The 57671-nt window shown below is 69.7% G+C and carries 47 protein-coding genes, 1 tRNA gene and 1 other RNA gene (2 of these 49 running past the window's edge); 24 read left to right on the forward strand and 25 right to left on the reverse strand.

All coding sequences use genetic code 11. The features are described 5' to 3' along the window. Positions 1-1167, forward strand: the 3' portion of a protein-coding gene (locus tag BST11_RS08710; RefSeq protein ID WP_083137520.1) for a glycerol-3-phosphate dehydrogenase/oxidase. Its footprint begins 381 nt before the window's first position; the window shows 1167 of its 1548 coding nt (coding positions 382-1548); its start codon lies off the left edge, out of view; the stop codon is at positions 1165-1167. Positions 1168-1406: 239 nt separating this feature from the next. On the opposite strand, the gene BST11_RS08715 is transcribed toward BST11_RS08710, so the two are convergent. From BST11_RS08715 to aceE, 8 genes are all read right to left on the reverse strand, one after another. Further along, on the reverse strand, positions 1407-2828 hold the full coding sequence (locus BST11_RS08715; RefSeq protein WP_083137521.1) for an acyl-CoA carboxylase subunit beta: 1422 nt from the start codon (positions 2826-2828) through the stop codon (positions 1407-1409). Between the two features lie 31 nt (positions 2829-2859). Beyond that, positions 2860-4122: a 3-oxoacyl-ACP synthase KasB gene (gene kasB, locus BST11_RS08720; protein ID WP_083137522.1), complete on the reverse strand. Its 1263-nt coding sequence runs from the start codon at positions 4120-4122 to the stop codon at positions 2860-2862. Between the two features lie 137 nt (positions 4123-4259). Continuing rightward, a complete protein-coding gene (gene kasA, locus BST11_RS08725; RefSeq protein ID WP_083137523.1) occupies positions 4260-5510 on the reverse strand; it encodes a 3-oxoacyl-ACP synthase KasA in 1251 nt (416 codons plus the stop codon). After that, positions 5507-5854 carry a meromycolate extension acyl carrier protein AcpM gene (acpM, locus tag BST11_RS08730; RefSeq protein WP_083137524.1) on the reverse strand — a complete coding sequence of 116 codons (348 nt, stop codon included), beginning with the start codon at positions 5852-5854 and terminating at the stop codon, positions 5507-5509. The genes kasA and acpM overlap by 4 nt, the downstream gene beginning before the upstream one ends. An 81-nt stretch (positions 5855-5935) precedes the next feature. Continuing rightward, the gene (locus BST11_RS08735) at positions 5936-6844 is read right to left on the reverse strand and encodes an ACP S-malonyltransferase (RefSeq protein WP_083137525.1); all 909 of its coding nucleotides are present in this window, start codon (positions 6842-6844) and stop codon (positions 5936-5938) included. 140 nt (positions 6845-6984) lie between these two features. Then, entirely contained in the window at positions 6985-8310 is a 1326-nt protein-coding gene (locus tag BST11_RS08740; RefSeq protein WP_067316179.1) for a PucR family transcriptional regulator, read from the reverse strand. Positions 8311-8367: 57 nt separating this feature from the next. Continuing rightward, positions 8368-10422 (reverse strand): DUF3558 family protein, encoded by a 2055-nt coding sequence (locus tag BST11_RS08745; RefSeq protein ID WP_083137526.1) that lies wholly within the window; start codon positions 10420-10422, stop codon positions 8368-8370. Positions 10423-10541: 119 nt separating this feature from the next. Next, the gene (aceE, locus tag BST11_RS08750) at positions 10542-13331 is read right to left on the reverse strand and encodes a pyruvate dehydrogenase (acetyl-transferring), homodimeric type (RefSeq protein ID WP_083137527.1); all 2790 of its coding nucleotides are present in this window, start codon (positions 13329-13331) and stop codon (positions 10542-10544) included. A 127-nt stretch (positions 13332-13458) separates the two neighbouring features. Between aceE and BST11_RS08755 the strand changes: the two genes are divergently transcribed. The 7 genes from BST11_RS08755 to BST11_RS08785 all read left to right on the forward strand — a co-directional run bounded on the left by BST11_RS08755 (position 13459) and on the right by BST11_RS08785 (position 19997). Continuing rightward, on the forward strand, positions 13459-14049 hold the full coding sequence (locus BST11_RS08755) for a hypothetical protein (RefSeq protein ID WP_067316245.1): 591 nt from the start codon (positions 13459-13461) through the stop codon (positions 14047-14049). 93 nt (positions 14050-14142) lie between these two features. Further along, positions 14143-14565 carry a DUF3052 domain-containing protein gene (locus BST11_RS08760; protein ID WP_083137528.1) on the forward strand — a complete coding sequence of 141 codons (423 nt, stop codon included), beginning with the start codon at positions 14143-14145 and terminating at the stop codon, positions 14563-14565. Continuing rightward, a complete protein-coding gene (locus tag BST11_RS08765; RefSeq protein WP_083137529.1) occupies positions 14565-15026 on the forward strand; it encodes a peroxiredoxin in 462 nt (153 codons plus the stop codon). Before BST11_RS08760 ends, BST11_RS08765 begins: the two co-directional genes overlap by 1 nt. Before the next feature lie 58 nt (positions 15027-15084). Further along, positions 15085-15156 (forward strand) — tRNA-Val (locus tag BST11_RS08770). Between the two features lie 383 nt (positions 15157-15539). Continuing rightward, positions 15540-16226 (forward strand): TetR/AcrR family transcriptional regulator, encoded by a 687-nt coding sequence (locus tag BST11_RS08775; RefSeq protein ID WP_120313437.1) that lies wholly within the window; start codon positions 15540-15542, stop codon positions 16224-16226. Between the two features lie 295 nt (positions 16227-16521). Next, the gene (locus BST11_RS08780) at positions 16522-17070 is read left to right on the forward strand and encodes an MmpS family transport accessory protein (RefSeq protein WP_083137530.1); all 549 of its coding nucleotides are present in this window, start codon (positions 16522-16524) and stop codon (positions 17068-17070) included. Then, positions 17067-19997 (forward strand): MMPL/RND family transporter, encoded by a 2931-nt coding sequence (locus BST11_RS08785; protein ID WP_083137531.1) that lies wholly within the window; start codon positions 17067-17069, stop codon positions 19995-19997. The genes BST11_RS08780 and BST11_RS08785 overlap by 4 nt, the downstream gene beginning before the upstream one ends. A 15-nt stretch (positions 19998-20012) precedes the next feature. On the opposite strand, the gene BST11_RS08790 is transcribed toward BST11_RS08785, so the two are convergent. Further along, positions 20013-20660: an adenosylcobinamide amidohydrolase gene (locus BST11_RS08790; protein WP_083137532.1), complete on the reverse strand. Its 648-nt coding sequence runs from the start codon at positions 20658-20660 to the stop codon at positions 20013-20015. Positions 20661-20753: 93 nt separating this feature from the next. On the opposite strand from BST11_RS08790, the gene BST11_RS08795 reads away from it, so the two are divergent. Together BST11_RS08795 and BST11_RS08800 are read left to right on the forward strand one after the other, a co-directional pair. Then, complete coding sequence (locus BST11_RS08795; RefSeq protein ID WP_244897578.1) at positions 20754-21407, forward strand: nitroreductase family protein; 654 nt, start codon at positions 20754-20756, stop codon at positions 21405-21407. 6 nt (positions 21408-21413) lie between these two features. Further along, positions 21414-22541: an epoxide hydrolase family protein gene (locus BST11_RS08800; protein ID WP_083137578.1), complete on the forward strand. Its 1128-nt coding sequence runs from the start codon at positions 21414-21416 to the stop codon at positions 22539-22541. Between the two features lie 59 nt (positions 22542-22600). On the opposite strand, the gene BST11_RS27065 is transcribed toward BST11_RS08800, so the two are convergent. Together BST11_RS27065 and BST11_RS08805 are read right to left on the reverse strand one after the other, a co-directional pair. After that, the gene (locus tag BST11_RS27065) at positions 22601-22759 is read right to left on the reverse strand and encodes a hypothetical protein (RefSeq protein WP_372509718.1); all 159 of its coding nucleotides are present in this window, start codon (positions 22757-22759) and stop codon (positions 22601-22603) included. Next, entirely contained in the window at positions 22759-23574 is an 816-nt protein-coding gene (locus tag BST11_RS08805) for an oxygenase MpaB family protein (protein ID WP_083137533.1), read from the reverse strand. The genes BST11_RS27065 and BST11_RS08805 overlap by 1 nt, the downstream gene beginning before the upstream one ends. Before the next feature lie 60 nt (positions 23575-23634). On the opposite strand from BST11_RS08805, the gene BST11_RS08810 reads away from it, so the two are divergent. Next, entirely contained in the window at positions 23635-24558 is a 924-nt protein-coding gene (locus BST11_RS08810; RefSeq protein WP_083137534.1) for a cobalamin biosynthesis protein, read from the forward strand. Here BST11_RS08810 and BST11_RS08815 read toward each other — a convergent pair. The 3 genes from BST11_RS08815 to BST11_RS08825 are packed head-to-tail and all read right to left on the reverse strand — an operon-like array spanning position 24540 to position 26486. Next, positions 24540-25358 (reverse strand): SURF1 family cytochrome oxidase biogenesis protein, encoded by an 819-nt coding sequence (locus BST11_RS08815; protein WP_083137535.1) that lies wholly within the window; start codon positions 25356-25358, stop codon positions 24540-24542. The two genes, BST11_RS08810 and BST11_RS08815, sit on opposite strands and share 19 nt — an antisense overlap. Continuing rightward, on the reverse strand, positions 25358-25849 hold the full coding sequence (locus BST11_RS08820) for a low molecular weight protein-tyrosine-phosphatase (RefSeq protein ID WP_083137536.1): 492 nt from the start codon (positions 25847-25849) through the stop codon (positions 25358-25360). The genes BST11_RS08815 and BST11_RS08820 overlap by 1 nt, the downstream gene beginning before the upstream one ends. After that, complete coding sequence (locus tag BST11_RS08825; protein WP_244897579.1) at positions 25842-26486, reverse strand: HAD-IA family hydrolase; 645 nt, start codon at positions 26484-26486, stop codon at positions 25842-25844. Before BST11_RS08825 ends, BST11_RS08820 begins: the two co-directional genes overlap by 8 nt. 104 nt (positions 26487-26590) lie before the next feature. Here BST11_RS08825 and cobC point away from each other — a divergent pair, with 104 nt between their 5' ends. The 5 genes from cobC to BST11_RS08850 are packed head-to-tail and all read left to right on the forward strand — an operon-like array spanning position 26591 to position 31167. Beyond that, positions 26591-27622, forward strand: a complete 1032-nt coding sequence (gene cobC, locus BST11_RS08830) for an Rv2231c family histidinol phosphate aminotransferase CobC (RefSeq protein ID WP_083137537.1) — start codon at positions 26591-26593, stop codon at positions 27620-27622. Next, the gene (locus tag BST11_RS08835; protein ID WP_083137538.1) at positions 27619-28758 is read left to right on the forward strand and encodes a Nif3-like dinuclear metal center hexameric protein; all 1140 of its coding nucleotides are present in this window, start codon (positions 27619-27621) and stop codon (positions 28756-28758) included. Before cobC ends, BST11_RS08835 begins: the two co-directional genes overlap by 4 nt. Next, a complete protein-coding gene (locus BST11_RS08840) occupies positions 28755-29492 on the forward strand; it encodes a zinc ribbon domain-containing protein (protein WP_083137539.1) in 738 nt (245 codons plus the stop codon). The genes BST11_RS08835 and BST11_RS08840 overlap by 4 nt, the downstream gene beginning before the upstream one ends. Continuing rightward, a complete protein-coding gene (locus BST11_RS08845; RefSeq protein ID WP_083137540.1) occupies positions 29489-30586 on the forward strand; it encodes a bifunctional RNase H/acid phosphatase in 1098 nt (365 codons plus the stop codon). Before BST11_RS08840 ends, BST11_RS08845 begins: the two co-directional genes overlap by 4 nt. Before the next feature lie 17 nt (positions 30587-30603). After that, positions 30604-31167, forward strand: coding sequence for a TetR-like C-terminal domain-containing protein (locus BST11_RS08850; protein ID WP_083137541.1), 564 nt, complete (start codon positions 30604-30606; stop codon positions 31165-31167). Between the two features lie 31 nt (positions 31168-31198). On the opposite strand, the gene BST11_RS08855 is transcribed toward BST11_RS08850, so the two are convergent. The 5 genes from BST11_RS08855 to BST11_RS08875 form a co-directional block, all read right to left on the reverse strand. Beyond that, a complete protein-coding gene (locus BST11_RS08855) occupies positions 31199-33151 on the reverse strand; it encodes an aconitate hydratase (RefSeq protein ID WP_083137542.1) in 1953 nt (650 codons plus the stop codon). Positions 33152-33220: 69 nt separating this feature from the next. Continuing rightward, complete coding sequence (locus BST11_RS08860; protein ID WP_244897580.1) at positions 33221-34429, reverse strand: cytochrome P450; 1209 nt, start codon at positions 34427-34429, stop codon at positions 33221-33223. After that, complete coding sequence (locus tag BST11_RS08865) at positions 34426-36147, reverse strand: N-acyl-D-amino-acid deacylase family protein (protein ID WP_083137543.1); 1722 nt, start codon at positions 36145-36147, stop codon at positions 34426-34428. Before BST11_RS08865 ends, BST11_RS08860 begins: the two co-directional genes overlap by 4 nt. Further along, a complete protein-coding gene (locus tag BST11_RS08870) occupies positions 36141-37328 on the reverse strand; it encodes an amidohydrolase family protein (RefSeq protein ID WP_083137544.1) in 1188 nt (395 codons plus the stop codon). Before BST11_RS08870 ends, BST11_RS08865 begins: the two co-directional genes overlap by 7 nt. Before the next feature lie 202 nt (positions 37329-37530). After that, entirely contained in the window at positions 37531-38769 is a 1239-nt protein-coding gene (locus BST11_RS08875) for a cytochrome P450 (protein WP_083137545.1), read from the reverse strand. Positions 38770-39003: 234 nt separating this feature from the next. On the opposite strand from BST11_RS08875, the gene BST11_RS08880 reads away from it, so the two are divergent. Continuing rightward, positions 39004-41613, forward strand: coding sequence for a flavin-containing monooxygenase (locus BST11_RS08880; RefSeq protein ID WP_083137581.1), 2610 nt, complete (start codon positions 39004-39006; stop codon positions 41611-41613). A gap of 44 nt (positions 41614-41657) precedes the next feature. On the opposite strand, the gene BST11_RS08885 is transcribed toward BST11_RS08880, so the two are convergent. Next, the gene (locus BST11_RS08885; protein ID WP_158086774.1) at positions 41658-43157 is read right to left on the reverse strand and encodes an aldehyde dehydrogenase family protein; all 1500 of its coding nucleotides are present in this window, start codon (positions 43155-43157) and stop codon (positions 41658-41660) included. A gap of 58 nt (positions 43158-43215) precedes the next feature. On the opposite strand from BST11_RS08885, the gene BST11_RS08890 reads away from it, so the two are divergent. After that, positions 43216-44307, forward strand: coding sequence for a Zn-dependent alcohol dehydrogenase (locus BST11_RS08890; protein ID WP_083137547.1), 1092 nt, complete (start codon positions 43216-43218; stop codon positions 44305-44307). 4 nt (positions 44308-44311) lie between these two features. Here the strand turns inward: BST11_RS08890 and BST11_RS08895 are convergent, their stop codons facing one another. Continuing rightward, complete coding sequence (locus BST11_RS08895) at positions 44312-44506, reverse strand: ferredoxin (protein WP_083137548.1); 195 nt, start codon at positions 44504-44506, stop codon at positions 44312-44314. Then, complete coding sequence (locus BST11_RS08900; protein WP_083137549.1) at positions 44503-45675, reverse strand: cytochrome P450; 1173 nt, start codon at positions 45673-45675, stop codon at positions 44503-44505. The genes BST11_RS08895 and BST11_RS08900 overlap by 4 nt, the downstream gene beginning before the upstream one ends. 109 nt (positions 45676-45784) lie before the next feature. Here BST11_RS08900 and rnpB point away from each other — a divergent pair. Beyond that, positions 45785-46185, forward strand: an RNA gene (gene rnpB, locus BST11_RS08905) — RNase P RNA component class A. Between the two features lie 368 nt (positions 46186-46553). Then, complete coding sequence (locus tag BST11_RS08915) at positions 46554-47114, forward strand: hypothetical protein (RefSeq protein ID WP_083137551.1); 561 nt, start codon at positions 46554-46556, stop codon at positions 47112-47114. Between the two features lie 278 nt (positions 47115-47392). Here the strand turns inward: BST11_RS08915 and BST11_RS08920 are convergent, their stop codons facing one another. The 3 genes from BST11_RS08920 to panB all read right to left on the reverse strand — a co-directional run bounded on the left by BST11_RS08920 (position 47393) and on the right by panB (position 51023). Beyond that, complete coding sequence (locus tag BST11_RS08920) at positions 47393-48880, reverse strand: CYTH and CHAD domain-containing protein (RefSeq protein WP_083137552.1); 1488 nt, start codon at positions 48878-48880, stop codon at positions 47393-47395. 16 nt (positions 48881-48896) lie between these two features. Beyond that, positions 48897-50054 (reverse strand): glycoside hydrolase 5 family protein, encoded by a 1158-nt coding sequence (locus BST11_RS08925; RefSeq protein ID WP_083137553.1) that lies wholly within the window; start codon positions 50052-50054, stop codon positions 48897-48899. A 123-nt stretch (positions 50055-50177) separates the two neighbouring features. After that, positions 50178-51023, reverse strand: a complete 846-nt coding sequence (gene panB, locus BST11_RS08930; protein ID WP_083137554.1) for a 3-methyl-2-oxobutanoate hydroxymethyltransferase — start codon at positions 51021-51023, stop codon at positions 50178-50180. Positions 51024-51245: 222 nt separating this feature from the next. On the opposite strand from panB, the gene BST11_RS08935 reads away from it, so the two are divergent. The 4 genes from BST11_RS08935 to BST11_RS08950 all read left to right on the forward strand — a co-directional run. Next, positions 51246-52808, forward strand: coding sequence for an alpha/beta hydrolase (locus BST11_RS08935; protein ID WP_142276250.1), 1563 nt, complete (start codon positions 51246-51248; stop codon positions 52806-52808). Between the two features lie 142 nt (positions 52809-52950). Continuing rightward, a complete protein-coding gene (locus tag BST11_RS08940) occupies positions 52951-54507 on the forward strand; it encodes an alpha/beta hydrolase (protein ID WP_142276251.1) in 1557 nt (518 codons plus the stop codon). A gap of 79 nt (positions 54508-54586) precedes the next feature. Further along, a complete protein-coding gene (gene glnA / locus BST11_RS08945) occupies positions 54587-55927 on the forward strand; it encodes a type I glutamate--ammonia ligase (protein WP_083137557.1) in 1341 nt (446 codons plus the stop codon). Between the two features lie 39 nt (positions 55928-55966). Continuing rightward, positions 55967-57671, forward strand: the 5' portion of a protein-coding gene (locus BST11_RS08950) for a bifunctional [glutamine synthetase] adenylyltransferase/[glutamine synthetase]-adenylyl-L-tyrosine phosphorylase (RefSeq protein ID WP_083137558.1). 1274 nt of this gene lie beyond the right edge of the window; 1705 of the gene's 2979 nt are visible here — the first part of the coding sequence; the start codon lies at positions 55967-55969; its stop codon lies beyond the right edge, outside the window.

A 57671-nucleotide genomic window follows, 5' to 3' on the forward strand; every position in this document is an offset into this window, starting at 1 on the left:
GCCGGGTTCCTGGCGGGTGACGTGCTGCGGGCTTTGGCGGGCACGCCGTCGTCGGTGTTGCCGCGGTCGCGTCGCGTGTCGGCGCGGCGGGTCGTTTCGATGGTCCCGGCGGTTCGGCGCGACGGCCTCGACGGCGGCCTGTTGGCCTACGACGGGCAATTGATCGACGACGCCCGGCTGGTCACCGCGGTCGCGCGCACCGCGGCGCAGCACGGCGCCCGGATCCTCACCTACGTCGCGGCCTCCGAGGCCACCGGCACGTCGGTGCGGCTGACCGATCGGCGCACGGGAGAGTCCTTCGATGTCTCGGCCCGCGCCGTGATCAACGCCTCCGGGGTGTGGGCGGGGGAGATCGACTCGTCGCTGAGGCTGCGGCCCAGCCGCGGCACCCACCTCGTGTTCGACGCCGCCGCCTTCGGCAATCCGACCGCGGCGCTGACCATTCCGATTCCCGGCGAGCTCAACCGTTTCGTGTTCGCCATGCCCGAGCAGCTGGGGCGGGTCTACCTGGGCCTGACCGACGAGGCGGCGCCGGGCCCGATCCCCGACGTGCCGGAGCCGTCGCAGCGGGAGGTCGCGTTCCTGCTGGACACGGTCAACACCGCGCTGGGCACCGCGTTGGGCGCGGGCGACGTGATCGGCGCCTACGCCGGCCTGCGGCCGCTGATCGACACCGGCGGTGCTGGTTTCGAGGGCCGCACCGCCGACGTGTCGCGCGAGCACGCCGTCGTGGAGGCGCCGTCGGGCGTCATCAGCGTGATCGGCGGCAAGCTCACCGAATACCGCTACATGGCCGAGGACGTCGTCGATCACGCCGTGAGCCTGCGCGGCCTGCGCGCCGGGAAGTGCCGCACGCGCAACCTGCCGCTGATCGGGGCGTCGGCCAACCCAGGGCCCGGCGGGGGGTCGGGCGCTGGGTTGCCCGCGTCGCTGGTCGCGCGCTACGGGGCCGAGGCGGCCAACGTCGTGGCCGCCGCGACCGGCGAGCGCCCGACCGAGCCGGTCGCCGACGGCATCGACGTGACGGGCGCCGAGTTCGAGTACGCGGTGACCCACGAGTGCGCGCTGGACGTCTCCGACATCGTGGATCGCCGGACCCGCATCGGCCTGGTGCCGCGCGATCGGGAGCGGGTCGTCGCCGTGGCGCGGGCGTATCTTGAACGGTGACCCGGTCCCGCCGTGCGACCCGCCTCGACCGGTCACTGACCGTCAGAAGTTGCGCGGTGGTCGCGAATCCGCCGGCTTTCTGCAGAACCGCCAGCGCTTCGGGATGCATGGCCGGAGCATGCCGGGATCAATCAGGTATCCGCCAGCCGATGCTGTGAATAACGCGCGAGCAGACGCAGAATCGCGCGCGGAAGCTCCGCGCAATGCGATTCTGCGTCTGCTCGCGGTAGAAAAGCGACCTACAGCGGGATGTTCTTGTGGCGGCCGCGGCGGGCGGGCGCCTGCGCCAGCGCCTCGCTGAGCTTGCTGCGGGTGTGCGCCGGGTCGATCTTCTCGTCGACCACGCCGATCTCGATGGCGCTGTCCACGCCGCCGGCGATCCGCTCGTGCTCGGCGGCCAGTTCGTCGTGCAGCGCTTCGCGTTCGTGCTCGGGCGCGGCGGCCAGCTTCTTCTTGTGCAGGATGCCGACGGCGGCCTTGGCGCCCATCACCGCGACCTCGGCGTCCGGCCAGGCGAACACCTTGGTGGCGTTGAGCGAACGGGAGTTCATCGCGATGTAGGCCCCGCCGTACGTCTTCCGCGTGACCAGGGTGACCCGGGGGACCGTGGCCTCGCCGAACGCGTGCAGCAGCTTGGCGCCGCGGCGCACCACGCCGCCCCACTCCTGGTCGACACCCGGCAGGTAGCCCGGAACGTCGACCACCACGATCAGCGGGATCCCGAACGCGTCGCACAGGCGCACGAAACGCGCCGCCTTCTCGGCGCTTTCGGAGTTCAGGCAGCCGCCCAGGCGCAACGGGTTGTTGGCCAGCACGCCGACGGTGCGGCCCGACAGCCTGCCCAGCCCGACCACCATCGACGGCGCCCAGTTGGCCTGGAACTCGTCGAACGGCGTATCCGAGTCGAGGATCGCCGTGACGATCGGATGCACGTCGTAGGCGCGCCGCGCCGACTCCGGCAGCAGCGCGTGGATGTCGGTGTCACCGGCCTCGGCCTTGGTGCGGTCGAAATGCCCTTGCTGGCAGAACAATCCGACCAGCCGGCGGCCGCGCTCGTAGGCGTCGAGCTCGTCGTCGGCGACGATGTGGCACACCCCTGACTTCTTGTGGTGGGTCTCCGGACCGCCGAGCGACGCCATATCGACGTCCTCGCCGGTGACGCTGCGCACCACGTCGGGCCCGGTGACGAACACCCGGCTCTCCGGCGCCATGATGACGACGTCGGTCAGCGCCGGCCCGTAGGCGGCACCGCCGGCGGCGAAGCCGACGACCACGGAAACCTGTGGGATGTAACCGGATGCGCGGATCATGGCCTCGAAAACCAGGCCGACGGCGTGCAGCGCCCGCACCCCCTCGGCGAGCCGCGCGCCGCCCGAGTGCCAGATGCCAACGATCGGGCTCTGCTCCTCAATGGCGGTGTCGTAGGCGTCGACGATGTGCGTGCAGCCCTCGATGCCCATGGCCCCGCCCATCACGGTCCCGTCCGTGCAGAACGCGACGGTGCGCAGACCGTTGACCGTGCCGGCCGCCGCGAGCACACCGGAGCGGTCACGCTCGTGCAGCAGCTCGACGCTGCCGTCGTCGAAGAAATTGCTCAGACGCAACAGCGGGTCGCGGGGGTCGAGCGACTCGCCAACCGACTCGGGGGCCACGATCGTCATCGCAAATCTCCTGTTCCGAGGCTCGTGGGGGTCAGTACCGCCCGAAGGCGAGTGCGACGTTGTGCCCGCCGAATCCGAACGAGTTGTTGATCGCGTACCGGTAATCACCCGGGCGTGGCTTGCCCGCCACCACGTCCAAATCGATTTCCGGGTCGAGGTTTTCCAGATTCAGTGTGGGCGGAACCACCTGGTCGCGCAACGCGAGCACGGTCAGGATGGACTCCACCGCGCCGACCGCGCCCACCGAGTGGCCCAGCGCCGCCTTGGGCGCGTACACCGCCGGCTGGTGGCCGCCCAGCGCCTTGTTGATCGCCCGCGCCTCGGCCACGTCGCCCACCGACGTGCCGGTGGCGTGGGCGTTGACGTGGTCGATGTCGCCCGGGGTCAGGCCCGCCAGCTGGATCGCGCGGCTCATCGCGTGCCCGGCGCGTTCGCCGTTGGGGTCCGGGGCCACCATGTGGTAGCCGTCGGAGGTGATGGCCGCGCCCATCAGACGGGCCAGGATGGTGGCCCCGCGGGCCTTGGCGTGCTCCTCGGTCTCGATCACCATCAGCGCGCCGGCCTCGCCGAACACGAAACCGCTGCGGTCGCGGTCGAACGGGCGGCACGCGCCCTCGGGGTCGTCGTTCTTGGTGGACATCACGATGCGCATCTGCGCGAACGCCGCGATCGGCACCGCCTCGATCTTGGTCTCGACGCCGCCGCAGATGGCGATGTCGGCCTCGCCGAACACGATGTTGCGCCACGCCTGGGCGATGCCCTCGGAGCCGGATGCGCATGCCGACACCGGTGTGATGACCCCGGCCTTGGCGTGCCGTTCCAGCCCGACGGCCGCCGCGGCGCCGTTGGGCATGTACTTCTGCACGCCGAGCGGGGAGACCGCCTTCAGGCCACGAGCGCGCATGTCGTCGTAGCTGAAGACCATCTCTTCCGACGAGCCCATCCCGGTGCCGATGGACACCATCAACCGATTGGTGTCGACCTCGGGCGAACCCGCGTTCTCCCACACCCGGCGGCTCAAGATGGTGGACATCTTTTGCAGGTAGCCCATGCGGCGCAGCTCGATGCGGGTCAGCTGACTGTCGAATTCCTCCAACAGGTGCCCGCCGATGCGCACCGGCAGGTCGAACTCCTCGACGAACGGGTCATCGAGCTTACGGATCCCACTTCGGCTGTCGAGCAACAACTTCCAGGTGCTCTCGACATCAGTGGCCAGTGCGGTCGTCATGGCAACTCCGGTGACGACCACATTCGGGAGAGCTTTCCCGGTAACCAGCTCAGGCGATGTCGTCATTGCTTTAACGAAAGTTCCTTCCATGTTCGGTGGTGATCGCCAGCCCGGCCAGGCCGTGCGAAGGCGGTCACCACCTTCCTTGTCGTCCGTCTCCTCCTCGGGCCGTTTGCGGCCCGCATCGTCGCCGGACGTCAGCTTCAGTAACGCCCGAATGCCAGCGCCACGTTGTGGCCACCGAATCCGAACGAGTTGTTGATCGCGTAACGGAACTCGCCGTAGCGAGGTTCGCCCGCGACAACATCGAGGTCGATCTCGGGATCGGGGGTCTCGTAGTTCAAGGTGGGCGGTATGACGCCGTCCCGAAGGGTCAACACCGTCAAAACAGATTCCAGGGCGCCGACCGCGCCGATCGAGTGGCCCAGCGCCGACTTCGGCGCGTAGACCGCCGCCTGCTCGCAGCCGGCGACCCGAATTGCATTGGCCTCCGCGCTGTCACCGATCGGCGTTGCCGTCCCGTGCGCGTTGACATGGTCGATGTCCTTGGGGGACAAGCCCGCCAGCTCCAACGACCGCGTCATCGCCCGGCCGGCGCGCACGCCGTCCGCCGCGGGCGCCACCATGTGGAACGCGTCCGAGGTGATGCCGGCGCCCAGCAGGCGGGCCAGCGGCTTGGCGCCGCGGGCCTTGGCGTGCTCCTCGGTCTCGATCAGCATGAGCGCCCCGGCCTCGCCGAACACGAAGCCGTCGCGGTCCTTGTCGAACGGGCGCGAGGCGCGCTCCGGCTCGTCGTTGCGGGTCGACATGGCGCGCATCATCGAGAACGCCGCGATGGGCAGCGCCTCGATGGGGCCCTCCACGCCGCCGCACACGGCGACGTCGGCGTCGCCCATGACGATCTGGCGCCACGCGTGGGCGATGGCCTCCGAACCCGACGAGCACGCCGACACCGGCGTCATCACGCCCGCGCGGGCCCCCAGCTGCAGGCCGACGGTGGCCGCGGCGCCGTTGGGCATGATCATCTGAACGGCCAGCGGCGACACCTTGCGGGGGCCGCCCTCGTTCATCAGGTCATAGCTCTCGACGATCCGCTCGGCGCCACCGAGGCCCGTGCCGACCACGACCGTGAAGCGGTCGGGGTCGACCTCCGGGTTGCCGGCGTTCTCCCACAACTGGCCGGACAGCAGCTTGCCCATCCGCTGGACGTAGGACATGCGCCGCAGGTCCAGCCGGCCCATGTGGGCGTCGACGGGCTCCTTGAGGTGTCCACCGATCTTGACGGGCAGGTCCCACTTGGTGACGAATTCGTCTTCGAGGACGTGGATGCCGCTCTCGCCGGCCAACAAACCCTTCCACGTGCTCTCGATGTCCGGCGCGATCGAGGTCGTCGCCGTGACGGCGGTTACCACAACGCTGGGGTAACCGCCATTAGCAGTGGAAGGCTTGGTCACTTGCTGTCCGCTTCCAGCCTCGCCTTGACGTTGGCAACCGCGTCGGGGTTCTCCGACTCGATCTTGGCGCGCAGCGCCTCGGCGGCCTCGGGGTTCTCTTCCTCGAGCTTCTGGATGTAGGCGACGACGTCACCGACGGTGCGCAGGCCGGCGAGGTCCTCGTCGGGGATCTTCACGCCGTACTTGTCCTCGGTCTGCACGGCGATCTCGACCATCGACAGCGAGTCGATGTCCAGGTCGTCGACGAACGACTTCTCCGGGGTGACCTCGGAGGGCTCGATACCGGTGACCTCTTCGATGATCTCGGCGATCCCGGCGATGATTTCTTCCTGAGTGACGGCCACAGCCTATTCCCTTCGTAATGTGTTGTGTGCAAATCGGATTGACGTTTGCAGTTGTTATTTGTCCTGGCGAAAGCCGGCGGTCTATAGGTTGGCCAACTCGTCCAGATCTGCGGGTGACTTCACGGCACGGGCCGTAACCCCCCGAAGTTCGCGCTTGGCGATGCCCGTGAGGGTCCCCGCCGGGGGGAACTCCACGATCGCCGTGATATTGCGCTCACGCAGCGTCTCGGTGCACAGGTCCCAGCGCACCGGCTGGGTGAGCTGGGCGACGAGCGTGTCCATCGCGGCCGCGGCCGAGGCGACGGGTTTTCCGTCGTGGTTGGACAGCAGCGTGGCGGTGGGCTCGGCCGTGACGACGGCGGCCGCCGCCGCGGCGTAGCCGTCCAGGGCCGGAGCCATGTACTTGGTGTGGAACGCCCCGGCCACGCCGAGGGCGCGCACCCGCGCCTTGGCCGGCGGGTCCTCGGCGAGCTTCTCCAGCGCGGCGAGCGGGCCGGCGGCCACGATCTGCCCGGGCGCGTTGCGGTTCGCGGGGTACAGCTCGAGCTGCTCGAGGCGGCTCAGCACCTCGGCCTCGTCGCCGCCGAGCACCGCCGACATGCCGGTGGGCTCGAGGGCGCAGGCCTTGGCCATCTCGGCGCCGCGGGTGGCGGCCAGCGCGACGGCGTCGTCGGCGGCCATCACCCCGGCGATCGCGTAGGCCGCGATCTCGCCGACGGAGTGGCCCGCCACGATCGGGTCCGCCTCGTCGACCAGGCCGCGCTTGGTCAGTTCCTGGTGAGCCAGCAGGGTGGTGGCCACGACCAGCGGCTGCGTCACCGCGGTGTCGGTGATTTCCTCCGTCGACGCGGTGGTGCCCAGCCGCACCAGGTCGAGGCCGCTGGCCTTGGACCACAGGGTCAGCTGGTCGGCCGCCCCCGGCAGCTCCAGCCACGGCGACAGCATCCCCTCGGTCTGCGAACCCTGTCCGGGCGCAAGCAATGCGATCACGTGTCTAAGAGAACACTGTGGAAACGGTTTTGGCGGGTGTAACAGATTATGAACCTCATCTTAGCTTTTTGTGTACACCCTACAAAACGGCTCCGTAAGCTACGGTTTTGATACCGCGCCGCGATCTGTCGCCTGGATCACTATTGCCCGGACGGGCCGGCAATACCGGTTCTGACCGGCACGGGAGCCGGGGCGACGGGGCTGGCGGCGACGCTGAGCGGCTGGGCCGGGTAGTTGAGCTGGCCGACCGTCGACGCCACACGCAGCACATATGCGTCGCGGGGCTGGGTGGGATCACGCCCGGTGAAGTCGGTGATGCGCTTGAGCCGGTAGCGCACCGTGTTTGGATGAACGAACAACTTTCTGGCACAGGCCTCAATGGCGCCGCCACAGTCTAAGTAGGCGTCCAGCGTCTCGATGAGCGTCGGCCCGGCGTCGGCCAGCGGCCCCATCACGTCGGTGTGCAGCGCGACGATCGCCGATGCGTCGCCCATCAGCGCCCGCTCGGGCAGCAGTTCTCGGGCCAGCACCGGCCGCGGGGCTCCGCGCCAGCCGGCGACGGCGTTCATCCCGGAGATCGCCTCGCTGGCGCTGTGATAGGCCGCGGTGAGCATGGGCGCCGTCGGCCCGATGACCACCGGGCCGTCGGAGAACGCCTGCAACAGGTCGCCCAGGAATTTGTCGGTCAGCGACAGATGGCCGGACACGATCGCGACCAGCCAGGTGCCATGCACGTCGGTGAGCGCCGCGCGGACGTGGTTGGCGGCGACGTCGCGGACGTGCTGGCTGGCCCGCTGGCTGTCGTCGGGCCCGACCGAGCCGTCGCGGCCGGGCGCCGGGATCCCCACCACCACCGTCGCCGGCGCGGTGGTGTCCCAGTTCAGCGCCGCCGCGCGGGACAGCAGTTCGGGGCCGGTGTCGCCGCGCACGACCGCGTCGACCACGCTGGCCTCCATCCGGCTGTCCCAGGTGCCGCGGGCCTCGGCGGCGTTCGCGTAGGCCGAGGCGGCCGCGAACGCCAGGTCCCGGCTGTACTTCAAGATCCCCACCGTGAGCGCGGTCAGCTGCTCCTCGGAGCGCGCCAGCAGCGGCACCACCTCCTCGAAGAACTCCATCGTGACCCGCACCATGTCCACGCTGTGGCGCAGCGCGATGCGGCGGGTCAGGTCCTGCGGAAACAGCTCGAAGGCCTGCGCGGTGTGGCTGACGTTGCTGTGCGGGTCGTGCATCCACTCGACGAAGTTGACGACGGCCGTCTGCACCACCAGCGCCACGCTGGCCCGCTGGGAGGCCTCCAGGTCGGCGAAGAACGGCAGCCGCTCCTGCATGGCCGACACGGCCTCGGTGGCCAGTCGGCCCGAGTACTGCTTCAGCCGGCGCAGCAGCGATTCGGGGACGGTGTCGAGCTGCTCGAGCGGCGACCGCGGGTGTTTGGCGAACGGCCCGGCGAAGGCGTTGTCATTCACGCCTAAAAGCTACGCGAGATTTCTGGAAGTTTCCGCCAAGGCGGGGACCGACGCGGGCTACGGATTCGTCGCCAGCGTCATCTCCATCAGCTTGACCGCGCCGGCGCACGCATCGAAGCCCGGGAATTGCGGGTCGATCCACCAACCGACTGCGCCACCGGCGCCACTGGCCACCCCGCAGAGGCCATTGGGATCGTTCTCACGCATCACGATCGACTCGACCCCGGCAACCGAGCGCTCCTCGATCTGGTAGGCCAGGAATTGGGCAACGGCCCGTTCGATGTCGAGGCTTCCCTCCTTGAACCAGTACCGCGCGACGTTTAGCGTTCCGGCGGGAACGGGGGCTTGCCAACGGCACACGGCGCCGACGTAGGTGGGCTGAATCGCTTTGGCGTCAGCGCCGACGGACTTGGCGATGTCGTCGTTGAGTGTTGAGCAGTCTTTTCCCAGGTTGGGGTAGTCCACGGCCGCCGGCGGCGCGGGTGTGACGCTCGCCCCGCCGGGAGCGGGCCTGCTCTGCGCAATCGACTGGTGCGCCAGCTCTTTCGCGATGCCACAGGGATCCGGATACGGCTTTTCGCTGAAAGAGACGGACCATTCGAAGAAGTCATTGGAGGAGGATTCGATGGCGACTTCACACAGGCTGTCTCCAATGTTCTGGTCGTGTCCGATCGCAATGAGTCCGCGATGCCCGTCGATGTCGATGTCTTGCACGCTGGCGCGCGACAGTTCCTCGATCCTGCGCTCCCCGGCGATCGGGCTGCCGCGAAACCAGGTGAAGGAGAAATGGGGTCCGTAAAGGGACCCATCTCTGAGCCATTGACAGCCCACCGAGCTGCGGGAGGCGACCAGGTTGGTGACGCCGGTGAGCCGACCGAGATCGTCCTGCGTGATACCGCCGCATTCGGGAAAGAACATGCCAGCGCTTGGTGCGGCCGACGCGGTCTGGTGCGGTTGAGCCGGCGCCGCCGTGCGGTCCGGTTCACCGCCGGTGGTGCTGAGCGCGATCACCAGGGCCGCGATCGCCACGGTCACCACCGCCGCGGTGGCGATGACCGCGGTTTTGCGCCGCCACCACGGCCGCTCCGGCGGGGCAGGCCCGGGGGAGGGTAAGTACGGGCTGCGTGCGAGGGCCGGATCCGAGGGATAGGCAATGGGCGCCGTCCCCGGGGATTCCCACCCGCGCGCGAATCCGGTGTGGGTTGATGCGTCGGGCGCCCATTGCGATGCCGGGTGTTGTCGTGACCAAGGTGATGGCGCGAGGTGGGCCGGTGGAATCGGTTCCCAGCGTTCCACCGGCGGGCCGTGCAGCGCGCTGCGCGCCGCCGCCGCCAGTTCCCGGGTGGTCGGATAGCGCCGGTCGGGGTCCTTTGCCATACCCGTGGCGATCACCGCGTCGAACCCGGCGGGCACACCTGGATGCGAGTGCGACGGCCTCGGCGGCTCGGTGAAAAGATGCCCGCTGGCCATTTGTTCGAGGTTGTTGCCGGGGAACGGCTTGGTCCCGGTCAGACATTCAACGAGCACACACGCCAGCGCGTAGACATCCGTGCGCGCATCGAACTGGCCGGTGCGGAAGCGTTCCGGTGCCATATACGCCCAAGTGCCCACGGCGGCACCGGTACTGGTCAAGCCGGTCTCGCCCGCCGCGCGGGCAATCCCGAAGTCGATCAGGTAGGCGAAATCGTCTTCGCCCACCAGGATGTTGGACGGCTTCACATCGCGATGAATCAAGCCGATCCGGTGTGCGGCATGCAAAGCCGATGCCACCTGCTCGACGATCTTCACCGCCCGCTCGGGGCTCAGCGCCCCGGCGGCCAGGATGTTTTGCAGATCGTCGCCGGCAATCAGCCGCATCGTGACATAGAGCCGGCCGTCGATCTCGCCGAAATCGTGGATCGGCACCACGTGCGGCTCATCCAGGCCCGCCGCAGCCCGAGCCTCCCGTCGGAACCGCTGCTGAAATACCTCGTCACCGGCCAGATGCGCGGGCAGCACCTTCATGGCCACCACGCGCTCAGTTGTGGTGTCGAACGCTCGCCACACTTCTCCCATGCCGCCGCGGCCCAGCAATTCGATGAGGCGATAACGCCCGAATACCGTCCCCTCCACGAAGCTCCCCTCAGCGGTTTGCCGAACCAGACTATGACAAGGGGAGGCAGGTTGTGGGGCAAAGTAGTTCGGCGGCCAGGATCGACCCGACGCGCCGCCGTAGCGAGCTGGGGGCGGACTCAGGCCACGCCAGGGTCCGACGTCTGCTCCGGCGCGGCCTGCACGTCGTCGATCCGGTACTGGCGGGCGGCCGCGATCGGCACCGACGGGTCGATCTCGCCGTCGCGCGCCAGCGCCTCGAGCACCGCGACCACCTGCGACTCGGCGTCGGTGTTGAAGAAGCGCCGCGCGGCGGGCCGGGTGTCGGAGAAGCCGAACCCGTCGGTGCCGAGGGTGACGAACGTGCCCGGCACCCACGGCCGGATCTGCTCGGGCACGGCGCGCATCCAGTCCGACACGGCGACCACCGGGCCGCCGGCGTCCGCCAGGACCTGGGTCACGTACGGGGTGGCGGCGGGCTGGTCGGGGTGGCGCAGCCGGGCCCGCTCGACGTTGCGGCCGTCGCGGTTCAGCTCGCCCCAGCTGGTCACCGACCACACGTCGGCGGCGACGTCCCATTCCGCGGCCAGCATGTCGGCCGCCCGCAGCGCCGAGGGCATGGCGACCCCCGAGGCCAGGAGCTGGGCCTTGCTGGTGCGCTGTTCGGTGGCGGCGCGGTAGCGGTAGATGCCGCGCAGCAAGCCCTCGGGATCGAAGTTCTCCGGCTCCGGCGGCTGCACGTACGGCTCGTTGTAGATGGTGATGTAGAAGAACACGTTCTCCGGGTTATCCCCGAACATCCGGGCCAGCCCGCTTTCCACGATGTAGGCGATCTCGAAGGCGAACGCCGGGTCGTAGGCGACCACCGCCGGGTTGCTGGTCGCCAGCAGCTGCGAGTGGCCGTCGGCGTGTTGCAGGCCCTCGCCGGTCAGCGTGGTGCGCCCGGCGGTCGCGCCGAGCAGGAAGCCGCGCGCCATCTGATCGGCGGCGGCCCACAGGCCGTCGCCGGTGCGCTGGAACCCGAACATCGAATAGAAGATGTAGATCGGGATCATCGGCTCGTTGTGTGTGGCGTACGACGTGCCGACCGCGGTGAATGACGCGGCGGATCCGGCCTCGTTGATGCCCTCGTGCAGGATGTGACCGACTTCGCTTTCCTTGTACGCCAGCATCAATTCGGCGTCGACGGAGGTGTAGAGCTGGCCGTTGCGGTTGTAGATCTTCAAATTCGGGAACCACGAGTCCATCCCGAACGTGCGCGCCTCGTCGGGGATGATCGGCACGATGCGCGGCCCGATCTCCTTGTCGCGCAACAGTTCCTTGAAGGTGCGCACGGTCGCCATGGTGGTGGCGACCTCCTGGGTTCCCGAGCCCTTCTTCAGCGCCTTGTAGATATCCCGGCGCGGCAGCGGCAGGGCCTTGGTCTTGGTCCGCCGCTCGGGAACGAAACCGCCGAGCGCGCGGCGCCGATCCAGCAGGTAGCGGATCTCGGGGGCCTCGGGGCCCGGGTGGTAGTAGGGGGGCAGGTAGGGGTCCTCCTCGAGCGCTGCGTCGCTGATCGGGATGCGGATGGCATCGCGGAACCACTTGAGGTCTTCCAGGGCAAGCTTTTTCATCTGGTGCGTGGCGTTGCGGCCCTGGAAGTGCGCGCCCAGCGAATAGCCCTTGATGGTCTTGGCCAGGATCACCGTCGGCTGCCCCTTGTGTTCGACGGCGGCGCGGTAGGCGGCGTAGACCTTGCGGTAGTCGTGGCCGCCGCGCTTGAGGTTCCAGATCTCCGAATCGGTCATGTGCTCGACGAGCGCCTTGGTGCGCGGATCGCGACCGAAGAAGTGCTCGCGCACGTAGCCGCCGTCGTTGGCCTTGTAGGTCTGGTAGTCGCCGTCGGGAGTGGTGTTCATCAGGTTGACCAGCGCGCCGTCCTTGTCGGCGTGCAGCAGCGCGTCCCACTCGCGGCCCCACACCACCTTGATGACGTTCCAGCCCGCACCCCGGAAGAACGACTCCAGCTCCTGGATGATCTTGCCGTTGCCGCGCACCGGACCGTCCAGGCGCTGCAGGTTGCAGTTGATGACGAAGGTCAGGTTGTCCAGGCCCTCCAGCGCGCCGACGTGCAGCAGGCCGCGGCTCTCCGGCTCGTCCATTTCACCGTCGCCGAGGAAGCACCACACGTGCTGGTCGGAGGTGTCCTTGATGCCGCGGTCGTGCAGGTAGTGGTTGAAACGTGCCTGGTAGATCGCGTTCATCGGGCCGAGGCCCATCGATACCGTGGGGAACTCCCAGAAGTCGGGCATGAGCCGCGGGTGCGGGTACGACGGCAGCCCGCCGCCCGGGTGGCTGTGCTCCTGCCGAAAGCCGTCCAGCTGGTCGGCGCTCAACCGGCCCTCCAGGAACGCGCGGGCGTAGATGCCCGGCGACGCGTGACCCTGGATGAAAATCTGGTCGCCCCCGCCGGAATGGGCCTTGCCGCGGAAGAAGTGGTTGAAGCCGACCTCGTAGAGCGCCGCCGAGGAGGCGTAGGTCGAAATGTGGCCCCCCACGCCGATTCCCGGGCGCTGGGCGCGGTGCACCATGATCGCCGCGTTCCACCTGATCCAGGCCCGGTAGCGGCGCTCGACGTCCTCGTCTCCGGGGAACCACGGTTCCAGCTCGGTCGGGATGGTGTTGACGTAGTCGGTCGACGTCAGCGCCGGTATCGCGACCCGCTGCTCACCGGCGCGTTCCAGCAGCCGCAGCATCAGGTAGCGCGCCCGCGCCGGCCCCGAACGCTCCAGCAGCTCGTCGAAGGACTCCAGCCACTCGGAGGTCTCCTCGGGGTCGATGTCGGGCAGATAGGACGCCACGCCCTCGCGGATCACCCGAACGCGGTCGGGTTCGCTTGCGCTGCTTGGGGATTTGGCCAGATCGTGGCGAGCGAACTCGGTGGTCAACTTCCGCTCCTGTAGTCGGCGGTGTGGCGGCTTGCGCTGTATCCCTCCATCGTGCCGCACCGGCGTCGCGGGCGCGTACTCGGTGCGCCGCGGGGGTCCGGAATCGGTATTCGGTAACGTCAGCAACGTGCTCATCGGATGGCGTGCCGTCGCTCGCAGGCACGTGGGGGAGATCCCCCGGCGAGGCGCCCTGGCGCTGGGCTGTGTCGCGGCGGTGGTGATGGGGATCGTCGGGTGTACCAGCGTCACCAACGGCACGGCCACGCCCGACACCAAGGTCGCCCCGGCCTACCGGCAGTCGGTGTCCGCGTCGGTGTCGGCCTCGTCGGCCACGTCACGCGTGCGCGAGTCGCAGCGGCAACAGTCCCTGACGACGCGGGCGGTGCGCAGCTCGTGCGACTCGCTGGCAACCTCCAGCAAGGAGGCGATCGACAAGGTGAACGCCTACGTCTCGGCGTTCAACGGCGGCCGCAGCACCGGCCCCGCCGAGGGCCCGGCGATCGGCGCCCTCAACGACAGCGCCACCACGGTCTCCAACAGCTTCAGCGACGCGCTGTCGCAGCAGCTGAAGGACGCTTTCAACGCGTACATCGACGCGGCGCGCGGGGTGGCAAACGCCATCGGCACCCACGCGTCGATCCCGGAGTTCAACCGGCGGGTGGATCAGCTCAACGACACCAAGACGAAGGCGCTGAAACTCTGCCTGGGATCCTTCTGAGACCCCTGGTGGGACAAGGGTATGGACCGCGTTCGGGCTGTGCGACGATAATCCCCATCGCACGGCGCGAGGATGGAATGAGGAGGCTGCACGGTGGTCGCGGCGGATGACGCCCCGAGCTACGCTCGCAAACTGGGCATCCAACGGGACCAAGTCGTCCAGGAGTGGGGCTGGGACGAGGACACCGACGACGACATCCGGGCAGCGGTCGAGGAAGCCTGCGGAAGCGAGCTGCTCGACGAGGACAGCGACGAGGTGATCGACGTCGTGCTGCTGTGGTGGCGCGACGGGGACGGTGACCTGGTGGACACCCTGATGGACGCGATCGGCCCGCTGGCCGAGGACGGGGTGATCTGGGTGCTGACGCCCAAGACCGGCAGGCCCGGCCACGTGCTGCCCGCCGAGATCGCCGAGGCGGCCCCCACCGCCGGCCTGATGCCGACCTCGTCGGTCAACCTCGGCAACTGGAGCGGCAGCCAGCTCGTCCAGCCCAAGTCCCGGGCCGGGAAGCGTTGATGCTGCCCGTCGGCACCGCCGCCCCCGACTTCACATTGCGCGACCAAAACCAGCAGCCCGTGACCCTGAGCTCGTACCGCGGCGCCAAGAACGTGTTGCTGATCTTCTTCCCGCTGGCGTTCACCGGCATCTGCCAGGGCGAGCTGGATCTGCTGCGCGACCACCTGCCGGACTTCGAGAACGACGACAGCGTGGCGCTGGCGATCTCGGTGGGTCCGCCGCCCACGCACAAGATCTGGGCCCTCGAGAGCGGGTTCACGTTCCCGGTGCTGTCGGATTTCTGGCCGCACGGTGCGGTCAGCCAGGCCTACGGCGTGTTCAATTCCGACGCCGGCTATCCCAACCGCGGCACCTTCGTCGTCGACCGGTCGGGGGTGATTCGGTTCGCGGAGATGAAACAGCCCGGCGAGGCCCGCGACCAGGGCCTGTGGACCGAGGCGCTGGCGGCGCTGAAGGCCTGAGATTGTTGGGTGTCCGGCCTTGCGGCGTGTAGCCTGCCCGGCGGACTCCGGATTTCCAGGGCGCGTAGCTCAGTGGTAGAGCTCTGGTTTTACACACCAGCGGTCGGCGGTTCGATACCGTCCGCGCCCACTAATATTCATGCAGTTTCGCGCCATACGGAGTGCTGCGTTCGCGGCGCCCGATCGCCACTGGCTGCTCCTGCCCCGGATTGAGACCCTCGGCGACCAGGAGGCACCGGGCCCCGAACACAATGGCGAATCATGTTGAGTCCAAACCTGTTTGGACAACGATTGACACGCGGGTGCCGACGGCTGACGTGATCGGTGGCTGGACAACGCATGCGGCAGGCGGACCGAGTGGAGAAGGCGGTGCTGTCCTCGTGGGCGATCGGGTGGCGGGCCACGCAACGACCCCGGCGTGGGGTCGCGCTCACTCGCCGGTTTTCCTTCGCATGATCGGGCGGTCCCGACGACCGGGTGCGCAAATCCTGTGCGTTATACAAATCACACAATGTGCGTTACGCTCGGCCGGTGGCGCAACTAACATTTCAGCGCGCTCGCACCGAGGAAGAGAAGCGCCAACGTGCGGAGGCCCTCGTGGAAGCCGCACGCTCGCTGGCAATGGAAACGGGCGTCGCGTCGGTCACCCTGACCGCGCTCGCCAGCCGCGCCGGAATTCACTATTCGGCGGTCCGCCGCTACTTCACCTCGTACAAGGAAGTCCTGCTGCGTCTGTCCGCCGAGGGCTGGGTGCGGTGGTCCAATACCGTGTCGGAGAAGCTGGCCGAGCCCGGCGCGAAATCGCCCTCGCACATCGCCGAGACGTTGGCCGAAGCCCTGGCCGAGGACCCATTGTTCTGCGACCTGCTTGCCAACCTGCACCTCCACCTGGAACACGAGGTGGACGCTGAGCGGGTCATCGAGGTCAGGCGGATCAGTACCGCGGCCACACTCTCGCTGGCCGATTCGATCGGATGCGCGCTGCCCGAACTCGGACGGTCGGGCGCGCTGGACATCCTGCTGGCCGCCTACTCGCTGGCGGCGACGCTGTGGCAAGTCGCGAACCCGCCGGCGCACCTGACCGCCATCTACGCCGAGGAGCCCGAAGTGGTTCCGCCCGAGTGGAATCTGGACTTCGCAACGGCCCTCACCCGCCTGCTGACGGCCACCTGCATCGGCCTGATCTCGGGATCCTCATGAACTCGGGATGGAGGCCCGAGCGCGTGGCTTGGCGAACTGCAACCGGTGAAAGCGGTCCCGAACTCTTCGAGCGCTCGGGGCCTGAGCCGAACGCGCAACCCTCCGCCGCGACCGGTATGGGGCCGGAGGCTACGCCGCGACCGTCGGAAACCAACCGCCGCAGCGACGCCCGGATGAAGGAAGGCCGTCGAAGGGGGACTGCAATGGCCACCGCGATCAACAACCTGTGGGTCATCTCAAACGTCACACAGGGGCTAACTAATGTTTCGCCCGTGGTGAAGGACTCGAAGCGCACATGACGATGACTGAGCCAAGGACCGAACCGCTGAAGACGCAGGGCTCCGCCGGCAGGGAAGGCAAAAAGGTCACTCCGCAGCGCGCCAGGAAAAAGGGGCTTTTGGGGCGTTTCTGGTTGGTGCTCACGATCGCAGCGGTCGTCGCGGTGTCGGGATTCGTCGTATACCGATTGCACGGCGTCTTCGGCGTTCACCGCGGTTCGTTCGGCGGTGGCACCTCGGGCGAGGTCCTCGACGAGTTCAACGCCAAGACCATCACGCTGCAGGTGTGGGGCCCACCGGGCAGCACGGCGACCATCAACTACCTCGACGAAAACTCCCATCCGCAGCAGGCACTCAACGTGCCCTTGCCCTGGAGCAAAGTATTGAGTTCAACGAAACCCGGCATCCCGGCAAACCTGGTGGCGCAAGGAGACGGCAGTTGGATCGCCTGCCAGTTCGTGGTGAACAAGCACGACGGGAGCGGTGACGTCATCAAGACTCCGAACCGCTCGGATCCCAACGAAACCGTTAACGCCTTCGTCTATTGCCTGGACAAGTCCGCATGAGCGAGCTGGGTGAGGCTCCGCCGCGTGTCGATCAGCCGCTGATCCCGCCGTTCCTGCCGCGGATGATCCATCGGCTGGCCCTGCCGATCGTCCTGGTGTGGCTGGGCATCGTGTTCGTCACCAACACCGTGTCCCCGCAGCTGGAGGTCGTCGCGAAAACCCACTCGGTGTCGATGAGTCCGACCGACGCGGCATCCTTTCAGTCGATGATGAAGGTCGGATCGACGTTCAAAGAGTTCAACTCCGACAACTCGGCCATGATCCTGCTGGAGGGCGACAAGCCACTCGGTGCCGAAGCGCACCGCTACTACGACGAGATCGTCAGGCGCGTCGAGCAAGACAAGAAGCACGTTCAGCACGTTCAGGATTTCTGGAGTGATCCGCTGACGGCGGCGGGTTCCCAGAGCCACGATCAAAAGGCCGCGTATGTCCAGGTTTACCTCGCCGGCAACATGGGCGGCGGGCTGGCAAACGAGTCCGCCTTGGCCGTCCGCAAGATCGTGGACTCGGTGCCCGCGCCCCCGGGAATCAAGGCATACGTCACCGGCGCGGGTCCGCTGTTCGCCGATCAGTCCCACGCGGGTGAGAAGGGCGTCGCGACGGTCACGCTCATCACTTTTGTGGTGATCATCGTGATGCTGCTGTTCGTGTACCGGTCGGTGGTCACCGTTGTGATCATGCTGGCCATGGTGTTCATCGAGCTGGCGGCGGCCCGCGGTGTCGTCGCGACGCTCGGTAACTACGGCATCATGGGGCTGTCGACCTTCGCCAACAACATGCTGGTGCTGATGGCGATCGCCGCCGGGACGGATTACGCGATCTTCGTGGTCGGCCGATATCACGAGGCCCGCGGTCTGGGCGAGACCCGCGAACAAGCGTTCTACACCATGTTCCACAGCACCGCGCATGTCGTGCTGGGATCGGGCCTGACCATCGCCGGCGCGATGTACTGCCTGAGTTTCTGCCGGCTGCCGTACTTCCAGTCGCTGGGGGTGCCGTGTGCGGTCGGCATGCTGGTCGCGGTGTTGGCGGCCTTGACGCTGGCTCCGGCGATCCTGACGGTGGCTTCGTTCTTCAAGCTCCTGGATCCGAAGCGCATGCTGCAGACTCGGGGCTGGCGCAGGCTCGGCACGGCGGTCGTCCGCTGGCCCGCGCCGGTTCTCGCGGTGACCATCGCGGCCGCGTTGGTTGGTCTGCTCGCCCTGCCCGGTTACAAGACGGACTACGACAACCGCCACTTCCTGCCGGCGGACACCCCGGCCAATGTCGGTTATGCCGCCGCGGACCGACACTTCGACCAGGCTCGGCTCAATCCCGAGCTGTTGATGATCGTGACGGATCACGACCTGCGCAACCCGGCCGACTTCCTGGTCCTGGACAAGGTCGCCAAGGCGGTCTTCCACATCCCCGGCATCGGCCGGGTGCAGACCATTACCCGGCCGTTGGGCACGCCGCTCGACCACAGCACCCTCGGTTTTCAGATGGGCGCACAAGCCGCGCAGCGCATCCAGACCCAGCACTATCAGGAAGAGCAGGCGAACAACTTGCTCAAGCAGGCCGACGAGCTGCGCAAGACGATGGCAACGCTGCATGAGCAGATGCAGGTCACCCAGGACCTCAGCAACACGACGCACGAAACCACCAGGCTCACCAAGGAAACCGTGAAGATCACGGAGTCGCTGCGCGACGACATCGCCAACTTCGATGACTTCTTCCGGCCGATCCGCAGCTACTTTTACTGGGAGAGACACTGCTACGACATTCCGGCATGCTGGGCGATCCGGTCGATCTTCAATGCGCTCGACGGCATCGACCAGGTGACCCAGAACATCGAAGACCTCAGCGCCAACCTCGACAAGCTGGATCGGATCCAGCCGAAGCTGGTGGCGCTCATACCGCCGCAGATCGAGAGCCAGCAGCGCAATCTCGAGACCGTCATGTCGAACTACGCGATCACACAGGGCCTCAACGAACAGGCGAAGGCGCAGTCCGACAACGCCACCGCGCAGGGCGATGCCTTCGACAAAGCGAAGAACGACGACACGTTCTACCTTCCGCCGGAGGCGTTCAAGAGCCCGGATTTCGCACGGGGTCTCAAAAATTTCATCTCGCCGGACGGGCACGCGGTCCGGTTGATCATCTCCCATGAAGGCGACCCGGCGACTCCTGAAGGCATCAGCCGCATCGAGCCGATCAAGCAGGCCGTGCACGAGGCGATCAAGGGCACGCCCTGGGAGGGCGCCAAGGTCTACCTCGGCGGTACCGCTGCGACGTACAAGGACATGCACGACGGCTCTGACATCGACCTGATGATCGCCGGAATCGCCGCAGCCACACTGATTTTCATCATCATGCTGGTGATCACCCGGAGCGTCGTGGCGGCCTTTGTGATCGTCGGTACGGTGTTGCTGTCACTGGGCGCCTCGTTCGGACTCTCTGTGCTCGTATGGCAGTACATCCTGGGCATAAAGTTGCACTGGATGGTGCTGGCGATGGCGATCATCCTGCTGCTGGCGGTCGGCTCGGACTACAACCTGCTGTTGATATCGCGGTTCAAGGAGGAAATCCACGCCGGGCTGAAGACGGGGACGATCCGCGCGATGGCCGGTTCGGGCTCGGTGGTGACCTCCGCCGGTCTGGTGTTCGCCGCCACCATGGCCACGTTCATGTTCAGCCCGTTGCTGGTGATGGCCCAGGTGGGTACGACGATCGCGCTGGGTTTGCTGTTCGACACCTTGATCGTGCGGTCGTTCATGACGCCATCGCTGGCCACCTTGCTCGGACGCTGGTTCTGGTGGCCGCAGCACGTGCGTCCACGGCCGGCCAGCGTCATGCTGCGACCGTACGGGCCGCGTCCCGCCGTGCGCGAGCTGATTCTCAACGACGTCGAGGAGCACCCGGCGGGCGGGCTGGTACAGCCGCGCTGACGGCCTGGCCTTGATTCACCGCCGTCCGCGCCACTCCCGGGCGCCGGCGAGCACGGCGCCGTGCACGGCCCGCGCGATCCGCGCGCCGAACGTCGACCGCGGCCCGCCGAACGCCTCCGGTGCGCCGTCCGTCGGGCAGTGCACGACGACCGCGTCGGAGGCGGTTCCGGTGGCCCGTATCCCGGCCTCACCCAACGCCTGCGTCTTCGCCTCGGTCGCGGTGACCACGGCGTTGACCAGCGCCGCCTGCGACAGCCGCACCGGCACCGCGACCACGACGTTGATCGTCCCGACCCGGTACGGCGACTCGCGGCGGAAGTGGTGGTCGGGCGCGGCCGCCCAGGCCGGGCTGGACAGGCCCACGGTGGCGGCGGCGTGCACGCCGCCGTCCGCGGCGAGGTGGTGGTGGGTCACGTCGACCGCGGTGAGCAGCCCGCAGCCGGCGCCGGCCAGCCCGAGCGCGGCGCCGATCTCGGCCAGGTGGCGGTCCGGGTCGGTCCGGTCGTAGTCCAGGGGGACCGTCGCGTTGACCACCCAGTCGCGGGCGCCGATGCCCCCGCCGAGCGGGCCCGACGAGATGCACAGCCGCGGCTCGGTGAACTGCCAGACCAGCACCGGCATCGGTCGAGCCTGCTCGACCCGCGCCGTCAGCCGGGGATCCATGCGTGTCATCCTGGCGTGCGGGTTGGGCGCTCGGTTTGCCGGGGCGCTCGCGGGCGGTTTGGAGTCGGGCCCCGGCCGTGTTGAATCGTGGTCATGACCCAACAAGAACCCCTGAGCATGCCCCTCGAGGAGGCGATGCGGACCCAGCGCGCCATCCGTCGCCTCAAGCCCGACCCGGTTGACGACGCGCTGATCCTGCACCTTCTCGAGCTGGCGATGAAGGCGCCGACCGGCTCGAACGCGCAGAACTGGGAATTCATCGTCGTCAAGGACCGCGAAGTCGTCGCGAAGCTCGGCCGGCTGACCCGCACCGCCATGAAATTCGTCGGGCCCGCCTACGAGCGCGCCCTGCGGCGCCGCCCGGACCACAAGATGCAGCGCGTATTGAAAGCGGTGCGATGGCAGGTCGACCACTTCGACGACATCCCGGTGGTCGTGGTGGCGTGCCTGAGGGGTGTCGTTCCGCCCGTGCCCCGCATCGCCGCGAGCAGCGCCTATGGTTCCATCTATCCCGCGGTACAGAACCTGTTGCTGGCCGCGCGCGCGGCCGGGTTGGGCGCCGCGTTGATCACCATGCCGCTGTGGAGCACGCTGCTGGCCAGGCGAGCCCTGGGCTTGCCGCTGACTGTCACTCCGTGCGCGGTGATTCCGATGGGCTGGCCGATCGGCAAATACGGTCCCACCACGCGTCGCCCCGTCGGCGAACTCGTTTCGCTCGACCGATACGGCAACCGAGCGTTTCTGTAGGCGATGATGACCAAGGTGAAGCCGTTTCGCATCGACGTTTCCGACGAAGTACTCGACGATCTGCGTTCGCGGTTGGCGCGCACCCGCTGGCCCGAGGCCGAGTGCGTCGACGACTGGAGCCAGGGCATCCCACTGGCGTACACCCGCGAGCTGGCCGGCTACTGGTCCGACAAATACGACTGGCGCTCGCGCGAGGCGGCGCTCAACCGCTTCGATCAGTTCGTCACCGAAATCGACGGCCTGGACATCCATTTCATCCACCAGCGCTCCCCGCACGACGACGCCTTCCCGCTGGTGATCACCCACGGCTGGCCGGGCTCGATCGTGGAGTTCCACAAGGTGATCGAGCCGCTGACCAACCCGGCGTCCGGGCGCGCCGAGGACGCCTTCCACGTCGTCTGCCCGTCGCTGCCGGGGTACGGGTTCTCCGGCAAGCCCACCCGGACCGGGTGGGGCGTGGAAAAGATCGCCGAGGCGTGGGAGACGCTGATGCTGCGGCTGGGCTACGACCGCTACGGCGCCCAGGGCGGCGACTGGGGCGCGGCGGTGACGACACAGATCGGCCGAAACCGGGGGCACTGCGCGGCCATCCACCTGAACATGCCGATCGGGCGGCCCGCCAAGGAATCGACGGCCAACCCGACCCCCGGGGAGCAACGGGCGATGGCCGCGCTGGCCGAGCACCGCAAGTGGGGCACCGGCTATTCCAAGCAGCAGTCCACCCGGCCTCAGACGCTGGGCTACGGGCTGGTCGACTCGCCGGTGGGGCAGCTGGCGTGGATCGTCGAAAAGTTTTGGGCCTGGGCCGATTGCGACGGGCATCCCGAGAACGCGTTCACCCGCGACGAGTTGCTCGACAACGTGATGGTCTATTGGGTGACCGGCACCGCCGCGTCGTCGGCGCGCCTGTACTGGGAGAGCTTCCGCGTCTGGGGGCAGATGGACCGCGTCGAATTGCCCACCGGCGTCGCGGCTTTCCCCGGGGAGCTGCTGAAGCCGCCGCGCAGCTGGTGCGAGCCGGCCTACAACATCACCCACTGGACGGACATGCCGCGCGGCGGGCATTTCGCCGCGTTCGAACAACCCGAGCTGTTCGTGGAGGACCTGCGGGCGTTCTTCGCCACGGTGCGCTAACCATCGCCGGCGCGAGTGTGCATTTCACGACGCGACACGCCGACGACGCGTCGTGAGTTTCACACTCGGCGGGGGGTGCGTGGCCCGGCGAGCATCGGGCCGCCCGGTGAGGCGCAGACGACGCGGGCCCGGTCGTCGGCGAATCGCCTGGCGGCCGCCCACCCGATACCCGAGCCCGCGCCGGTGATGACGGCGACCTTGCCGGTGAGACGTCCCACTAGACGATCCGCAGGCCCCGCCGGGCCCGAAATCGCATGTCCCACAGGTAAAGCTGATAGCCGAGGATCCACGCCCGGTGGGGGATCAACCGGTCGGCCAGCCGCAGGGCGGCCAGCAGCCACTCGAACCGGCGCTGCTGGCCCTGCGACCAGTCCAGGCGCATCATCTCGCGGAACTCGGGCGCCAGAAACCCCGTCGTCGCAAACAGATTGAACGGCCCCGCGAGCGCCCGCAGCGGCCACGGCAGAAACACCACCGAGGCCACCCCGCGCAGATGCTCGCGCACCGGCGGGTCGATGTGCAGCTCGTCGAGCGAGCGTTTCCAGTACTCCTCGAACGCGGCGCGGTCCGGCGGCCACATGCGTTCGGGCACTTGCAGCGTGGTCCCCAACCGCCTGGCGTCGGCATAGACGGCGTCGGCGGTGGCGTCGTCCAGGGGACCGTGCAGAAACTCGTGCTGCTCGACGAAGTAGCGGTACAGGCACGCGGCCACCCACAGCTGCAGCTTGGGGTCGAACGCGTTGTAGGACACCGGGCTTGACGACGTCGAGCGGACCTGCCGGTGCGCGCCATCCACGGCGGCGCGGATGAGGGCCCGGTCGGACTCGGTCCCGATGGTCGCGACCGCCAGGTAGGTGCCGGTGGTACGGGCCCGCTTGAACGGATGCTTGTAGACGTTGCCGCTGTCCACCGGGCTTTCCAGCACCCCGTAACCCACGCCGGGCAGGGACAGCTGCATGATCACGTTCGCGGCGGGCAGCAACATCGCCGCCGGGTTGAGCAGGTCGGCCACCCGGGTCGCGGGGCGCTTCATGACGGACGTCGCCTGATGAGTCGCATCAATCGAGTAGACCATGTATGAGACGCTGCGGGAATGTTTGCGGCGACGCGGCGGGCCCGGATCGCCGGCGTGCTGGCCGGCTACCTGGCCGATCTCGCGCTGAGCGACCCGAAGCGGGGGCACCCCGTCGCGGCGTTCGGCCGGACGGCCGCGGCGCTGGAGCCGTTCACCTACCGCGACACCAAGCCCGCCGGCGCGCTGCACGTGGGCCTGACGGTCGGCGCACTGACAATGCTCGGTGCGGTCGCCGCCCGGTGCCCCGGGGCGCTCGCGGCGGCCACGTGGGTCTGCCTGGGCGGGACGTCGCTGGCGCGCACCGGCGCGGAAATGGCGCGGCTGCTCGAGTGCGGCGACGTCGACGGCGCCCGGCGGCTGCTGCCGTCGCTGTGCGGGCGCGACCCGGCGCGGCTGGACGGCGCCGGCCTGGCGCGGGCGGCGCTGGAATCGGTCGCGGAGAACACCTCCGACGCGGCGGTGGCGCCGATGTTGTGGGCGACGGCGGGCGGGGTGCCCGGGGTGCTGGCCTACCGAGGCGTCAACACCCTGGACGCGATGATCGGCCACCGATCCCCGCGCTACATCCGATTCGGCTGGGCCGCAGCACGTTTGGACGACCTGGCCAATTACCTGGCCGCGCGGGTGACCGCGGCGCTGGTGGTGGCGTGCGCGCCGTTCGTCAGCGGTTCGGCCTCGGGCGCGGCGCGCGCCTGGCGCCGCGACGCGGCCCGGCACCCCAGCCCCAACGCGGGCGTGGTCGAGGCGGCCTTCGCCGGGGCGCTCGGCGTCCGGCTCGGCGGGCCCACCCAGTACGAATACGGGCTGCAGATCCGGCCGACGCTCGGCGACGGGCCGCCGCCGACGGTGGCCGACCTGCGCCGCGCGGTGGGGCTGTCGCGGGTGGTGCAGGCGGCGGCGGTGTTGTCCGTCGCGCTGCTGGCCTACCGCCGGCGCCCGTAGCGGTCGGCGAGCTTCTCCTCGACGGTCTGCGGGGCCGCGGGAACCCCGGCCGCGTGGTGTTTTTCCTGGCGCCGGACGCGGATCTCGGAATACACGAAGTAGCCCAACAGGACCGGCGCCACGATGCCGAACGAAATCCACTGAATGCCGTACGACAGGAACGGCCCGGCGTCGAGGTGCGGCACGCCGATCACGCCCAGCCCGCCGGGCTGGTCGCCGACCAACTGCAGATAGGACCCGGCGAGTGGGACTTTGGTCAGCGCGGCGACCTGTGCGGTGTTGATCGAATACACCTGCCGCACACCGTCTGCGACGAACGGGTCCTTGCCCGGCGCGGTGGCCTCGGAGTTGCGCAGCCGCGCCGTGACGGTCACCGTCTCCGCCGGCGGGCGGGCGATCGCGGGCACGTGCGACCCCTGCTCGGGGCGCACGTAGCCCCGGTCGACCAGCACGGTGGGCCCGTCGTCGACGACGAACGGCGCCAGCACCTCGAAGGCCGGGTCACCGTCGACCACCCGCAGCCGCGCCAGCACCTGGACGTCGGGCAGGTAGTGCCCGGTGGCCGTCACTCGGCGCCACTGCGCGTCCGGGGCCGACGAGTCCTGCTGCGGCAGCAGGGTTTTCAGTGGCACGGGCGGGGTGTTGAGTGCGGACTCGATCTGGTGGTTCTCCCGCGACGTCTTGGTGTTCTTGCCGAGCTGCCAGGGCGCGAGCACCACGAAGCACAGGTAGGTGAAGGCGACGACCACCAGCGCCAGCGCTATCCAGCCCGGCCGCAGCAAAAACGCCAGGCGCCGCATCAGGCCTGCCCGTTCCCCGTGAGCCGTTCGTCGACCCAGGCGTGCAGGCCGGGCAGGGCGGCCTCGATGACGGCGAGAACGTCCTCGAAGTCCTCCGGGGCGCCGTAGTACGGGTCCTCGACGTCAAGGGCGTGGGAGCCCGAGCGCGGGTCGAACGATCGCAGCATCCGGATCCGGTCGTCCTCGACGCCGAGCTGGCGCAGCATGCGAACGTGGTTGCGGCCCAACGCGACCACCAGGTCGGCCGCCAGGTGGTCCTCGTCGAGCTGAGCGGCGCAGTGGTCGGTGGAATAGCCGTGGGCGCGCAGGACCCGGATGGCCCGGTCGTCGGCGCAGCTGCCGATGTGCCAGTTGCCGGTGCCCGCGCTGGTCACCCGGACCGCGTCGGACAGGCCGCGCCGGCGCAGCTGGTCGGCGAACATCTTCTCGGCCATCGGCGATCGGCAGATGTTGCCGGTGCAGACGAAGGTGATGTGCAGGGGATCAGACACCCAGGGCCCTCCGCAGCTCGTCGACGGTCGCGGCGTGCGTCACCTCGCCGAACGTGTCCGCCCGCCCGTAGCCCCAGCCGACCACCACGGTGTCGATGCCGTGCGCGGCCGCGCCGTCGACGTCGTGGCTGCGGTCGCCGACCATGAGCACGCGCTCGGGCAGCGGCGCGAGCTGCTGCAGCGCGTGCGCCAGCACCTCCTCCTTGGTCTTGCGCGAGCCGTCCGGCGCCGCGCCGGCGATGACCTCGAAATGCCGGTCCAGCCCGAAGTGCGCCAGGATGCGCCGCGCGGTCGGTTCCAGCTTGGAGGTGGCCACGGCCAGCCGGACGCCCTCGGCGCGCAGGTCGCCCAGCAGCGCCTCGATCCCGTCGAACGGGGTGTTCATCGCCCACCCGCGTGCGCCGTACTCGGCGCGGAAGGCCGCGATCGCCTGCTCGGCCGACTCGCCCAGCAGCGTACGCAGGGTGTCGTCCATCGGCGGGCCCACGATCCGCGCGGTCAGGTCGCCCTCGGGCACCGCCGCGCCGATGTGGCCCAGCGCGTGCAGGAAGCTGGCCACGATCCCGTCCGCCGAGTCCGTCAGCGTGCCGTCGAGATCGAAGATGACCAGCTGCGCTGTTGCGATTGCGCCTGTCACCTCACCATTGTCCTCGATGCGTTCTCGATGCCGCCGGGGTGCCCGCACCGCGGTGCGACGGTACTGCTGCCACACGCTTGCGGCGGGCCACTAGTGTTTCACTGATGGCGACTCTGCACCCGAGCCCGCCAGCGGCGGCGCGCTATCACGGCGACCAGGCCGTCGCGCCCGGGATGCTCGATTTCGCCGTCAACGTCCGTCACCCGCAACCGCCGCGCTGGCTGACGCGGCGGCTGGCCGCGCGGCTGGACGACCTGGCGCGCTACCCGGGCGCCGAGGACGTGCGCCGCGCGCAGGGCGCGGCCGCCGGGCGGCACGGCCGGCGCGGCGACGAGGTCCTGCCCCTGGCCGGGGCGGCGGAGGCGTTCGCGTTGCTGCCCAACCTGCGCCCGGCGCGGGCGGCGGTGGTCGCGCCCTCGTTCACCGAGCCCGCCGCGGCGCTGGCGGCCGCCGGGGTGCCCGTGCAGCACGTCGTCCTCGCGCCGCCGTTCGGGCTCGACGGCGCCCGCGTGCCCGAGGACGCCGACCTGGTCGTGGTGGGCAACCCGACCAACCCCACCTCGGTGTTGCACACCCGCGAGCAGCTGCTCGCGCTGCGCCGGCCCGGCCGGATTCTGGTGGTCGACGAGGCGTTCGCGGACGCGGTCCCCGGCGAGCCGGAGTCGCTGGCCGGCGAGGCGCTGCCCGACGTGCTGGTGCTGCGCAGCCTGACCAAGACCTGGGCGCTGGCCGGGCTGCGCGTCGGCTACGCGCTGGGCGCCCCGGAGGTGTTGGCGCGGCTGACCGCCCGGCGCGCGCACTGGCCCGTGGGCATCCTGCAGCTGACCGCGATCGCAGCATGCTGTGAGCCGCCGGCCGTCGCCGAGGCGGCGGCCGGCGCGCTGCGGCTGGCCGGGTTGCGCGAGGCGATGGTCGCCGGCCTGGCCGCGGCGGGCGCCGACGTGGTCGACGGCCGGGCCCCGTTCGTGTTGTTCCGGACGCCCGACACCGAGCGATTGCGAAACAGCCTGGGGCGCAAAGGGATCGCCATCCGTCGGTGCGACACGTTCGTCGGCCTGGACGAACGGTACCTGAGGGCGGCGGTGCGGCCCGAGTGGCCGCTGCTGGCCGACGCGATCGCCGGGGTGCTGCGGTGAGCGTGCGGCTGGCCGACGTCATCGAGGCGCTGGACGAGGCGTACCCGCCGTCGCTCGCCCAGTCATGGGATTCGGTCGGCCTGGTGTGCGGCGATCCCGGCGATGCGCTGGAGTCGGTGACGATCGCCGTCGACGCGACGCCGGCCGTCGTCGACGAGGTCCCCGAGCGCGGCCTGCTGCTGGCCCATCACCCGTTGCTGCTGCGCGGGGTCGACACCGTGGCCGCGAGCACGCCGAAGGGCGCGCTCGTGCACCGCCTGATCCGGACCGGGCGCTCCCTGTTCACCGCGCACACCAACGCCGACTCGGCATCACCGGGAGTGTCCGACGCGCTCGCCGAGGCGCTCGGCCTCACCGTCGAGGGCGTGCTCGAACCGCTCGCGGCCGCGGGCGACCTCGACAAGTGGGTCATCTACGTCCCGCACGAGAACGCGGACGCGGTGCGGGAGGCCGTGTTCGCGGCGGGTGCGGGCCACATCGGCGACTATTCGCACTGCAGTTGGAGCGTCAGCGGCATCGGGCAGTTCCTGCCGCACGAGGGCGCCTCGCCGGCGGTGGGCAGCGTCGGCAGCGTCGAGCGGGTCGCCGAGGACCGGTTCGAGGTCGTCGCCCCCGCGCGGGCCCGCGGCGCCGTGCTGGCGGCGATGCGCGCCGCCCACCCCTACGAGGAGCCCGCGTTCGACATCTTCGCGCTGGTGGCCCCGCCTGGCGACGCCGGGCTGGGCCGCATCGGCACGCTGGCGAGGCCGGAACCGTTGCGCAGCTTCGTCTCCCGCGTCGGCGCCGCGCTGCCGCCGACGTCCTGGGGCGTGCGCGCGGCGGGGGACCCCGACGCGCCCGTGTCGCGGGTCGCCGTGTGCGGCGGAGCCGGGGACTCGCTGCTGGCCGCGGCGGCCGGCGCGGGCGTGCAGGCCTATGTCACCGCCGACCTGCGCCACCATCCGGCCGACGAGCATCGCAGGGCCTCGGACGTGGCGCTGGTCGACGTGGCGCACTGGGCGAGCGAATTTCCGTGGTGCGAGCAGGCCGCCGGCATGCTGCGGGCCCGTTTCGGCGAGGCGCTGCCCGTGCGGGTGTGCACGATCCGCACCGATCCCTGGGAGCTTGCGTACGAAGGTGGGGGAGATCAGCAATGAAAGCCGAGGTGGAACAGCAACTTTCGCTGCTGGAGTTGTCGAAGCTGGACGCGGAGCTGTCCCGCATCGCGCACAAGTCCACCCACCTGCCGCAGCGGGAGACCCTGGAGCGCATCCGGGCCGAACACACCGCCGCCGGTGACCGGCTGGGGGCGCTGCGCATCGCGCTGGAGGACCTGGACGCCCAGGCGTCGCGGTTCGAGTCGGAGATCGACGCGGTGCGCCAGCGCGAAGACCGCGACCGCGCGATGCTGAAATCCGGTGCCACCGACGCCAAGCAGCTGGCGGACCTGCAGCACGAGCTCGAGACGCTGGTCCGGCGGCAGACCAGCCTGGAGGACTCCCTGCTGGAGGTCATGGAGAGCCGGGAGGAGCTGCAGGCCCAGGTGGCCTCCGAGCAGAACGCGGTCGAGACGCTGCGGTCCGAGCTGCAAAGCGCCCAGCGGGCCCTCGATGCCGCGGTCGCCGAGATCGAAGATGCCCGGCAGGCCCATTCGTCGCGGCGCGACACGCTGACCGCGGCCCTGGATCCCGCCCTGTCCGCCCTCTACGAACGGCAGCGCGCCAGGGGAGGGGCGGGCGCCGGGCCGCTGCTCGGGCATCGATGCGGGGCGTGCCGGATCGAGATTGGCCGCGGGGAATTGTCCCGCATTTCGGCCGCACCCGAAGACGAGCTGGTGCGTTGCCCCGAGTGCGGCGCGATCCTGTTGCGCGTCAAGGGATTCGAGCAGTGAAGGTCGTCATCGAAGCCGACGGCGGCTCGCGCGGCAACCCGGGCCCGGCCGGCTACGGCGCGGTGGTACGCAGCGCCGACCGGTCGACGGTGCTCGCCGAGAGCAAACAGGCCATCGGCGTCGCCACCAACAACGTCGCCGAATACCGGGCCCTGATAGCGGGATTGGACGACGCCGCGCAGCTGGGCGCCACCGAGGCCGAGGTCTTCATGGACTCCAAGCTGGTGGTCGAGCAGATGTCCGGACGCTGGAAGGTCAAGCATCCCGACCTGATCGAGCTGCACGCCCGGGCGCGGGAGCTGGCGTCGCGGTTCGACCGGATCAGCTACGCCTGGGTCCCGCGGGCCCGGAACGCCGACGCCGACCGGTTGGCCAACGAGGCGATGGACGCCGCCGCCGGCATCGAGGATCCCGAGCCCGCGAAACCCGCGAAAGCGGTGGCGGCCCAGGCCCCGCCGGCCCCCGGCTGGACCGGTGCCCGGGGCACCCCCACGCGGCTGTTGTTGCTGCGGCACGGGCAGACGGAGTTGTCGGCGCAGCGCCGCTATTCCGGGCGGGGTAACCCGGCGCTGACGGAGATGGGACGCCAGCAGGCCGGGGCGGCGGCGCGGTACGTGGCGGAGCGCGGCGGGATCGCCGCGGTGTTCTCGTCGCCGCTGCAGCGCGCCTACGACACCGCCGCGGCGGTCGCCAAGCCGCTGGGCTTGGACGTCACCGTCGACGACGACCTGATCGAGACCGACTTCGGCGCGTGGGAGGGGTTGACGTTCGCCGAGGCGGCCGAACGCGATCCGGAGCTGCACCGGCGCTGGCTGCGCGATACGAGTACGACGCCGCCGGGCGGGGAAAGCTTCGACGCGGTGCTCGAGCGGGTGCTGCGGGTGCGCGAGCGGATCGTCGCCGCGCAGGAGGGGGCGACGGTGCTGGTGGTGTCCCACGTGACGCCGATCAAGATGCTGCTGCGGCTGGCGCTGGACGCCGGGCCCAACATCCTGTACCGGCTGCACCTGGACCTGGCGTCGTTGAGCATCGCCGAGTTCTATTCCGACGGAGCGTCTTCCGTGCGGCTGGTGAACCAGACCGGTTATCTATAGGGGGTTGTCGAGGATCGATGCAGCCGTCCGTCCCGCCCGATGTCCGGGCACGAGTGATGCCTGCGGTGATCGACGAGTTGGCCCGTTGGGGGGTCGAGCGGTTCAGCGTGGAGGCCATGGCCGAGCGCCACCAGCTCGACGCCGCGACGGTCTACCGCTACTGGGGCGATCGGCAACGGCTCATCGTCGACGCCGCGATCGCGGACGTGGAGACCCAGACCGCGCGGGCCGACACCGGCTCGCTGCGCGGCGACCTGACGGCGCTGGCGCGGGCGCTGACCGAACGGCTCAACACCGACGTCGGGCGCACCATGGTGCGGGCGGTGGCCATGGACCGGCCGGGGCACCACGACGAGGAGACCCGGAAGATGTTCTGGGCGGCCCGTTTCCAAGGCGTGCGGGCGGTGGTGGACCGGGCCAGGCAGCGGGGTGAGTTGCGCGAGGACGTCAACACCTTGGCCGCCGTGCTGATGGTGCTGGCGCCGCTGAACATCCGCGCCCTGTACTCCGACGAGCCCATCGACGAAAAGTACTGCGCGGCCGTCGCCGACATGGCGTGGCACGCGCTCGCCCGCAAGTAGGTTTCGGGCGGCGTCTAGGTTTCAGGCGGCGTCACTTTTCTTCTTCGGCGAGCCGCGGGATCAAGCCGCCGGCCAAAACGTCCTTGACCTGCCGTGGCGAAAGGCGATGTCGCGCAACGAAGGATGAGCCTTTGGTGACGTTGTCGACGCGCAGGGTGTCCTCTTTCGCGATCGCACGCAGGTTTCGGATGCACAGCCTGTCATCCTGGTCGACCGAGTCGTAGTCCGCCGGATCGTCGAACTCGAGCGCGAGAATGCCGAAGTTGGCCAGGTTCTGCCAGTGGATGCGCGCGAACGACTTGGCGATGACGACCCGAAGACCCAAGTGACGCGGCGCGATCGCGGCGTGCTCGCGCGAGGAGCCCTGACCGTAGTTGTCGCCTCCGACGACGATGTGACCGGTTTCCGATTCGTGCTCGGCCCGCTCGGGGTAGGAGTCGTCGATCTGGGTGAAGCTGAACATCGCCAGCTTGGGAATGTTGGAACGAAGCGGCAGCGCCCGCGCCCCGGCGGGCGAGATCTCGTCGGTGGAGACGTTGTCGCCCACTTTGAGTAGGACCGGCGCCTCGATCTCGTCGGGCAGCGGCGTGAGCTCCGGCAGGCTGGAGATATTGGGGCCCTTCACCGGCTCGACGCGCTGCGCCTCCTCCTCGTCCAGCGGGGGCACCAGCATCGCGGTGTTGATCGAATTGCGTTCGGGCAGAGCGAGCTTGGGATAATCCATGCCCACGTCGGCGGCCCAGTCGCGCGGGTCGGTGATCACCCCCGTCAGCGCCGACGCCGCCGCGGTCTCCGGCGAGCACAGCCACACCGCGTCCTCCTTGGTGCCCGACCGGCCGGGAAAGTTGCGCGGCATGGTGCGCAGCGAGTTGCGACCCACGGCCGGAGCCTGGCCCATTCCGATGCAGCCCATGCACCCCGCCTGGTGGATGCGGGCCCCGGCCTCCACCAGATCCAGCGTCGCGCCCATCTTCGTCAGGTCGGCCAGGATCTCGCGCGACGTCGGGTTGACGTCGAAGCTGACCTGCGGCACGGTCTGCCGTCCGGCCACCATCGCGGCGGCGATCGCGAAATCGCGGAGCCCGGGGTTGGCGCTGGAGCCGATCACCACCTGCGCGATCTCCTCGCCGGCCACCTCGCGCACGGGCACCACGTTGCCCGGCGAGGTGGGCTTGGCGATCAGCGGCTCGATGTCCGACAGGTCGATCGTGTCCTCGACGTCGTAGCCGGCGCCCTCGTCGGCCACCAATTCGACCCAGTCGTCCTCGCGTCCTTCGGCCCGCAGGAACTCGCGAACGGCCTCGTCGCTGGGAAAGACCGTTGTCGTGGCCCCGAGTTCGGCCCCCATGTTGGCGATGACGTGCCGGTCCATCGCGGTCAGCGTCGCCAGGCCGGGGCCGTGATACTCGATGATCCGGTTCACGCCGCCTTTGACGTCGTGGCGGCGCAACATCTCCAGGATCACGTCCTTGGCCGAGCACCACTCCGGCAGCTCGCCCTCCAGCCGCACGCCCCACACCTCGGGCATGCGGATGTGCAGGGGTCGTCCGGTGATCGCGAGCGCCACCTCGAGGCCGCCCACACCGATCGCGAGCATGCCCAGCGAACCGGCGGCCGGGGTGTGCGAGTCGGATCCCACCATCGTCTTGCCGGGGACGCCGAAGCGCTGCATGTGGGTCGGGTGGGAGACGCCGTTGCCGGGCTTGGAGAACCAGAGGCCGAACCGTTGGGCCGCGGTGCGCAAATACTCGTGATCCTCGGCGTTCTTCTCGTCGCCCTGCAACAGGTTGTGATCGACGTACTGCACGCTCACCTCGGTGCGAGCGTGATCGAGCCCGAGCGCCTCGAGTTCCTGCATGACCAGCGTGCCGGTCGCGTCCTGCGTCAGCGTCTGGTCGATGTGGATCGCGATCTCCTCGCCCGGTGTCATGTCGCCCGATTCCAGATGCGAGCCGATCAGCTTGTGCGTGACGTTGGTGGACATACCCCGTTCCCTTTCTGGCAGCGTGCGTCGAAAAGGGGGTACCCCGCGTCCGGCCAGCGCACTCCGGGTCTAAGCCGGCGTGAACTGAACCGGCAGGGTCGCCGGGGATCGAAACGCCACGCCGACGACGTGCGGTGCCGGGGCGCAGGGGTCGAGGCGCACGTCGGGCAGCCGGTCGAGCAGCGCGTTGATGGCCACGGCCGCTTCCATCCGCGCCAGGTGCATGCCCAGGCACAGGTGGGGGCCGCCGCCGAACGTCAGGTGCGCGATGTTACTGCGGGTGGGGTCGAAGCGGTCCGGGTCGGGGTAGCGGGCCGGATCGCGGTTGGCGGCCGCGACGCTGACGCTGACGTTGGTGCCCGCCGGGATCGCGACCCCGTCGAGCTCGCAGTCGCGCACCGCCCGCCGCACCACGGTGGTGATGGGCGGCTCCCAGCGCAGTGCCTCCTCGAAGGCGCCGCGCAGCAGGCCGCGATCGGCGCGCAGCGCGTCGAGCAGGGCCGGCTCGGTGAGCAGCGCGACCAGCAGGTTGCCCGAGGCGCGGTAGGTCGTTTCGACGCCGGCCGGCAGGATCAGCAGCAGGAACGCGAAGATCTCGTCGTCGGTCAGCCGAGCGCCGTCGATCTCGGACTCCGCCAGCGTGCTGATCAGGTCGTCCTGGGGGCGGCGGCGCCGCTCGGCGAGGATCTCCCCGAGGTAGATTTTCAGCGCCCGCGACGCGGCGAGGCCGCGGTCCCAGTCGTAGACGACGTTGAGCAATTCGATCGACAGCCGCTGGAAGCGCACGTAGTCCTGCCGCGGCAGGCCCATGATCCGCGCGATGACCTGGACGGGGAACGCGAAGGTGAACTCGCGGGCCAGCTCGGCGCGCCCGCGCGGCGCGAACCGGTCGAGCAGCTCGTGCACCACCACCTCCACCAGGTCGGTGCGCCAGCGCTCCAGCAGCGCGGTGCGGAACGACGGCGACACCAGCGCCCGGCTGGCCCGGTGCTCGGCCCCCTCGAGCTCGAGCAGGGTGCGGCCCATGACCGGTCCCATGATCTGGTCGTAGATCGACGACGAGAACGCGTCGGGGTGGGTGAGCACCGTCTGGCATTCGTCGTAGCCGAGCACCGTCACCCCGAGCTCGCCGATCTGACCGGCGCGGACCTCGTCGAACGGGTTGCCCACCATCACGCGGTGGCGGGCCCGCGCCTCGCGCAGCCGCTCGTGCACGTTCTCGACCTGCATGAGCAGCCCGGTCTGCAGCTCGGCGGGATCGAATTCCTCGACGCTCACGACGGGGACACCGTCTCGGTGTCGCGCCCGGAGCGCAGCACGGTGCCGGGCAGCGCGCCGGTCGCGGCGCCGTCGCGGCAGACCTCGACGCCGCCGACCCACACCGAGGTGATGCCGTGGGCATCGGCGACCAGCCGCGGCGCCCCCGACGGCAGGTCGTAGCGGGTGCGCTCGGGGCCGTGGTCGACCGTCGCCGGGTCGAACAGCACCAGGTCGGCGTGCCAGCCGGGGGTGATGCGCCCGCGTTCGGACAGCCCGTAGAACCGGGCCGGCACGTCGGTGATCAGCCGGACGGCCTCCTCGAGGGTCACCACCTGGTGCTCGCGGACGCCGCGGCCCAGCAGCGACGTCGTGTAGATCGCGCCGCACATCATGTCGAGGTGGGCGCCGGCGTCCGAGCCGCCGATCACCGCGCCCGGGTGTTGCCACACCTTGGCGCGCATCTTCCAGTCGTCCGCGCTGTCGCCGGTCAGCGGGGGGGTGAGCCCGGTGCGCAGCTCGTCGGCGATCACGATGTCGCACAGCGTGTCGAAGGGCTCGCCGCCCCGGGCCGCGGCGACCTCGCCGACGCTGCGGCCGGTCGCGTCGTCGTTCTGCGGCGCGAACGTCTCGACGACGACCAGCCGGTCCCATTGCGCGAGGCCGCGCAGCATGCCGGCCTCCTTCGAGGAGGCGCCCTCGGCGAGGCGGCGGCGCACCGCGGGGTCGGCGAGCGCCCTGAGCCGCTCCGGTACGGGCAGGTGCATCGTGTCCCGCCAGCCCGGCAGCCCGTCGAGCACGAAACCCGACAGGAACGACAGCCGGATCTTCATCGCCTGCGGCAGGGTGAGCGCCACCACCCGGCCCCCGCGCTCGGCGGCGATTTCGGAGGCGCGCAACTGCTTTCGGTGCCCGTCCGGGTTGGCCGCCGACACGCCGAGCAGGTTCCAGTTCAGCGGGCGCCCGGCGGCCACCGACATGTCGGTGAGCAGCGCGACGTCGTCGTCGGTGAAGCCCGACAGGCAACCGGCGATGATCGCCTCCAGCGTGGTGCCCGGGTGGTCGCGCAGGCCGGCGGCCAGCGCCACCAATTCGTCGCGCGTCGCGCCGCGCGACGGCACCGGCTGGCCGGAGCCGTCGTTGTGGGTGGGGGACTGGCTGGTGGACAGTCCCAGGCCGCCGGCGGCCAGCGCGTCGTGCAGCACCGCGACCATCGTGTCGATCTGGTCCGGGGTGGCCTCGGCGCCGATGCCGTCGCCGCCCATCGCGGCCAGCCGCAGCGCCGAATGCCCTACCAGGAAACCGGCATTGACCGCGATGCGGCCCTCGAGGCGGCCGAGCCAGTCGCCGAACGAGGCCCATACCCAGTCCAGGCCCGCACGCAGCGCCTCGAGCGGCATCCCCTCCACCCGCGCGAGCATCCGGGTGAGGTAGTCCTGCTGCTCGGGGGCCGCGGGCGCCAGCGTGAAACCGCAGTTGCCGCCGAAGACCGTGGTGACCCCGTGCTGCACCGACGGGCTCGCGGTCGGGTCCCAGAACAGCTGCGCGTCGTAGTGGGTGTGCAGGTCGACGAAACCCGGCGCCAGCGTCTGTCCTTGCGCGTCAACGGTTTTCGCCGCCGGATCGGCCACCTCGCCCACGGCGACGATGCGCCCGTCGCGGATGCCGACGTCACCGTGGCGGGCGGGCGCGCCCGTGCCGTCGACGATCTGGGCGTCGCGAATCAGCAGATCTAACATGCGAGCCACTCCTCGTCGGGTAGTGGGTGGTCGAACAGCTGTGCCGCGTTGCGATGGGTGATCTTCGCGGCGTCTTCGGGCGACAGGCCCGCGACGTTGCGCGCCACCACCTGTTGGGTGTCGGGCCAGGTGGAATCGGCGTGCGGGTAGTCGCTTTCGACGAGGATCCGGTCGGCCCCGATGGCGTCCAGCGCGCCGAACGCGTGCGGGTCGTCGATGGAACAGAACCAGAAGTTGCGCCGCAGCACCTCGCTGGGCAGCAGGTCGCCCTTCCACGCCCCGCCTTCGTAACCCGAAGCCGAGTGCGCGAGAACGTAATCGGCGCGGTCGCCGAGCATGGCCGCCCAGCCCAACCCGCCCTCGGCCAGCGTGATGTTCAGCCTCGGGTAGCGCACCGGGATGCCCGACCACAGCATGTCCGCGCAGGCGACCAGGCCGTTGACCGGGAACAGCGTGGTGATGGTCTCAAATGGCGTGTCGGGGGCCGGGATCGGCGCCCATTGCGCCGAACCGGTGTGCAGGCACACGACGGTGCCGGTCTCCTCGCAGGCCGCGAAGAACGGGTCCCACACGCCGCTGTGCAGGCTGGGCATGCCGCATTGGGCGGGCAGCTCGGGGAAGCTGACGGCCTTGAAGCCGCGCGCGGCGTTGCGGCGGACCTCCTCGGGCGCGAGCTGCGGGTCGGCGAGCCACGGCAGCTGCAGCGGGATGATCCGGTCGGGGTAGGCCGCCGCCCACACCTCGAGATGCCAGTCGTTCCAGGCCCTTAGGGTGGCCAGCCCCAGCTCCAGATCGTCGCTCTTCCAAAACACGGTGCCGGCGAAACCGGCGATCAGCGACGGGAAGTTCAGCGACGCCCAGATGCCGGCGAGATCCATGTCGGCGATGCGCGCGTCGATATCCCAACAGCCGCGCCGCATCTCGTCGAACCGGGCGGCCTCCATGCTCCATTCCTCGCGTGGCCGGCCGATCACCGCGTTGAGGCCGATGTTCGGGTACTCGCGGCCCTCGTAACGCCACACCTGCCGCCCGTCGTCGGTCTCGACGACCGTCGGCGCGCGGTCGGCGAGCGCAGCGGGAAGCCGCCCGACGAACATGTCCGGTGGCTCGATGACGTGGTCGTCGACCGAGATCACGACGTGCTGTCGCTGCCGGGGATCGGGGTCTGGCAGCAGCGCCATACCTGATGACTATGGTCGTTTTCCCGGCACTGTCAACGGGCAGACAACGGGGCATAGTCAGATCCGCGTCACATCGGCCACACCAGCACCGCGGGGCTTGGCATGACTGCCGCCGCAAAGTGATAGCGCATCCGCTATCAAGTTCGAGAAGAGGGTGGCCGCCCGCTGACGGTGCTGGAGTGACGGATGTGCCGCTGCCGGTTCAATGCCCGGGGTCGAATTCGATTGGCAGCGTAAGCGGTCCGCTTATCCCTGTCAGCGGCTTCCAGGGGGCCGGGCCGGTGCGGCGGGCATTGGGCATGCGCCGCGCCATGACCGTCAGCGCTTCGGCGAGCTCGAGTCGGGCCAGGTTCGCGCCGAGGCAATAGTGCATGCCGGCGCCGAACGTTTGCATCGGCGGGGCTCCATCCCGGGTGATGTCGAGGCGGTCCGGGTCGTCGTAGACGGCGGGGTCGCGGTTGGCGGCGCCCGTGTGGGCGATGACCAGGGTGCCGGCCGGGATCATCACCCCTTCGATTTCGACGTCCTCGCGGGCGGTGCGCAGGGTGCCGGCCGCGATCGGTGAATGCCGCATCGTCTCCTCGACCGCGCCGGCCGCCAGCTCGGGACGCGCGGCCAGCAGGGCCCACTGGTCGGGGTGGTCGACCAGCGCCTGCACCGAGGCGGCCAGCTGGTTGCGGGTGGTGTCGGTGCCGGCCATCAGTAGGCCGGCCGCCAGCATCCGCAGGTCGTCGGCGCTGAGGCGATCGCCGTTGTCCTCGGCGCGGATCAGCTCGGAGATCAGGTCGTCGGTCAGCGTGTGCCGCCGCTGCGCGACCATGTCGTCGATGTAGGCGTCGAGTTCGTCCCACGCCGCCAGGATGGCCCGCTGGTGGGCGGCAACCTCCCAGCTGAAGGCCTTGAAGATGTCGTCGGTCCACTCCGAGAACAGCTTCCAATCCTCGGCCGGGGCGCCCAACAGCGCGCAGATGATCGGGACCGGGAATTGGCGGGCGATGTCGGTGACCACCTCACAGCGCCCCGCGCCGGTGTGGCGATCCACCAGCTCGGTGATCACCTCGACGATGGTGGTGCGCAGCCGTGCGGTGGCCCGCGGTGTGAAGGCCTTGGACACCAGGCGGCGCAGCCGGTGGTGATCGGGGCCGTCGAGACTGATCAGGTTCGTCGCGACCCGCTCCCACAACGGGCCGGCGGTGATGCCCTGCGACGCGAGGAACATCCCCTGAGGCACGCGGAAGCGCGGGTCGCGCAACACGCTTCGCACCAATTCATAGGTCAGCAGCTCCGGCCCGTGCGGGCCGATCGCGATCGACGCCCGGCGTCGGGTCCCGCTGATGATGCCGTGGGCCTCGTCGGGGCTTTCGCAGTGCTCGTAGTCGATCGTCGGCAGGCCGGCTTCGAACACGTTCGGGCAGATCGGCGCGTCAACCGTGATGGTCATGGTGGCTCCCCAGAGATCGCCGGTGTCGTGCTTTCACCACGAAGTCTTGGCGGCGCCGCCCCGCGTCACACGCGTAGCCGACTACCCCACTTTCGGTCCCACTTTCCGTCGGCGCGCGCTGAACGCGACGAATGACGGTGCCCGCGCCGCCGATCGCCCCGCTCGGCTCCGACCATGGAAATGAAGTACGGCGGTACGCAAGACATCCGCGCCGCGCGGCGCGATGATCAGACGATGACCGACACCAACGGGACGGACCGACCGACTCCCGACGTCGACGTCGTCGTCGTGGGCGCGGGTATCGCGGGCCTTTACCTCACCCACCGGTTGAGCCGCGCCGGGTACCGATTCCGGGTCTTCGAGGCGGCCGACGACCTTGGCGGCACGTGGTACTGGAACCGGTATCCGGGTGCCAGGGTGGACGTGCCCAGCGTCGACTACATGTACAGCTTCGATCCCGACTGGCGGCGGGACTGGCAGTGGTCGGAGAAGTACGCCACCCAGCCGGAGATCCTGCGCTATTTGAACCACGTCGCCGACAAGCACGACCTGCGCCGCCACATCACCTTCTCGACGCGGGTTCGGCAGGCGCGCTGGGACGACGACGCCTCGCTATGGCGCGTCGGCACCGACCGCGGGGAGGACGTCACCTCCCGTTTCGTCGTGATGGCCACGGGCTGTTTGTCCATGCCCAAGGACGCCGAGGTCGACGGCCTCGACCGGTTCACGGGCGAGGTCTACTTCACCAGCCGCTGGCCGCACGAACCGGTCGATTTCATCCACAAGCGAGTGGCGGTGATCGGCACGGGTTCGTCCGGCGTTCAATCGATTCCGATGATCGCCCGGCAGGCGCGAGAGCTGGTGGTGTTTCAGCGCACCCCGAATTTCTCGATCCCGGCGCGCAATGGTCCGCTGTCGCCGGAGAAGCTTGCGCAACTGGCCAATGAGGCGGAATACCGGGCGGCGGCACGAGTGTCGTGGGGCGGCATTCCGGGGGAGCGCAGCCTGATCCAGACATTCAGCGTCTCGGAGGACGAACGCCAGGAGCGCTTCGAGCGCGCCTGGCAGAGCGGCCTGCTGTTCGAGACGTTCACCGTTTTCGCCGACGTGCTGAGCAATCCCGCGGCCAACCACGAGTTCGCCGAGTTCTTCCGGAACAAGATCCGCTCCATCGTCCACGATCCCCAGACGGCGGCCGAGCTGTGCCCCACCGATCACCCGATCGGGACGAAAAGACCCTGCCTGGACACGAATTACTACGCCACCTTCAACCTGCCGCACGTGCGCCTGGTCAATGTCCGCAAGCAACCGATCCGAAACCTCACGGAGACCGGCATCGATACCGCCGACGAGTCGTTCACCTTCGATGCGATCGTCTTCGCCACCGGCTTCGATGCCGTGACCGGAGCGATCACGGCCGTCGACTTCGTGGGCCGAAATGGCCTGGCGCTGAAGGACAAATGGGTGCACGGGCCGCAGACCTACCTGGGGTTGACCACGGTCGGCTTTCCAAACCTCTTTTTCATCACCGGTCCCGGAAGTCCTTCGGTGCTGTCGAACATGGCCGTGTCGATCGAGACGCACGCGGACTGGGTGCTCGACTGCCTCGATCACTTGGGCGCCTCGAGCTTCGATGTCATCGAGCCCACCGACGCGGCCGAGGCCGGGTGGACGCAACACGTCAACGACTGCGCCGACATCACGCTCTACCCGACCGCGAACTCCTGGTATATGGGCGCCAATGTCCCGGGCAAACCCCGGTATTTCCTGCCCTACTGCGCGGGCGTCGACTTCTACCGCCTCAGCCTCGACGAGGTGGTCGCCCGCGATTACCTGGGGTTCAGGCTGTGTGGACCGGGCGGCGCGCAGTGCAACGACGGAGTGGTGCGCCGGTTGCAGCCGGACGTCGAGATGGTCCTCATGGAGGCGGCGGCGCTGAACCCGCCGCCGATGGAATCGATGCCCGTGCCGGAGGCGCGCGCGTTCTACGCGCAGATGTTGGCACCGCTGCCGCCAGGACCGGACGTCGGCGAGATCATCGACGGCGTATTCCCCGGCGCCACCGGCGATTTGGCGTACCGGCAGTATCGGCCATCGACGCCCGGTCCGCACCCGATCGTGGTGTACTTCCACGGCGGCGGCTACGTTCTGGGCGACGCCGTTTCCGACGACCCGCTGTGCCGGGACCTTTGCGTACGCAGCGACGCGACCGTCATCTCGGTCGACTACCGGCACGCGCCCGAGCACCGATTCCCCGCGGCGGTCGACGACGCGCTGGCCGCCGCGCGGTGGGTCGCCGACAACGCCGCGGCGCTGGGCGGCCGGCCGGGTGAGCTTGCGGTGTGCGGCTGGAGCGCGGGCGGTGGACTCGCGGCGGTGGTGTGCCGGCTGGCGCGGGACCTGGGTGGACCGAACATCATCGGGCAGGTGTTGTTGATGCCGTGCACGTCGGGCGACACGACACTGCCATCCTTCGCGGAGAACGCCGACGGCTACGGCCTAACGACGCCCCTGATGCGCTGGTTCTACGACCACTACATCGACGCGGCGGATCGCGGCGATCCCCGTTTCGCGCCGTCACGTGCCGCCGACCTCTCCGGGCTGCCGCCGGCCATCGTGGTGACGGCCGAGTTCGACCCGCTGCGTGACGACGGTGCGGCCTACGCCGCGGCGCTCGCCGCGGCGGGCGTCCCGACGGAGCATGTCCGCGCGCGCGGCCACACCCACCAATCGATCGCGATGGTCGACGTGGTCCTCTCGGGCGCGCCGATCCGCGCGCGGATGGCAGAAGCGCTGCGCGGGTTCTTCGTGGCGGCGCCGACGCGAACGCCCGAACCCGCCTGACGAGCGAAGCCCGGTGCACGCCGGTATGACTCCGCCGGCCGCAGTCAGCCCGGCACCGGATGGCGCACGAACGCCCGCGGCTGCGTGAACGCGCGGATCCCGTCGACGCCAAGCTCGCGGCCCAGCCCGGACTGGCCGCAGCCGCCGAACGGCAGGCGCGGGTCCTGCGCGGCCAGGCCGTGGCAGTTGACGCTGACCGTGCCCGCCACGAGCTGGCCGGTGACCCGGTCCGCGAGCGCGTCGTCGCCCGTCCAGACGGACGCGGTGAGACCGAATTCCGTTGCGTTGGCGGCGGTTACGGCGTCGTCGATGGATTCGTAGCCAAAGATCGGCAGCACCGGGCCGAACTGCTCCTCGGCGGCCAGCCGCGAGTCCGGCGCCAGGCCGGTGACCACCGTCGGCAGCACGAAGTATCCGCCGGCGTCCTCGTCCGCCGAGCGGATGCGCCCGGCGGTGCGCACCGAGGCGCCGCTCGCTTGGGCGTCGACGACCAGCTCGGCGACCCGGTTGCGCCCGGTGGCGGTGTGCAGCGGCCCGAGCGTGGTGTCCTCGGCGAGGCCGTCGCCGACCACCTCCCGCTCACAGCGCGCGACGACCGCGTCGGCCAGCTCGCCGACCCGCGCCGCGGGCGCATACAGCCGCTTGATCGCCATGCACACCTGACCGCCGGTGGTGTAGGTCGCGGTGACCAGCCGGTCGACCAGCTCGTCGGTGACCGCGATGTCCGGGGCGATGATCGCGGCGTCGTTGCCGCCGAGCTCGAGCAGCACCGGGGTGAGGCGCGCCGCGGCGGCCGCCATGACGGCGCGCCCGGTGGCCACGCCGCCGGTCAGCGAGATGAGGTCGATGCCCGGATGGGTGACCAGCGCCCGGGCGAGCTCGCTGCCCGGGCCGGACACGACGTTGACCACGCCCGGCGGCAGCGCCGCGGCCAGCGCCCCGGCCAGCCGCAGCGCCGCCAGCGGACAGGTCGGCGGGACCTTGACGACGGCGGTGTTGCCGGCGCTCAGCGCCGACGCCAGCTTCGTCATCGTCAGCGCCAGCGGCCAGTTGAACGGCAATACCAGCGCGGCCACCCCGAACGGCTCGCGGTGCAGCCGCGGATAGGTCGATGCCGGGTCGACCTGCTCGGGCGCCACCGCGGCCTCGGCCATCGACCCGATCAGCGCGGCCAGGCTGGGTCCGGTGGAGATCTCGAAGGTCGCCTCGCCGAGCACCTTGCCGTGCTCGCGGGTGTAGAGCCGCGGGCCGTCGCCGGCGGTCAGCCGTTCGGCGGCCGTGGCCGCGGCCGCCGAGACGGCGGCGACCCGCTCCGCGACGCCGAGCGCCCGCCACCCCGGCGCCGCCCGCCGTGCCGCCGCCACCGCGGCGTCGAGCTGGGCGGCATCGGCGGCGGGCGCGTGCCCGACGATCTCGGACGGCCGCGCCGGGTTGTGCACCGGGTAGGTCCCGGCGGCGCCGGGCTGCGGCCGGCCGCCGATCGTGAGCACCGCCTGATCGTCGGCGGCTCGGGTTGCTTGCGTGATCGTCGTTGATCCCGTCATGACCGTCTCCCTTGACCCGGTGCGGTTGCCCCGCCATCGTAAGGCGTGAGGAGGGCTCATGAGGGCGGTAAAAGCTGTAGTCCTACGCGAGGTCGGCCGGCCCACGGCCGTGGAGGAGCTCGCCCTGCGGCCGCTCCGGGACGACGAGGTGCGCGTGCGCCTGTGTGCCAGCGGCGTCTGCCACAGCGACCTGTCGCTGCGCGACGGGTCCATCCCGACTTTGCTGCCGTCGACGCTCGGGCACGAGGGTGCCGGCGTCGTCGCCGAGGTCGGCGCCGCCGTCACCACGGTCGGCCCCGGCGACCACGTCGTGCTGACCTGGAACGTGCCGTGCCGCGCGTGCCCGCATTGCCTGCGCGGCGAGGCGCAGCTGTGCGCGCACGGCTACGACCACGCCTACGGCGCCCCGTACGCCGAGGGCGACGGCGGCCCGGTGTGGCCGGGAATGGGCGTCGGGTCGCTGGCCGAAGAGACGCTGCTGCCCGCCGCGGCGGTGGTGCCGGTCGACGAGTCGCTGCCGTTCGACCTCGCCGCGCTGCTGGGCTGCGGGGTCACCACCGGGGTCGGCGCGGTGATGCGCACGGCCGCCGTGCGCCCCGGGGAGAGCGTGCTCGTGATCGGTTGCGGCGGTGTTGGTTTGGCCGCGATCCAGGGGGCGCGACTGGCCGGCGCGGGGCGGATCATCGCCGCCGATCGGGCGGCGGGCCAACTTCCCGCGGCGGTGGCCAACGGCGCCACCGATACCGTCGACGCCGGCGAGGTCGACCTCGTCGCGGTGGTGCGCGACCTCACCGGGGGCGCGGGCGTCGACCACGGCATCGAGGTGGTCGGCAAGCCGGCCACCATCCGCGCGGCGTATGAGGCCACCCGCCGCGGCGGCAAGGTCACCCTGGTGGGAGCGGCCGGGATCGACGAGGAGGTGGCGTTTCCCGCGCTGTCGTTGATGGCCGACGGCAAGACCGTCCAGGGCAGCGTCTACGGCGCCAGCGACCCCGCGCGCGACATTCCGGTCCTCGCCGAGATGGCGCAGCGCGGCCGGCTGGACCTCGAAGCCCTGGTGACGCGGCGCATCGGCATCGACGACGTCGAGGCGGCCTTCGCCGACATGACCGCCGGGCGCGGCGCGCGCAGCGTCGTCTGCTTCGCCTGAATCCTCAGCGGGACAGGGTGATTGCCCTCTCGGGGCAGTTCTGCTCGCCGATGACGGCCTGCGCCTCCAGCTCGCCCGAGACCTCCTCGTGCAGGACGACGCAGTGGCCCAGCTCGTCGGCGTCGTAGACGCCCGGCGCCAGGGTGTAGCAGCGGCCGTGCCCGGTGCAGCGGTCGGGGTCGACGACTACGCGCGTCACGACACCGGGAACACCAGCGGCAGCGACTCCACCGATCGCAGCGCCGCGGTGTACGTCAGCTGGGTGCCGGGCTTGATCTCGTAATCCGGTATGCGCCGGTGGAATTCGCGCATCGCGACCCGCAGCTCCATGCGGGCCAGGTGCGACCCGAGGCAGCGGTGCGGCCCGCCGCCGAACGCGCGGTGGCGGTTGGGGCTGCGGGCGAAGTCGACCAGCTCGGGGTCGGGGAATTCGGCGGGGTCGGTGTTGGCCGCGCCGAGCAGCGGGCTGACGCGTTCGCCCTTGCTGATGGGACACCCGCCGACCTCGGTGTCCTGCAGGGCGACGCGGGCCACGCCGGGCACCGGCGTCTCCCAGCGCAACAGCTCCTCGATGGCGCTGGGCAGGATGTCGGGCTGCTCGATGAGCTGGTGTCGGTGTTCGGGGTGGCGCGCCAGGTAGACGAAGAAGCAGTCGAGCGAGTCGGTGACCGTGTCCAGCCCCGCGATGAGGAACAAGAAGCAGATGTCGAGCAACTCCTCGCGCGACAACGGTTGGCCCTCGATTCTGGCCGCGATCATCGCGGACAGCACGTCGTCGCGCGGGCAGGCGATGTGGTCGTCGATGGCGCGCTCGAAGTAGTCGTAGATCTGCTGCGCCACACCCGCCGACGCCTCATGGCGGGCCTCGAAGTCGCCGGGTTCGACCTCCGGGCGGATCACCCCGTCCTTCCAGACCAGGAACTGGTCCAGGTGCTCCAGCGGCAGCCCGAGCAGCTGCAGGAAGACGGTGCAGGGCAGCGGCACGGCGAACTCCTCGTGGAAGTCGCATTCGCCGCGGCCGGCGAAGCTGTCGATCATCTCGTTGACCAGCTCGGTGACGCGGGGTTCGCGCCGGGCCATCTCGCGCGGGGTGAACAGCGGGTCGAGGATGCGCCGGTACTTCGCGTGTTCGGGCGGGTCGACCTGCAGGGGGATGAGGGGACGCACGTTGCCGAGGTCGACGGCGTCCATGTTCGACGAGAACAGCTCGGTGTGCTTGAGGGCCATTTCGATGTCGGTGAGGCGGCTCAGCACTACCGCCTGCGGCGACCGGAACACCGGGGTCGATTCGCGCAGCGCCTTGTACATCGGTTGCGGCTCGGCGAGGCCCATCATCGCCTGGTCGACAAAGTTTTCCGTATCTGTCATGCCGTCAGCGTCGCACCAACATGTTTATTTAGCAATGATTAGTTAATTGCTGGGTAGTCAATAGCGCTGGTCAGCGGATTGCGCGGCGAGTACCGTGGAGCGTCGCGGACGAGTTGGCCGGGCGGCCGCGGACCGCCGCGAGGCGGTTCGAGGAAAGTCCGGACTTCACAGAGCAGGGTGATTGCTAACGGCAATCCGAGGTGACTCGCGGGAAAGTGCCACAGAAAACAGACCGCCACCCTCGCGGTGGTAAGGGTGAAACGGTGCGGTAAGAGCGCACCAGCACTCCGGGTGACCGGGGTGGCTAGGCAAACCCCACCCGAAGCAAGGCCAAGAAGGCCGCACCCGGTGCGGCCGCGCAGGCGCCCGAGGGTTGCTCGCCCGAGCCTGCGGGTAGGCCGCTCGAGGCACCCGGCAACGGTGTGTCCAGATGGATGGTCGCCGCTCCGCCGCCGTTGCTCACGCCGCGGCGGCGGGGAACAGAATCCGGCTTACAGGCCAACTCGTCCGCCCCAGCCCCCTGAACTGCATGTTCAGGGGGTTCGTCTTTCTACAGTCCGCAGCTGGTCCGCAGCGCGATCACCCGCCGACGACCCCGGCACCGAGTCGATCGCGTCCCGAGTGCGATCGTCGGAATCGGGCCACAGATGGCTGTAGGTGTCCAGCGTCTCGACCGCGTTGGCGTGGCCGAGACGCGCCTCCGTCCGAAATCGACCAGTTGCCGAAGCTCTGCCGAGGCGACACCGACGGTGGCGTTCGCGATCGACCTGCTTCCGTCGGCCGAGCTGCGGCCGTCTCGAACGAGAACAAACACTCTCTAGATTCGACAACGCCATTTACACTTCCTAAAACCGTCCCGACTAGGCGAAGGCGGCTCAGTGACTGATCGAGTGGCTCTGCACCAAAGAATGGCCCACGCTAAGTGGGAGGCTTATGCGAAGGCGACCGAAACCAACTACGTAACTTACGGAGACGAGTGGATCTATGCACCGGACGCCGTCATGATGTGCCCCTTGTTCAACGGTGGCGTCGCGCAACCGATGGCCGACCTCTTTTCAGAGGAACTGGCGGCTGCCATGGCCGAGCACGCCCCGGACGGTGACATGCTCACTCCCGAATTCCGTATGTGGTGGAAGCACATTCCAGACTTCCGGATCGTGACCCCGTTCGACTGCACCCCGGCCGAATGGGGATTCGCAATGCGCGATACGTATGCAGGCGCCCTGACCGACGGCACGGTCTTAGAACTGCACGAGTGGGACTATGTCTGGACCAACGAGCAAGGGCATATCACTCGCTGGGACTGGTTCGTCGATTCCCGAGAGTGGTACCCGTTCCTAGAAATCATCGGACTTGATCCCGAAACTCTGACATACCAGGGCTACACCCTGAACTTCTTGCGTCAGGGCGGCGTCGGAACGCAGGCGCAGACAAACTAGCGCGATTCACCCCCCGACCTCGCCGAGTCGCCGGGCGAGCTTCTCCGCGATCAGTCCGCGGCCAGTCCGCAGCACAATTAGCGGCGACCGTTATTAGTCAACACAACCAACCCTGTGACCAGCACAGTTCTGACACGGCCAACACAGCACACGGTGCACACGCCCCGATATCAGACTCCGGCTTACAGGCCAACCCGTCCGCCCCAGCCTTCTGCCGAGCAGATGCAAAAGCCCCGACACGCCGACGATTTAGATGCTTTTGCGTCTGCTCGCGCCGGTCAGCGGACGGCCTTGGCCAGCTGGCGCAGGGCGCCGCGCAGCTGGCCGCGGCACCGCTCGGCCAGGTCGGCCTCCCGCTGGTAGAGCAGGCCGTAGGTGAAGGTGTCCTCGCCGGCGGCTCGCGCGGCCTCGGCCTGGTGAATCAGGTGTTCGCGGCTGACGACGCTGTCCTGATGGTCGCCGAGCAGCGTCTGGATGGCCTTCGCCTGCTCGGACACCCGCTCCGCGCCGGTGGCCGCCGCGGTGTAGCGAAGCCGCTTGGCGCGCTTGCGGATCCGGTGCAGCGCCTGATCGCGTTCGTGCTCGGCGCCCGGTTCCACCCGGGCGGCGGCCTTCGCGGCCGCACGGACCTTGCGGTAGGCGGCGTCGATCGTGACCGGCGGCGCGGGCTGGCCGCCCGGAGCGGGGATTTCGGCCACCCACGCGTCGAGGGCGTCGAGCAGGCGAAGGTAGCGCTGCGAGCGCATCGCGATCAGCGACCGCCGCAGCCCGGTCCGGTAGCGGCGCCGCGCCCCCTCGACCAGGCGTTCGCGGACGCGGCCGCGCACCAGTTCGGGCGGCAGCGCGTCCAGCGCCCGGCGGTAGCGCTCGGCGAGCACCTCCGCGTCGCGGGCCGCGCCCAGCACGTTGGCGAGCTCGCGCAGCTCGTCGAGGAGCCAGGCGTTGTGCGGGGCGTCCGGCGCCTCGGCCACCAGGCTGCGGATCTTGCGGATGGTCACCCGCATCTGGTGCACGGCGTCGTCGGCGTCGGCCCGCACGCCCCGATCCCACACCAGCAGCTCGCCGACCTGCTCGGCCACCGCGCGGTGGATCGGGTCCGCCGGCGGCCGCGTCCCGTCGGGCGCAACCCGCGCCCCGAGCACCCGCGCCAGCTTGGAGGCGTGGCCGGCCGGCACGGCGCCGGCGTCGAGCAGCCGGTTGCTCAACCGGTCCAACAGCTCGGTGTCGGCGGTCCCGTTGGTGAGCTCGAGTTCCCACTCGCGCCACTGTTGTTCGGCCGCGGAGGGATCCCCGGCGGCCCACGCGGTGACGCGGTCGTTGCTGAACTCGGCCAGCGCGGCCCCGTCGGCGCCGTACAGCACCTGGGTCTCGCGGTCGGTGCTGATGCGCGCGACGGGTTCGAGCGGGCGGTCGCGCACCACGGCCAGCACGATGTCCCGCAGTTCGTCCGGCACGCCGTCTTGCGGGCCGTGCTTCGCGGTGTCCAGCGGCGCGCGGACCTCGGTGCGCGCGTCGGGCCCGGCGGGCAGCTTCAGGTGCCAGCCCGCGTCGTGGCCACCGGTGCGGCGCCGCAACGTGATCCTGTTGCGCGCCAGGTCCTGCGCCGCGGTGTCGTAGTAGGTCGCGTCCAGCGATTCGGCCGGCGCCCTCTCCACGTGCGCGACCGCGGCGATGCCCTCGAACGAGGGTGAGACCGTGGACTCCACGACGTCGAACTTGCGCTCCACCTCCACATGACGGGAGGTTTTCGGCGCTTTCACAGGCATAGCCTGCCACACCCACCTATGGCGACGGGTTGAGATGCATCGCCACGCCCGTCAGCTGGCTGATCGTCTGCGTCTCGCTGTCCCGGTAGGGGCGGCCGTCGGGTTCCAGCAGGTCGTGGAACCACACGCCCGGGGGCCTGGGGTCGGGGTGGTCCCACGAGTCCCAGGGAAAGTACGTCTGCGTCTTGCCCGCGACCAGCCCCCAGTTGAGCGCACCGACGTTACGCGCCTTGGCGATTGGCAGGATGCCCTCGACGGTGCTGCCCAGGGTCCGGGCCAGGTACTCGGTGCACAGGATCGGTCGCCCGTGCGACCCGAGCTCCTCGATGCGCTCCTCGAACTCGGCGGGCTCGCCGTAGGAGTGGAACGTGATGATGTCGGAGTTGTCGAGCTGAATGCCGCTGATCGTGGCGCGCAGGTCGGAGTCCGCCTCCTCGCCCTCCCACACGCCGCTCGTCAGGGGCTGCCGGGGATTGACCGCGCGCGCCCACGCGAACACCTGCGGCAGCAGGTCCGCGACGAGGTTGAGCTTGTCGGGCCGCTCGACCGAGCGGTAGTGGTGCGACGGGTTGTCGGGCTCGTTCCACAGGTCCCATCCCAAAACGCGGTCGTCGTCGCGGAATTGGGTCAGCACCGCCGTGACGTAGCCGCGCAGGGTCCGCACGTAGCCGGGGTCACCCAGGCGTTCGGCGCCCGGGCTCTGCACCCACCCGGAGTTGTGCACACCGGGCCGCGGTTCGCGCTGCCTGCCCGCTCGCGGGAACGGATCCCAGCACGAGTCGAAGAAGACGAACAGGGGCTTGATGCCGCGGCACGCCGCGATGTCGACGAACTGCCCCAGCCGGTCGTGGAATCCCCGGGAATCCTCGGTCCACAGCTGATCGTGCAGGAAGACCCGCAGAGTGTTGAAGCCGTGCAACTGGGCCCAGCCGAGCTCGGTGTCGATGCGCCGGGGGTCGTAGGTGTCGGGCTGGAACATCTCCAGCTGATTGATGGCGCTCGACGTGATGTAGTTGGCGCCGACGAGCCAGCCCTGCGCCTGGTACCACCGGTTGGCGCGCTCGGGCGACCACCGGCTTGATTCCGGCGCCCCCGCGGCGGCGCGCGGTGCTCGGGCCAGGGCGGCACCTCCTGCCAACAGCAGCGGCAGCTTCAACACCGTTCGGCGGGGCACAGGGCGGTGCAAGAAGCCACCCCCGCTCACGATTCACGATTGCCTACAGGACAATCGTACCACCGTGTCACACAACGGTTTTCAGGGTTTTCAGCAAACTTTTGCCTCGCCCCTGGGAGCCCCCTAGAAGCAGTGCTCCTCGCCGGGGAAGGTGCCGCCGGCCACCTCTTCGGCGTATTGCACTGCGGCCCGGCGCAACTCGGCGCCGATGTCGGCGAACCGCTTGACGAAGCGGGCGGGCTTGCCGGCGCTCAGGCCCGCCATGTCCTGCCAGACCAGCACCTGGGCGTCGCAGTTGGGGCCGGCCCCGATCCCGATGGTCGGGATCGTCAGCTTGCCGGTGATCTGGGTGGCCAGCTCGGCGGGCACCATTTCCATCACGACGGAGAACGCCCCCGCCTCCGCGACGGCGATCGCGTCGGCGATGGTCTGTTCCGCGGCGTCGCCGCGGCCCTGCACCCGGAAGCCCCCGAGGCTGTTCACGCTCTGCGGGGTGAAGCCGATGTGCGCCATGACGGGGATGCCCGCCGCGGTCAGGCAGGCGATCTGTTCGGCGACCCGCTCACCGCCCTCGAGCTTGACGGCATGCGCGCCGCCCTCCTTCATGAACCGGGTGGCGGAAGCCAGCGCGGCCGCCGGGCCGGGCTCGTAGCTGCCGAACGGCAGGTCGGCGACGACCATGGCGTGCTCGGCGCCGCGCACCACACCGCGCACCAGCGGGATGAGTTCGTCGATCGAGACGGGCACGGTGGTGTCGTAGCCGTACACGACGTTGGCGGCCGAGTCACCGACCAGCAGCACCGGGATTCCGGCCTCGTCGAAGATCCGGGCCGTCGAATAGTCGTAGGCCGTGAGCATGCCCCACTTGTGGCCCTCGGCCTTCATTTTCTGCAGGTGGTGGGTGCGGATCTTGGTCGGCGGCTTGGCGCGTGCGGACGGCTCGGCGCCGTAGACATTCTGCTCAGACATCTCAGACATCACTGTCCCTGTGGTGGTCGGGTCGATCCTCGTGGCCCTTGAGGTGTGAAATCCTGGGCGGGTCCCCGGGTTCGTCTGACTCGAGCCATTCTGCCATCCGCTTTGCGCAATTGCACCGGGGTGTGGCGTGAGCCATAGCATTTTGCCCGCCGGACCGGCGGCGACCGGGGTCAGCCCGTTAATCAGAATCTCAGGACGGCTCTGGCAGCATAGGTGGGCATGGGGCCGTCTCGTCGTGAGAAGTTCGCGCGCGCGCTGCTGATCTGGACCGTGATCGCTGCCGTGGCGCTGCTGGTGGCCGGCTGCCTGCGCGTCGTCACCGGGCGGGCCGTCATGAAGGGGCCCAAGCTGGGTCAGGCGGTCGAATGGACGCCCTGCCGCTCGTCCAACCCCAAGGCCAAGATCCCCGGCGGCGCGATGTGCGCCAAGCTGGCCGTGCCCGTCGACTACGACCATCTCGACGGCGAGGTCGCGGCCCTGGCGATGATCCGGTTTCCCGCCACGGGCGACAAAATCGGCTCGCTGGTGATCAACCCGGGCGGGCCCGGCGAGTCCGGCATCGACGCCGCGCTGAGCGTCGTGCAGAGTTTGCCCAAACGCATCCGCGACCGGTTCGACCTCGTCGGCTTCGACCCGCGCGGGGTGGGCTCGTCGCGGCCGGCCATCTGGTGCAACTCCGACGCCGACAACGACCGCCTGCGCACCGAGCCGAACGTCGACTACAGCCCAGCGGGCGTGGCCCACATGGAGGACGAGACCAAGCAGTTCGTCGCCCGCTGTGTGGACAAGATGGGCAAGAACTTTCTGGCGAACGCGGGGACGGTCAACGTCGCGCGCGACCTCGACGCCATCCGCGCGGCGCTGGGCGACGACAAGCTGACCTACCTCGGCTACTCGTACGGCACTCGCATCGGCGCCGCCTACGCGGAGGCCTACCCCACGAACGTGCGCGCGATGATCCTCGACGGCGCCGTCGACCCCAACGCCGACCAGGTCGAGGCGGACCTGCGGCAGGCCAAGGGATTTCAGGATGCCTTCGACCACTTCGCCGCGGACTGCGCCAAGCAGCCGACCTGCCCGCTGGGCACCGACCCGGCCAAGGCCGTCGACGTCTACCACAGCCTGGTCGACCCACTGGTCGACCCGAACAACCCGATGGTCGGCAGGCCGGCGCCCACGAAGGACCCGCGCGGCTTGAGCTACAGCGACGCCATCGTGGGCACCATCATGGCGCTGTACTCGCCGTCGCTGTGGCACCACCTGACCGACGGCCTGTCGGAGTTGGTCGACGGCCACGGCGACACGATGCTCGCGCTGGCCGACATGTACATGCGCCGCGACCCGCACGGCCACTACACCAACGCCACCGACGCGCGGGTGGCGATCAATTGCGTTGACCAGCCCCCGATTACGGACCGCGCCAAGGTGATCGACGAAGACCGCCGGTCGCGCGAGATCGCGCCGTTCATGAGCTACGGGCAGTTCACCGGGAACGCGCCGCTGGGCACCTGCGCCTTCTGGCCGGTGCCGCCCAGCAGCAAGCCGCACCCGATCTCGGCGCCGGGCCTGGCCCCGACGGTGGTGGTGTCGACCACGCACGACCCGGCGACGCCGTACAAGGCCGGCGTCGATTTGGCGAACGAGCTTCGCGGTGCGCTGCTGACGTTCGACGGAACCCAGCACACGGTGGTCTTCCAGGGCGACAGCTGCATCGACGACTACGTGACCGAGTACCTGATCGGTGGCGACACGCCGCCCAGCGGCGCCAAGTGCTAGCGCGCGTTCGCCCCATCCCGAACGTGCACGGGTTGCGAATTTCCGGCCCGGTTTTCGCGCCGGGTGCACGCTCGGCGAAAGGTCGGGCCGAGACCAAGGCGTGACCATTTCGCGCCGTGACGGGTATGCACGCCTGCCAACATTGACAGCCATGTCGCGCCTGAGACCGATGAGCTCGGCGCTGGTTTCGTTCGGGCTGCTGGTCGCGGGCCAATCGCCGGTTGCCGCCGCGACGCCGGAACCCGGTGCCGGCCAGACCCCGAGCCCGGCCCCGCCGGCCGCGGCGGCGCGGCCGCAGAACTGGGGCAGCTGCAACCAGTTGCTGACCGACACCAGCGACCTCCCCACCGCACAGTGCACCACCGTTTCCGTCCCGGTCGACTACGCCAATCCCGGTGGCGCGCAAGCCAAGCTGGCGGTCATCCGGGTGCCCGCGACCGGCCGGCGGATGGGAGCGCTGTTCATCAACCCGGGCGGTCCGGGCGCGTCGGCGGTCGACATGGTCGCCGGCATGGCGCCGGACCTGGAAGACACCGACATCGGCCGCAGCTTCGACCTCGTCGGGTTCGACCCGCGCGGCGTGGGCCACTCGACGCCGCAGGTGCGCTGCCGCACCGACGCCGAATTCGACGCCTTCCGGCGCGAGCCGATGGTCGACTACAGCCCGGCCGGCGTGGCGCACATCGAGCAGCTCTACCAGCAACTGGCCCAGGAGTGCGCGACCCGGATGGGCAGCGGGTTCTTGGCCAACGTCGGCACCGCCTCGGCCGCGCGCGACATGGACACGGTCCGCCAGGCGCTGGGCGACGACCAGATCAACTACCTCGGCTACAGCTACGGCACCGAGCTGGGCACCGCCTACCTCGAGGGGTTCGGTAGCCACGTGCGCGCGATGGTGCTCGACGGCGCCATCGACCCGACCGTGGACCCGGTCACCGAAAACATCAACCAAATGGCCGGCTTCCAAACGGCTTTCAACGACTACGCCACCGACTGCGCCCGCTCGGCCGGCTGCCCGCTGGGCACCGATCCGGCGCAGTTCGTCAACCGCTACCACGCCCTGATCGACCCGCTGGCCACCAGACCGGCCCGCACGTCGGATCCGCGCGGCCTGAGCTACGCCGACGCGACGACCGGCACCATCAACGCGCTTTACACCCCGGCGCATTGGAAGTACCTGACCAGCGGCCTGCTCGGGCTGCAGCGCGGCACCGGCGCCGACGACCTGCTGTTGCTGGCCGACGATTACGAAGGCCGCGACAAGAACGGGCACTACGGCAACGACCAGGACGCGTTCAACGCGGTGCGGTGCGTCGACGCGCCGACGCCGACGGATCAGGCGACGTGGGTGTCCGCGGATCAGAAGATGCGCCAGGTCGCCCCGTTCCTGAGCTACGGCCAATTCACCGGCAATGCCCCCCGCGACCTTTGCGCGCTGTGGCCGGTGCCCGCCACGTCGCGACCGCACCCCGCGCCGCCCGCCCCGCCGGGCAAGGCCGTCGTCGTCTCCACCACGCACGACCCGGCCACGCCGTACCAGGCCGGCGTCAACCTGGCCCGCCAGCTGGGCGCGCCGCTGATCACCTACGACGGCACGCAGCACACGGCGGTGTTCAACGGCGACCAGTGCGTGGACACCGCGGTGGTGCGTTACCTGGTCGCCGGGGCGTTGCCGCCGGCTCTGCGGTGCCGTTCCTAGCGGCCGGTTCGGGGGACGGCAACGGTTCTGACCGGGAGTCGGTAACACGGATTTAACAGGCGTTGCCTACTGTCGGGTCATGGATCGCCAGAAGGAATTCGTCCTCCGCACCCTCGAGGAGCGGGACATCCACTTCGTTCGGCTCTGGTTCACCGATGTGCTCGGCTACCTCAAGTCGGTGGCCATCGCCCCGGCCGAACTCGAAGGCGCCTTCGAGGAGGGGATCGGCTTCGACGGATCGTCGATCGAGGGCTTCGCCCGGGTGTCGGAATCCGACACCGTGGCCCACCCCGACCCGTCGACGTTCCAGGTGCTGCCCTGGGCCACCAGTTCGGGCCACCACCACTCCGCGCGGATGTTCTGCGACATCACCATGCCCGACGGCTCGCCGTCGTGGGCCGACCCGCGCCACGTGCTGCGCCGCCAGCTGCAAAAGGCCAACGACCTCGGCTTTTCCTGCTACGTGCATCCCGAGATCGAGTTCTTCCTGCTCAAGCCCGGCGCCGACGACGGGTCGCCGCCGGTGCCCGTCGACAGCGCCGGCTATTTCGACCAGGCCGTGCACGACTCGGCCTCGAACTTCCGCCGCCACGCGATCGAGTCCCTGGAATCCATGGGGATCTCGGTCGAGTTCAGCCACCACGAGGGCGCGCCCGGCCAGCAGGAGATCGACCTGCGCTTCGCCGATGCGCTGTCGATGGCCGACAACGTGATGACATTCCGCTACGTCATCAAGGAGGTCGCGATCGAGAACGGCGCGCGCGCGTCGTTCATGCCCAAGCCGTTCGCCGAGCACCCCGGCTCGGCCATGCACACCCACATGAGCCTGTTCGAGGGCGACGTCAACGCCTTCCACAGCGCCGACGACCCGCTGCAGCTCTCGGATGTGGGCAAGTCGTTCATCGCCGGGATCCTCGAGCACGCCTCGGAGATCAGCGCGGTCACCAACCAATGGGTCAACTCCTACAAGCGGTTGGTGGTCGGCGGCGAGGCGCCGACGGCAGCGTCGTGGGGGGCGGCCAACCGGTCGGCCTTGGTGCGGGTGCCGATGTACACGCCGCACAAGACGTCGTCGCGGCGGATCGAGGTGCGCAGCCCCGACTCGGCGTGCAACCCGTACCTGACGTTCGCGGTGCTGCTGGCCGCCGGGCTGCGCGGCGTGGAGAAGGGCTACGTGCTGGGGCCGCAGGCCGAGGACAACGTCTGGGACCTCACGCCCGAGGAACGCCTCACGATGGGCTACCGCGAGCTGCCCACCAGCCTCGACAGCGCGCTCAAGGCGATGGAGGCCTCCGAGCTCGTCGCGGAAACGTTGGGGGAGCACGTGTTTGACTTCTTCCTGCGCAACAAGCGCGCCGAGTGGGCGAACTACCGCAGCCACGTGACCCCCTACGAGCTGAGGACCTATCTAGCGCTGTAGCGCACTCGGTCCGGCCGGCCGGCCGGTTGCGCTACGGTCGTGGTCGTGACCAAACCCGTGACGGAACGCCCCAGGCTGCCCAGCGTGGGCCGGCTCGGTTTGGTCGATCCCACCGCCGGGGAGTGGCTGGCGCGGCTGGGGTGGTATGAGCGCGACGATCCCGCCTACGTCGACCGGTTGTGGTCGTTGTCGCGCGCGCCGGACCCCGACGCCGCGCTGCGGGCCCTGGTTCGGCTGTCGGAGGGCCTCGACGCCGGGTGGGACGAGCTCAACGCCGCGCTGCTCACCGAGCGCGACCTGCGCGGGCGGCTGTTCGCCGTGCTCGGCTCGTCGCTGGCGCTGGGCGATCACCTGGCCGCCAACCCGCAGTCGTGGAAGTTGTTGCGCGGCAAGGCCCGCCTGCCGTCGCGCGATCAGCTGCTGGCGACGTTCACCCGGTGCGCCGAGGACGCCGGCGCGGGCGCGGCGGCGTCGCGGCTGCGCGCCCTGTACCGCGACCAGCTGCTGGTGCTGGCGGCGATGGACCTGGCCGCGACGGTCGAGGACGAGCCGGTGCTGCCGTTCACGGTGGTGGCCGCCCAGCTGTCGGACCTGGCGGACGCGGCGCTGGCGGCGGCCCTGAGGGTGGCCGAGATCAGCGTGTGCGGCGACAAGACACCGCCGCGGCTGGCGGTCATCGCGATGGGCAAATGCGGTGCGCGCGAACTGAATTACGTCAGCGACGTCGACGTCATCTTCGTCTCCGAGCGCGCCGACGCGACGAGCGCCCGGGTGGCCGGCGAGATGATGAAGTTGGCCTCGGACGCCTTCTTTCAGGTGGACGCGGGCCTGCGGCCCGAGGGCCGCAGCGGCGAGCTGGTGCGCACCATCGAGTCGCACGTCGCCTACTACCAGCGCTGGGCCAAGACGTGGGAGTTCCAGGCGCTGCTGAAGGCCCGGGCCGCCGTCGGGGACGCCGAACTGGGCGAGCGGTACCTGGCCGGGTTGATGCCGATGGTCTGGGTCGCCTGCGAGCGCGAGGACTTCGTCGTCGAGGTGCAGGCCATGCGCCGCCGGGTCGAGCAGCTGGTGCCCGCCGACGTGCGCGGCCGGGAGATCAAACTGGGCAGCGGCGGCCTGCGCGACGTCGAATTCGCGGTGCAGCTGCTGCAGCTGGTGCACGGCCGCGGCGACGAGTCGCTGCACGTGGCGTCCACGGTGGACGCGCTGGCCGCGCTGGGCGAAGGCGGCTACATCGGGCGCGAGGACGCCGCGAACCTCACCGCCTCCTACGAGTTCCTGCGGCTCCTCGAGCACCGGCTGCAGCTGCAGCGGCTCAAGCGCACCCACCTGCTGCCCGAGGCCGACGACGAGGAGGCGGTGCGCTGGCTGGCGCGGGCGGCCCACATCCGCCCGGACGGCCGGCACGACGCGGCCGGGGTGCTGCGCGAAGAGCTGCGGCACCAGAACCTGCGGGTGTCCCAGCTGCACGCCAAGCTCTTCTACCAGCCCCTGCTGGAATCCATCGGGCCGGCCGGCCTGGAGATCTCGCACGGCATGACGTCGGAGGCCGCCGAGCGGCAGCTGGCCGCGCTGGGCTACGAGGGACCGCAGACCGCGCTGAAGCACATGGCGGCGCTGGTCAACCAGAGCGGGCGGCGCGGGCGGGTGCAGTCGGTGCTGTTGCCGCGGCTGCTGAACTGGATGTCGTACGCGCCGGACCCCGACGGCGGGCTGCTGGCCTACCGGCGGCTGTCGGAGGCGC

The sequence above is a fragment of the Mycobacterium alsense genome, assembly GCF_002086635.1.
Taxonomy (GTDB): domain Bacteria; phylum Actinomycetota; class Actinomycetes; order Mycobacteriales; family Mycobacteriaceae; genus Mycobacterium; species Mycobacterium alsense.

Excerpts from the sequence above, each read along its gene's own strand:
- cobC (WP_083137537.1), top strand. The coding sequence starts at position 26,591 with ATGGCGACTCTGCACCCGAGCCCGCCAGCGGCGGCGCGCTATCACGGC.
- panB (WP_083137554.1), bottom strand. The coding sequence starts at position 51,023 with ATGTCTGAGCAGAATGTCTACGGCGCCGAGCCGTCCGCACGCGCCAAG.
- BST11_RS08870 (WP_083137544.1), bottom strand. The coding sequence starts at position 37,328 with ATGGCGCTGCTGCCAGACCCCGATCCCCGGCAGCGACAGCACGTCGTG.
- BST11_RS08765 (WP_083137529.1), top strand. The coding sequence starts at position 14,565 with ATGCTGCCCGTCGGCACCGCCGCCCCCGACTTCACATTGCGCGACCAA.
- BST11_RS08855 (WP_083137542.1), bottom strand. The coding sequence starts at position 33,151 with ATGTCCACCAACGTCACGCACAAGCTGATCGGCTCGCATCTGGAATCG.
- BST11_RS08785 (WP_083137531.1), top strand. The coding sequence starts at position 17,067 with ATGAGCGAGCTGGGTGAGGCTCCGCCGCGTGTCGATCAGCCGCTGATC.
- BST11_RS08900 (WP_083137549.1), bottom strand. The coding sequence starts at position 45,675 with ATGACAGATACGGAAAACTTTGTCGACCAGGCGATGATGGGCCTCGCC.
- BST11_RS08880 (WP_083137581.1), top strand. The coding sequence starts at position 39,004 with ATGACCGACACCAACGGGACGGACCGACCGACTCCCGACGTCGACGTC.
- BST11_RS08780 (WP_083137530.1), top strand. The coding sequence starts at position 16,522 with ATGACGATGACTGAGCCAAGGACCGAACCGCTGAAGACGCAGGGCTCC.
- BST11_RS08850 (WP_083137541.1), top strand. The coding sequence starts at position 30,604 with ATGCAGCCGTCCGTCCCGCCCGATGTCCGGGCACGAGTGATGCCTGCG.
- BST11_RS08815 (WP_083137535.1), bottom strand. The coding sequence starts at position 25,358 with ATGCGGCGCCTGGCGTTTTTGCTGCGGCCGGGCTGGATAGCGCTGGCG.
- BST11_RS08715 (WP_083137521.1), bottom strand. The coding sequence starts at position 2,828 with ATGACGATCGTGGCCCCCGAGTCGGTTGGCGAGTCGCTCGACCCCCGC.
- kasB (WP_083137522.1), bottom strand. The coding sequence starts at position 4,122 with ATGACGACATCGCCTGAGCTGGTTACCGGGAAAGCTCTCCCGAATGTG.
- BST11_RS08875 (WP_083137545.1), bottom strand. The coding sequence starts at position 38,769 with ATGACCATCACGGTTGACGCGCCGATCTGCCCGAACGTGTTCGAAGCC.
- BST11_RS08805 (WP_083137533.1), bottom strand. The coding sequence starts at position 23,574 with ATGAAGCGCCCCGCGACCCGGGTGGCCGACCTGCTCAACCCGGCGGCG.
- BST11_RS08920 (WP_083137552.1), bottom strand. The coding sequence starts at position 48,880 with ATGCCTGTGAAAGCGCCGAAAACCTCCCGTCATGTGGAGGTGGAGCGC.
- BST11_RS08800 (WP_083137578.1), top strand. The coding sequence starts at position 21,414 with ATGACCAAGGTGAAGCCGTTTCGCATCGACGTTTCCGACGAAGTACTC.
- BST11_RS08890 (WP_083137547.1), top strand. The coding sequence starts at position 43,216 with ATGAGGGCGGTAAAAGCTGTAGTCCTACGCGAGGTCGGCCGGCCCACG.
- BST11_RS08790 (WP_083137532.1), bottom strand. The coding sequence starts at position 20,660 with ATGGATCCCCGGCTGACGGCGCGGGTCGAGCAGGCTCGACCGATGCCG.
- BST11_RS08810 (WP_083137534.1), top strand. The coding sequence starts at position 23,635 with ATGTTTGCGGCGACGCGGCGGGCCCGGATCGCCGGCGTGCTGGCCGGC.
- BST11_RS08840 (WP_083137539.1), top strand. The coding sequence starts at position 28,755 with ATGAAAGCCGAGGTGGAACAGCAACTTTCGCTGCTGGAGTTGTCGAAG.
- glnA (WP_083137557.1), top strand. The coding sequence starts at position 54,587 with ATGGATCGCCAGAAGGAATTCGTCCTCCGCACCCTCGAGGAGCGGGAC.
- BST11_RS08885 (WP_158086774.1), bottom strand. The coding sequence starts at position 43,157 with ATGACGGGATCAACGACGATCACGCAAGCAACCCGAGCCGCCGACGAT.
- BST11_RS08865 (WP_083137543.1), bottom strand. The coding sequence starts at position 36,147 with ATGTTAGATCTGCTGATTCGCGACGCCCAGATCGTCGACGGCACGGGC.
- BST11_RS08795 (WP_244897578.1), top strand. The coding sequence starts at position 20,754 with ATGACCCAACAAGAACCCCTGAGCATGCCCCTCGAGGAGGCGATGCGG.